The organism is Photobacterium proteolyticum (assembly GCF_001939735.1).
GTDB classification, from domain to species: domain Bacteria; phylum Pseudomonadota; class Gammaproteobacteria; order Enterobacterales; family Vibrionaceae; genus Photobacterium; species Photobacterium proteolyticum.
Map to the genome: position 1 here is coordinate 1 of NZ_MJIL01000101.1, position 57,671 is coordinate 57,671.

49 protein-coding genes and 1 pseudogene (1 of these 50 running past the window's edge) are annotated in these 57,671 nt (G+C 47.7%); 25 read left to right on the forward strand and 25 right to left on the reverse strand.

Features of this window, described 5'->3' with window-relative positions; all coding sequences use genetic code 11:
• Positions 1-297: 297 nt before the first annotated feature.
• Together BIT28_RS27825 and BIT28_RS27830 are read left to right on the forward strand one after the other, a co-directional pair.
• Complete coding sequence (locus tag BIT28_RS27825; RefSeq protein ID WP_139310529.1) at positions 298-1,149, forward strand: RCC1 domain-containing protein; 852 nt, start codon at positions 298-300, stop codon at positions 1,147-1,149.
• 223 nt (positions 1,150-1,372) lie between these two features.
• Entirely contained in the window at positions 1,373-1,987 is a 615-nt protein-coding gene (locus BIT28_RS27830; protein WP_075768229.1) for an alpha/beta hydrolase, read from the forward strand.
• 175 nt (positions 1,988-2,162) lie between these two features.
• Here the strand turns inward: BIT28_RS27830 and BIT28_RS27835 are convergent, their stop codons facing one another.
• A complete protein-coding gene (locus tag BIT28_RS27835) occupies positions 2,163-2,882 on the reverse strand; it encodes a helix-turn-helix transcriptional regulator (protein ID WP_075768230.1) in 720 nt (239 codons plus the stop codon).
• A 149-nt stretch (positions 2,883-3,031) separates the two neighbouring features.
• Between BIT28_RS27835 and BIT28_RS27840 the strand changes: the two genes are divergently transcribed.
• Entirely contained in the window at positions 3,032-3,976 is a 945-nt protein-coding gene (locus tag BIT28_RS27840) for an alpha/beta fold hydrolase (protein WP_075768231.1), read from the forward strand.
• A 152-nt stretch (positions 3,977-4,128) separates the two neighbouring features.
• Here BIT28_RS27840 and BIT28_RS27845 read toward each other — a convergent pair whose 3' ends face one another.
• Entirely contained in the window at positions 4,129-4,509 is a 381-nt protein-coding gene (locus tag BIT28_RS27845) for a winged helix-turn-helix transcriptional regulator (protein WP_075768232.1), read from the reverse strand.
• Between the two features lie 45 nt (positions 4,510-4,554).
• Between BIT28_RS27845 and BIT28_RS30310 the strand changes: the two are divergent.
• Positions 4,555-4,983 (forward strand): annotated as a pseudogene (locus BIT28_RS30310) (nuclear transport factor 2 family protein).
• Positions 4,984-5,315: 332 nt separating this feature from the next.
• Here the strand turns inward: BIT28_RS30310 and dsdC are convergent.
• Complete coding sequence (gene dsdC / locus BIT28_RS27855; protein ID WP_075768233.1) at positions 5,316-6,263, reverse strand: DNA-binding transcriptional regulator DsdC; 948 nt, start codon at positions 6,261-6,263, stop codon at positions 5,316-5,318.
• Between the two features lie 241 nt (positions 6,264-6,504).
• Here dsdC and BIT28_RS27860 point away from each other — a divergent pair, with 241 nt between their 5' ends.
• The 7 genes from BIT28_RS27860 to BIT28_RS27890 all read left to right on the forward strand — a co-directional run bounded on the left by BIT28_RS27860 (position 6,505) and on the right by BIT28_RS27890 (position 14,982).
• Positions 6,505-7,836 carry a D-serine ammonia-lyase gene (locus BIT28_RS27860; RefSeq protein WP_075768234.1) on the forward strand — a complete coding sequence of 444 codons (1,332 nt, stop codon included), beginning with the start codon at positions 6,505-6,507 and terminating at the stop codon, positions 7,834-7,836.
• 129 nt (positions 7,837-7,965) lie between these two features.
• Positions 7,966-9,126, forward strand: a complete 1,161-nt coding sequence (locus tag BIT28_RS27865; protein WP_075768235.1) for a M20 aminoacylase family protein — start codon at positions 7,966-7,968, stop codon at positions 9,124-9,126.
• 68 nt (positions 9,127-9,194) lie between these two features.
• Positions 9,195-10,415: an MFS transporter gene (locus BIT28_RS27870; protein ID WP_075768236.1), complete on the forward strand. Its 1,221-nt coding sequence runs from the start codon at positions 9,195-9,197 to the stop codon at positions 10,413-10,415.
• Positions 10,416-10,468: 53 nt separating this feature from the next.
• Positions 10,469-11,149, forward strand: a complete 681-nt coding sequence (locus BIT28_RS27875) for a trimeric intracellular cation channel family protein (RefSeq protein WP_083652202.1) — start codon at positions 10,469-10,471, stop codon at positions 11,147-11,149.
• 201 nt (positions 11,150-11,350) lie between these two features.
• On the forward strand, positions 11,351-12,634 hold the full coding sequence (gene dsdX, locus BIT28_RS27880) for a D-serine transporter DsdX (RefSeq protein WP_075768238.1): 1,284 nt from the start codon (positions 11,351-11,353) through the stop codon (positions 12,632-12,634).
• 14 nt (positions 12,635-12,648) lie between these two features.
• Complete coding sequence (locus tag BIT28_RS27885) at positions 12,649-13,980, forward strand: D-serine ammonia-lyase (RefSeq protein WP_075768239.1); 1,332 nt, start codon at positions 12,649-12,651, stop codon at positions 13,978-13,980.
• A 513-nt stretch (positions 13,981-14,493) separates the two neighbouring features.
• The gene (locus tag BIT28_RS27890) at positions 14,494-14,982 is read left to right on the forward strand and encodes a hypothetical protein (RefSeq protein WP_075768240.1); all 489 of its coding nucleotides are present in this window, start codon (positions 14,494-14,496) and stop codon (positions 14,980-14,982) included.
• Positions 14,983-15,071: 89 nt separating this feature from the next.
• On the opposite strand, the gene BIT28_RS27895 is transcribed toward BIT28_RS27890, so the two are convergent.
• Positions 15,072-16,418: a radical SAM protein gene (locus tag BIT28_RS27895; RefSeq protein ID WP_075768241.1), complete on the reverse strand. Its 1,347-nt coding sequence runs from the start codon at positions 16,416-16,418 to the stop codon at positions 15,072-15,074.
• 322 nt (positions 16,419-16,740) lie between these two features.
• Here BIT28_RS27895 and BIT28_RS27900 point away from each other — a divergent pair, with 322 nt between their 5' ends.
• Positions 16,741-17,502 carry a hypothetical protein gene (locus BIT28_RS27900; protein WP_217696671.1) on the forward strand — a complete coding sequence of 254 codons (762 nt, stop codon included), beginning with the start codon at positions 16,741-16,743 and terminating at the stop codon, positions 17,500-17,502.
• A 28-nt stretch (positions 17,503-17,530) separates the two neighbouring features.
• Here the strand turns inward: BIT28_RS27900 and BIT28_RS27905 are convergent, their stop codons facing one another.
• Positions 17,531-18,934 carry a methyl-accepting chemotaxis protein gene (locus BIT28_RS27905; protein ID WP_075768243.1) on the reverse strand — a complete coding sequence of 468 codons (1,404 nt, stop codon included), beginning with the start codon at positions 18,932-18,934 and terminating at the stop codon, positions 17,531-17,533.
• Positions 18,935-19,310: 376 nt separating this feature from the next.
• Here BIT28_RS27905 and BIT28_RS27910 point away from each other — a divergent pair, with 376 nt between their 5' ends.
• Positions 19,311-20,771, forward strand: a complete 1,461-nt coding sequence (locus BIT28_RS27910) for a methyl-accepting chemotaxis protein (RefSeq protein WP_075768244.1) — start codon at positions 19,311-19,313, stop codon at positions 20,769-20,771.
• A 273-nt stretch (positions 20,772-21,044) separates the two neighbouring features.
• On the forward strand, positions 21,045-21,551 hold the full coding sequence (locus BIT28_RS27915) for a glycine cleavage system transcriptional repressor (protein ID WP_075768245.1): 507 nt from the start codon (positions 21,045-21,047) through the stop codon (positions 21,549-21,551).
• Between the two features lie 122 nt (positions 21,552-21,673).
• Here BIT28_RS27915 and BIT28_RS27920 read toward each other — a convergent pair whose 3' ends face one another.
• Genes BIT28_RS27920 through BIT28_RS27930 form a run of 3 tightly spaced genes read right to left on the reverse strand, consistent with a single transcriptional unit; the run spans position 21,674 to position 26,975 of the window.
• Positions 21,674-24,799: an efflux RND transporter permease subunit gene (locus BIT28_RS27920; RefSeq protein ID WP_075768246.1), complete on the reverse strand. Its 3,126-nt coding sequence runs from the start codon at positions 24,797-24,799 to the stop codon at positions 21,674-21,676.
• Complete coding sequence (locus BIT28_RS27925) at positions 24,796-25,869, reverse strand: efflux RND transporter periplasmic adaptor subunit (protein ID WP_075768247.1); 1,074 nt, start codon at positions 25,867-25,869, stop codon at positions 24,796-24,798. The genes BIT28_RS27920 and BIT28_RS27925 overlap by 4 nt, the downstream gene beginning before the upstream one ends.
• On the reverse strand, positions 25,869-26,975 hold the full coding sequence (locus BIT28_RS27930; protein WP_075768248.1) for an efflux RND transporter periplasmic adaptor subunit: 1,107 nt from the start codon (positions 26,973-26,975) through the stop codon (positions 25,869-25,871). The genes BIT28_RS27925 and BIT28_RS27930 overlap by 1 nt, the downstream gene beginning before the upstream one ends.
• A 169-nt stretch (positions 26,976-27,144) precedes the next feature.
• Here BIT28_RS27930 and BIT28_RS27935 point away from each other — a divergent pair, with 169 nt between their 5' ends.
• Complete coding sequence (locus BIT28_RS27935; RefSeq protein ID WP_075768249.1) at positions 27,145-27,852, forward strand: TetR/AcrR family transcriptional regulator; 708 nt, start codon at positions 27,145-27,147, stop codon at positions 27,850-27,852.
• Between the two features lie 96 nt (positions 27,853-27,948).
• On the opposite strand, the gene lpxM is transcribed toward BIT28_RS27935, so the two are convergent.
• Positions 27,949-28,887: a lauroyl-Kdo(2)-lipid IV(A) myristoyltransferase gene (gene lpxM, locus BIT28_RS27940; RefSeq protein ID WP_075768250.1), complete on the reverse strand. Its 939-nt coding sequence runs from the start codon at positions 28,885-28,887 to the stop codon at positions 27,949-27,951.
• Between the two features lie 306 nt (positions 28,888-29,193).
• On the opposite strand from lpxM, the gene BIT28_RS27945 reads away from it, so the two are divergent.
• Positions 29,194-29,940 (forward strand): glycerophosphoryl diester phosphodiesterase, encoded by a 747-nt coding sequence (locus tag BIT28_RS27945; protein ID WP_075768251.1) that lies wholly within the window; start codon positions 29,194-29,196, stop codon positions 29,938-29,940.
• A gap of 23 nt (positions 29,941-29,963) precedes the next feature.
• Here the strand turns inward: BIT28_RS27945 and BIT28_RS27950 are convergent, their stop codons facing one another.
• From BIT28_RS27950 to dinG, 13 genes are all read right to left on the reverse strand, one after another.
• Positions 29,964-30,380: a MarR family winged helix-turn-helix transcriptional regulator gene (locus tag BIT28_RS27950; RefSeq protein ID WP_075768252.1), complete on the reverse strand. Its 417-nt coding sequence runs from the start codon at positions 30,378-30,380 to the stop codon at positions 29,964-29,966.
• Positions 30,381-30,393: 13 nt separating this feature from the next.
• The gene (gene dmeF, locus BIT28_RS27955) at positions 30,394-31,371 is read right to left on the reverse strand and encodes a CDF family Co(II)/Ni(II) efflux transporter DmeF (RefSeq protein WP_075768253.1); all 978 of its coding nucleotides are present in this window, start codon (positions 31,369-31,371) and stop codon (positions 30,394-30,396) included.
• A gap of 281 nt (positions 31,372-31,652) precedes the next feature.
• Entirely contained in the window at positions 31,653-32,174 is a 522-nt protein-coding gene (locus BIT28_RS27960; protein WP_075768254.1) for a cupredoxin family protein, read from the reverse strand.
• Between the two features lie 40 nt (positions 32,175-32,214).
• Entirely contained in the window at positions 32,215-35,343 is a 3,129-nt protein-coding gene (locus BIT28_RS27965) for an efflux RND transporter permease subunit (protein ID WP_075768255.1), read from the reverse strand.
• Entirely contained in the window at positions 35,340-36,923 is a 1,584-nt protein-coding gene (locus BIT28_RS27970) for an efflux RND transporter periplasmic adaptor subunit (protein WP_075768256.1), read from the reverse strand. Before BIT28_RS27970 ends, BIT28_RS27965 begins: the two co-directional genes overlap by 4 nt.
• A gap of 8 nt (positions 36,924-36,931) precedes the next feature.
• On the reverse strand, positions 36,932-38,230 hold the full coding sequence (locus BIT28_RS27975) for a TolC family protein (RefSeq protein WP_075768257.1): 1,299 nt from the start codon (positions 38,228-38,230) through the stop codon (positions 36,932-36,934).
• 112 nt (positions 38,231-38,342) lie between these two features.
• The gene (locus BIT28_RS27980) at positions 38,343-38,762 is read right to left on the reverse strand and encodes a hypothetical protein (protein WP_139310530.1); all 420 of its coding nucleotides are present in this window, start codon (positions 38,760-38,762) and stop codon (positions 38,343-38,345) included.
• Between the two features lie 158 nt (positions 38,763-38,920).
• Entirely contained in the window at positions 38,921-40,138 is a 1,218-nt protein-coding gene (locus tag BIT28_RS27985) for a hypothetical protein (protein WP_075768259.1), read from the reverse strand.
• A 327-nt stretch (positions 40,139-40,465) separates the two neighbouring features.
• Positions 40,466-40,636 carry a pleiotropic regulatory protein RsmS gene (gene rsmS / locus BIT28_RS27990; protein ID WP_075768260.1) on the reverse strand — a complete coding sequence of 57 codons (171 nt, stop codon included), beginning with the start codon at positions 40,634-40,636 and terminating at the stop codon, positions 40,466-40,468.
• A 91-nt stretch (positions 40,637-40,727) separates the two neighbouring features.
• Positions 40,728-41,648 (reverse strand): histone deacetylase family protein, encoded by a 921-nt coding sequence (locus tag BIT28_RS27995; RefSeq protein ID WP_075768261.1) that lies wholly within the window; start codon positions 41,646-41,648, stop codon positions 40,728-40,730.
• A 3-nt stretch (positions 41,649-41,651) separates the two neighbouring features.
• The gene (locus BIT28_RS28000; protein WP_075768262.1) at positions 41,652-42,203 is read right to left on the reverse strand and encodes a primosomal replication protein; all 552 of its coding nucleotides are present in this window, start codon (positions 42,201-42,203) and stop codon (positions 41,652-41,654) included.
• Positions 42,204-42,217: 14 nt separating this feature from the next.
• Positions 42,218-42,991 carry a sulfite exporter TauE/SafE family protein gene (locus BIT28_RS28005; protein ID WP_075768263.1) on the reverse strand — a complete coding sequence of 258 codons (774 nt, stop codon included), beginning with the start codon at positions 42,989-42,991 and terminating at the stop codon, positions 42,218-42,220.
• 28 nt (positions 42,992-43,019) lie between these two features.
• Positions 43,020-45,098 carry an ATP-dependent DNA helicase DinG gene (gene dinG, locus BIT28_RS28010; protein ID WP_075768264.1) on the reverse strand — a complete coding sequence of 693 codons (2,079 nt, stop codon included), beginning with the start codon at positions 45,096-45,098 and terminating at the stop codon, positions 43,020-43,022.
• A gap of 535 nt (positions 45,099-45,633) precedes the next feature.
• On the opposite strand from dinG, the gene BIT28_RS28015 reads away from it, so the two are divergent.
• Together BIT28_RS28015 and BIT28_RS28020 are read left to right on the forward strand one after the other, a co-directional pair.
• Complete coding sequence (locus BIT28_RS28015; protein ID WP_075768265.1) at positions 45,634-46,611, forward strand: porin; 978 nt, start codon at positions 45,634-45,636, stop codon at positions 46,609-46,611.
• A gap of 90 nt (positions 46,612-46,701) precedes the next feature.
• Positions 46,702-47,340: a YccT family protein gene (locus tag BIT28_RS28020; RefSeq protein ID WP_075768266.1), complete on the forward strand. Its 639-nt coding sequence runs from the start codon at positions 46,702-46,704 to the stop codon at positions 47,338-47,340.
• 110 nt (positions 47,341-47,450) lie between these two features.
• Here BIT28_RS28020 and BIT28_RS28025 read toward each other — a convergent pair whose 3' ends face one another.
• Positions 47,451-47,816 (reverse strand): conjugal transfer protein TraR, encoded by a 366-nt coding sequence (locus tag BIT28_RS28025; RefSeq protein ID WP_075768267.1) that lies wholly within the window; start codon positions 47,814-47,816, stop codon positions 47,451-47,453.
• A 398-nt stretch (positions 47,817-48,214) separates the two neighbouring features.
• Here BIT28_RS28025 and BIT28_RS28030 point away from each other — a divergent pair, with 398 nt between their 5' ends.
• From BIT28_RS28030 to BIT28_RS28055, 6 genes are all read left to right on the forward strand, one after another.
• Positions 48,215-48,622: a YbaN family protein gene (locus tag BIT28_RS28030; protein ID WP_075768268.1), complete on the forward strand. Its 408-nt coding sequence runs from the start codon at positions 48,215-48,217 to the stop codon at positions 48,620-48,622.
• 201 nt (positions 48,623-48,823) lie between these two features.
• Positions 48,824-49,369 carry an adenine phosphoribosyltransferase gene (apt, locus tag BIT28_RS28035; protein ID WP_075768269.1) on the forward strand — a complete coding sequence of 182 codons (546 nt, stop codon included), beginning with the start codon at positions 48,824-48,826 and terminating at the stop codon, positions 49,367-49,369.
• 114 nt (positions 49,370-49,483) lie between these two features.
• Entirely contained in the window at positions 49,484-51,757 is a 2,274-nt protein-coding gene (gene dnaX, locus BIT28_RS28040; protein ID WP_075768270.1) for a DNA polymerase III subunit gamma/tau, read from the forward strand.
• A gap of 64 nt (positions 51,758-51,821) precedes the next feature.
• Complete coding sequence (locus BIT28_RS28045) at positions 51,822-52,151, forward strand: YbaB/EbfC family nucleoid-associated protein (protein WP_075768271.1); 330 nt, start codon at positions 51,822-51,824, stop codon at positions 52,149-52,151.
• 3 nt (positions 52,152-52,154) lie between these two features.
• Positions 52,155-52,757: a recombination mediator RecR gene (recR, locus tag BIT28_RS28050; protein ID WP_075768272.1), complete on the forward strand. Its 603-nt coding sequence runs from the start codon at positions 52,155-52,157 to the stop codon at positions 52,755-52,757.
• Between the two features lie 492 nt (positions 52,758-53,249).
• Entirely contained in the window at positions 53,250-54,278 is a 1,029-nt protein-coding gene (locus BIT28_RS28055; protein ID WP_075768273.1) for a porin, read from the forward strand.
• 63 nt (positions 54,279-54,341) lie between these two features.
• On the opposite strand, the gene BIT28_RS28060 is transcribed toward BIT28_RS28055, so the two are convergent.
• Together BIT28_RS28060 and BIT28_RS28065 are read right to left on the reverse strand one after the other, a co-directional pair.
• Positions 54,342-54,890: a regulatory protein ToxS gene (locus BIT28_RS28060; RefSeq protein WP_075768274.1), complete on the reverse strand. Its 549-nt coding sequence runs from the start codon at positions 54,888-54,890 to the stop codon at positions 54,342-54,344.
• The gene (locus tag BIT28_RS28065) at positions 54,881-55,747 is read right to left on the reverse strand and encodes a winged helix-turn-helix domain-containing protein (RefSeq protein WP_075768275.1); all 867 of its coding nucleotides are present in this window, start codon (positions 55,745-55,747) and stop codon (positions 54,881-54,883) included. The genes BIT28_RS28060 and BIT28_RS28065 overlap by 10 nt, the downstream gene beginning before the upstream one ends.
• Before the next feature lie 199 nt (positions 55,748-55,946).
• On the opposite strand from BIT28_RS28065, the gene htpG reads away from it, so the two are divergent.
• Positions 55,947-57,671: the 5' portion of a molecular chaperone HtpG gene (gene htpG, locus BIT28_RS28070; protein WP_075768276.1), read on the forward strand. Its footprint extends 177 nt past the window's final position; 1,725 of the gene's 1,902 nt are visible here — the first part of the coding sequence; the start codon lies at positions 55,947-55,949; its stop codon lies off the right edge, out of view.

A 57,671-nucleotide genomic window follows, 5' to 3' on the forward strand; every position in this document is an offset into this window, starting at 1 on the left:
CGTTTTTTGGTCATTGAACACCTCTTAATGAGTGGTAACTTTACCACCTAAAATGGTGTCCGGCTTTATTAGACCACTACATTTGCCGCCTTAAAAAATAATGGTGAAGTCGTTACTTGGGGAAGTGACGCTGCGGGAGGGGATTCGTCCAGTGTTAGTTCAAGCTTAACAGATATAGTTCAGATATACTCAACTGATGGGGCATTCGCCGCTGTCAAAGTTGATGGTAGTGTGGTGGTGTGGGGAGGAGCGTATTACGGAGGTGATGCATCTTCTGTTCAGTCTCAGTTAGTAGGGGTGAAGAGTATTACGACGAATCCAAATGGTTTTGCAGCTTTGAAATATGATGGTACTGCTGTTTCGTGGGGGCATGAAAGAAATGTTTTTGGTGAAAAGTTTTCTTACTCAACAACAGATGTTAAAGCTATTTATTCCAATGATGGAGCGTTTGCTGCAATAAAAAACGATGGAAGTGTCGTGACGTGGGGGGATAAATCTACAGGAGGTACAACTTACTCTAATTCTCATTCGTTGACTGATGTGAAAGAAATTTTTTCCACAAACCTAGCATTTGCTGCATTGAAGAATGATGGAAGCGTTGTTACTTGGGGGGATAGTTATTGGGGAGGGAGTTCGTATTCTGTTTCAGCAGATTTGACTAATGTAGAAACTATTTATTCAACTAATGCTGGATTTGCTGCTGTTAAGAATGATGGAAATGTAGTTACTTGGCGCTTATATGGAGGTGGAGATTCATCATCAGTATCACATCAATTATTTGATGTAGTGAGTATCTTTTCAAGCTGGTGGTCATTTGCGGCACTTAAATCTGATGGTAGCGTCATCACTTGGGGGGAAGATGATGCTGGAGACTCTTCAAGTATTTCGGACAGTCTAATTGCGATCACTACGATTGCGTCTACTTCTAACGCCTTTGCTGCATTGAAACAAGATGGTAGTGTAATTTCATGGGGTGATCCTCAGCAAAGTGATACCTCTTTAGTTAAAGATGAATTGGTGAATGTTACTAGTATCTACTCTGGAGCCTTTGCCTTTGCCGCTATTCGAAAAGATGGTAGCGTTTGGACATGGGGGCGAGATATATATGGTGGTGACTCTTCATCAGTAGCAGAGCAGCTTAATAGATAATTTAGGTCTAGAAAAAGAAAGCATGCTTTATGGTTGGCTAGGTAGTAAAGATTTTGTCTTAATGAAAAAATATTTTTCATATGGTTTAAAGTTGCATGAGCCAACTAAGGGCCAAGAATATTTAGATTACAGCTAGCCAACTTTCATAAGAAAAACATCAAGGTGACGCGTTACACTCTGCCTTTTTGATTTGAATCTCTCCAGATAAAGTGAGTTCAATCTAATGCGCCTTATCCCGCCTATAAGCTTCAACCCGAATATCCCTCATGGTTCAGTCATAAGTAGTAATCTTGAAAGTAAAGCCCTTGGTGAAAATAGTCCTTTTACTGTCTACCTGCCACCGGGTTATTCCGCAGATAGTAACAAAAGTTATCCCCTTCTAGTGTTACTGCATGGTTATGGTAGCGATCAAAATCAGTGGGTCAGAGACGGGAAGGTTCAAAACTTTATGGATAATCTTGTTCATGCAGGTGCAATTGAACCATTTATTATAGTCATGCCCTATGGCGACAAAAGTCAGTATGTGAACAACAGAGAAGTCCATATTATGGAGGAGTTAATTCCTTATGTAAGGGATCAATACCGCATAAAACCGGGTAAAACGTTCACCGCCATTTCGGGTGGATCTATGGGAGGATTTGGCGCACTTTATTTAGCGCATCGCCATCAGGATGTTTTTGGATTGTCTGCGCCACTCAGTGGATATTTTGATATGAGCTATTACCCAGAATTCCAATTGAAAAAAATCACCATGGAGCCAGAGCTTTATATCTATTGTGGTACTAATGACCATATTAGCTTTGCCCGCAATGAAAGCCTTGTTAAGTTTAAAAAATGAAGGCATTGATTTCACATACAAGACTGCGCCTGGAGGCCACATTTGGCGGTATTGGAATGGCATCCCCCCAGACTTTCTGATGGTTGTCTCTGATTTTTTTAACAAACAGACGTAGTAACAAACTAAAGGAGCCAGTTATTTTTAGGAAAAGGAGTCTCTGTCGATTAGGTGACAGCTAGCGAGCGAGGTTTCGAATTGGGGATACATGATCTTCAAACGGAACATGTCGCCGTAGAAATGTTTTACCTTCGATGTACTCGGGAGTGCTGATCCGGTCCATCCTAAAGTGTCGAAAATCCTGACGTTTTGGATCCCAAGCAACTAAATACCAGAGTGGTGGCAATATCAGCATTGCTTGTGGCTCAACATATCGGTTGGTGACAGTTCCTTTGGCGTCACAATATTGAAAGCGCAGGTGGATTTGCTGCAGAAAAGCTGTCTCGAAAACGGGCAATAGCGCGGAGTCCATTTCTCCGATATCGGTTATATCCACCTGCGGGGCGAGTTTCCCGACATACAAACAATCCAGCAGGCGGCGCAGATCGTGCAATTTGTCTGATGGCAGCGCTTTTTCGATTTTGCCAAGCCCATCGTCAGCGAGCTCTGAGAAGGGCATGCCTCCGGCTGCACGCATCGATGTAACGCTGATGACCAGTGCAAAGACCTCGGCGACCGAGAGTCTCACTGTGGTTTGAACGGATCGCGGGTCAAGTTGCAGGCCACCCCCTCGTCCGGGCTCTGAATGAATCACAAAACCTTCATCACGCAATGCGTTGAGGTCGCGTAACACTGTACGCCTGGAGGCTCCCACCTCCTGCGCTAATTCAGCGACTGTCGAAGTCCCGTTGCGGCGTAGACTTCGCACGATGGCATCTTGGCGTTGGCGAATATTCATTATGTAAAGCTACCATTCAATGGTGTCAGTATTTGTCACTATTAAGATATATAAATTATCTCTCGACGTCAGCAAGGTGATTTAGACGGTGTAATGCGCATCGTCAATCCCTGAGCCTATACACCCGCAGTTTATATAGGAGAGATAAAATGTATGATCCTGCCGATTTTCCTGAATCCACTCTGGTTTCCGTCAACGGGGAGACACTCGAAGTCTTCGAAGCGGGGCGGTCAAATGTGGGTAACCCTATCGTGCTCTGCCATGGCTGGCCAGAACATGCCTTCTCTTGGCGTTATCAGATCCCCGCCCTTGTCGAGGAGGGTTACCATGTCATCGTCCCAAATCAGCGCGGTTATGGTAATTCGTCACGCCCGTTGCAGGTTGCTCAATATGACATTACTCATTTAACGGGAGATCTTGTCGCTCTTCTCGATCACTATGGATACCACAACGCCACCTTTGTCGGACATGATTGGGGAGCGATGGTCGTTTGGGGGTTGGCCTTATTGCATCCTGACCGTGTCAACAACGTGATAAACCTGAGCTTGCCCTACCAGGAACGAGGGGAAACGCCCTGGGTCGAATTGATGGAACACATACTTGGCGGCGACAACTACTTTGTCCATTTTAACCGACAACCCGGTGTTGCCGATGCGATATTGGAACAGAATACACCTCAATTCCTCCGTAATCTGTATAGGAAAAATATGCCCGATAAAGAGCCGGAACAAGGTATGGCGATGATTAATCTTGCACGTTGTGAAGAGCCAATCGGTGAGCCCTTGATGAGTGACCAAGAGCTGGCTGTTTTTGTCTCTGCGTTCGAATCATCAGGGTTCACTGGCAGCATAAATTGGTATAGAAACCTTGATCGAAACTGGCACTTGTTGGTGGACGTGGACCCAATCATCCAGAAACCGACTCTTATGATCTATGGCGACCGAGATGTTATCCCTAAATCTGAAAGGCTGACAGAATACGTGCCTAATGTAGAAGTGCTCAATCTTGATTGTGGCCATTGGATCCAGCAAGAAAAGCCGGAAGAAATAAACCAAGCCATTATTAAATGGCTGGGGCAGCAGAGTGCAGTCTAGCCCCAAGAGCTTCAAGACGAAACAGACACTCCGGAAAGAACGGTAGTTACCGCTTATGTCTTCTTATGGTGCAAGCTACAAGCTACATGTTTGTAGTTTGCACCAATATGTTTTTGTAATTAGGCTTTTTCCTTTCATCGGACCCAATAGAATTAACTCCTTTCATCATAGGCTTTTCGAGCACGCTTAATATCGTCTTGATGCTCATCCGCCCAACAAACCAATTGGTACAATGGTTTAACTAAGTCTCGCCCCATTTCTGTCAGGCAATACTCTACTCTTACAGGCACTTCAGGGTACACGGTCCGATTAACATAGCCTTCCCGCTCTAAATCCCTTAGCGTCTGGGTCAACATACGCTGAGAGATCCCTTCTATTCTTGATTTAAGAGAGTTAAATCTATCAGCCCCTTCCACGAGTGCAAATAGAATAAGCAACGACCATTTGTCGCCGATTTGCGCTACAACATTACGTACCGGGCAATCTTCATTATTATGAAATACCCGCTTTTCTGGCTTAGCCAGTGCTGTCACTTTTCCATTCCTTCTCAATCTCAAATCTCAATACTGGTTACCAAAATGTGCCTATCGAACGTTTTGACTGAACAGGAATTAAAAAACGCTGAGTTGATTACTGATTTTGCTTAAGACCTTATAAATAATCATAATTTTGACTACATCTTGGAGCACTACAACGATAGCGCTGCCTGATAAAGTCATTGGCTAAGTAAGCTTCCTGGAAGATTTTGTAGAGGAATACCCTGACTACACTTATGACGTAAAGCATATTTATGTCGACGGTGATTACGTGATCTTCCATTCTCATGCCACGTTAAATAAAGAAGATAGGGGGAACGACCAAAAAGGCATGAATATTATCGACACCTGACGCATTGAAGAGGGCAGAATTGTTGAGTACTTGGCTTGATCCAAGCGCTTGATTTTTATATAAGATTTTATTCCCTAATCAGTGGCGGCGATATCGCAAATTCAAGTAGTGTGTTTTAGGCTTCTTGTATTTGTGAATATACGAACAAAGGGGCTAGAGCTGCTCTATTTGTTTTGGGGCATAGTAATTGATCTAGTGATAACTTCGACAGGATATTATAATGTTATGATGGAAAGAGGCCAACGGCCTCTTTTTTTGTGCCTGATTGTAAGCTAGTTATATGAGGTATTGTCGGATCCATTCATTTTTCTAATTTTGGTTGGTATTGTGTCGTTTGCAATTATAAAAATAATGTATCCAACCGTTTTTCGTATCTTCTCCTTGAAAATCAGAGAAGAAGCAAAATTAAGCCCCCCGTTTAGGGGCTTTGTATTAGGGGGGAGTATCCTAGTTATTTCGATTCTTCTCTAGCTATTTCAATTAGCCACTCGATAAACACTTTAACTCTAGTGCTTTGATTCATATATGGGGTAATAGCGTAATAGTCGTGTTGACAGTCTATTTCAAGTTTTGGAAATGGTTTAACTAGAGCCCCTGTTGAAATGTGCTTATCGATCAAGTGCCGGCGTCCAATAGCAACACCTCCATGATTTATTGCTGAAATAATGGAGAGGTCTGAGCGGTCGAAGCCAACTTTGCGACATTTATTTAGATCATCTATACCAAATGTTGATGCCCAAAACGCCCATTCGCCAAACTCAGATTTGTAGTCCCACGCTTGTTTGTCATACAGCAAAGTGCATTTCATTAAAGCCGAAGGATTATCAAGTAGATTATGTTCTTCAGCATATTCGGGACTACAGACAGGAATAATTGATTCGCTCATCAGCTTTTCATAATGGATGCCTTCAGGAATTTTGGCGTCATAGTAAATCGCGACATCAATGTTGTAATTGTTAAAGTTAATGTACTCGTTACCAGTCAAAATATTAAGATCGATCAAAGGGTACTTCTGGTAAAAGTCAGTTAATTTAGGAACTAGCCAGCATTGGGTAATAGATGGTCGTGAATATATGGAAAGCACACCCGATAGTTCACTGCTTTTGATTTCACCAATCTCTTGATTGATTTTCTGTAACGATAAATGCAGAGATGAGTAAACTCTTTCCCCTTCATTGGTGAGTTTTATTTTTCGATGATAACGGTGAAATAACTTAAACCCGAGTTCGTTTTCAAGAATGTTAATACGATGACTCACTGCACTCGGCGTTAATGATAACTCATCTGCTGCATGCGAGAAGGACTGGTAACGGGCTGCAACTTCAAAAGTATGTAATTTGGACAGTTGATGGCTACTGATAGCCCACTCTTTTGTTCTATTTCTGTTGTTTGAATACATGATTAGTAATGCCAACAAGCAATTGATAACGTTATATTTAGCATAACCTTAAGAATAAATAACAACACCTAAATGGGCGATTTTTTTACAAGTTTGTCCATATTTCTACGATATTGTGATCTGTACCTCCTTTTGTTTTAATTTAGCTCAACCAAGTGGTGAAGTTTGATCGTTTGACCCTGTATTGAAAAAAGATTGAAATAGTTGCTCGAAATCTGTTTATCCCAAAAAGAGATTAAAGATGAATAACGAACGACTAGCTGAACTCGCTTCTGATTTTCCCTTACTCAACAATCTAGTGAACTTAGAAGAGTTATCTTGGTTTAATCCAAATGCGACAACATTAGAAGTGGGTCTGCCATATGTAGGTTTAGGTGAAAAAGATGTGCGAGATGCGAGTGAGCGTTTAAAGCGTTTTGCTCCATACTTGTGCAAAGCCTTCCCAGAACTGGAAGCTAGTGAAGGCATCATTGAATCAGCTATCCAAGCTATTCCTGCTATGCAGGAATCGATGAGCAAGAAATATAGCGTCAATATTGGCGGAAAGATGTTGATTAAGAAAGACAGCCATCTGCCAATTTCAGGCTCAATTAAAGCACGCGGTGGCATTTATGAAGTTCTGAAACACGCAGAAGAGCTGGCCTTAAATGCCGGTTTGCTTTCACCAAAAGATAATTATGAAAAATTGTATTCAAAAGAGTTAAAAGCGTTTTTCAGTGAACATAGCATTGCTGTTGGTTCAACCGGTAACTTGGGTATGTCTATCGGTATTATTAGTGCCAAACTTGGTTTTCAGGTGAGCGTTCACATGTCTGCTGACGCGAGAGAGTGGAAAAAGAACAAGTTGCGATCTTTAGGCGTCAATGTGGTTGAACATACAGAAGACTACGGTGTTGCGGTAGAAAATGGTCGTGAAGCTGCTAAAGATGACCCGAAATGTTTCTTTATCGACGATGAGAACTCTCGCAACTTATTCCTTGGCTACTCTGTTGCTGGTGATCGCCTTAAGAAACAATTTGATGAGTTAAACATTAAGGTTGATGGTGATAATCCGTTGTTTGTTTACCTGCCATGTGGCGTAGGTGGTGGCCCAGGTGGTGTCGCTTTTGGTCTAAAACTGGCTTTCGGTGACAACGTACACTGTATTTTTGCTGAACCAACACACTCTCCTTGCATGCTGCTAGGTGTTTACACTGGCTTGCATGATGGAATTTCAGTTCAAGAAATTGGTATCGATAACCTGACTGCAGCCGATGGTTTAGCTGTAGGTCGCGCTTCAGGCTTTGTTGGTCGAGCAATGGAACGCCTTCTTGATGGCTTCTACACCATTACTGACGAGAGCATGTATGAGCTTTTAGGTGATATGGCTGAGCTAGAAGACGTTCGTCTAGAGCCTTCTGCTTTATCTGGCATGGTCGGTGCAGTGCATGTTTCAAAAGACCATGAATATCAATCCCGCATGAATCTAACTTTGGACAAGATGCAAAACGCCACTCACCTTGTTTGGGCTACTGGCGGCGGCATGGTTCCTGAAGATGAAATGGCAGCTTACCTAGCTAAGTCTGGTCGTTAAGTATAAATCGAGGCGCTACCTTGTAGCGCTTTTTCTGGCTAAAAAACAACAATCCTTATTCAAATTCGAGGCAGATTCATAGATCTCGACAAATCTCCAAACATTTAACTACAAAAGGCTGTACCAATAATGATCGAAGCAATTAAAAACAACAATCAGATGTTTTCAGAATGGCGACGCCACTTTCACATGAACCCAGAAATCAGCTACCAAGAACACGAAACTGCAAAAATGGTTGCTGAAATGCTTAAGAGCTTTGGCTTTGACGAAGTACACACTGGCATCGGTGGAACAGGATTGGTAGGTGTTCTTAAGGGGAAATACGAGTCAGACAAAGCTGTTGGTCTACGTGCTGACATGGACGCTTTGGCTATGAATGAGCTAAATGAGTTCGAACACGCATCTAAGTCAAAAGGTGTCATGCACGCTTGTGGCCACGATGGTCACATGGCGACACTTCTTGCTGCAGCATGGTATTTAGCTCAAGAGCGGGAATTTAGCGGTACAGTTAACTTCATCTTCCAAACTGCGGAAGAAGAGCTAACGGGGTCAAAGACCATGATTGATGATGGCTTGTTTGAGCGCTTCCCTTGTGACCGCATCTACGGTCTTCACAATATGCCACATGTGCCCGAAGGTCATATTTGGCTTCGAGAAGGAGCTATCGAGGCAAGCTGTGATCGTTTTGATATTGAGATTGTCGGCAAAGGCGGTCACGCAGCAATGCCGGAAGGGATGATCGATGCTCCTTTGGTTATGAGTAACTTAATTATGGCTGCTCATTCCATTGTTTCTCGCAACGTTTCACCACTAGAGTCAGTTGTTCTTTCTTTCGCTGATGCTCATGCAGGTAGTGGAACTTACAACATCATGCCTAAGACTGCGACTCTGAAAGGCTGTGTACGCGCATTCGATGAAGATATCCGTCAATTTACACTGAAGCGTCTTCGTGAGGTTGTCGAAATGACGGCGAAAGCACACGGCGCTACAGCGGTCCTAACTATCCGTGAAGGAAGCTGTCCTGCTACTGTTAATAATCCAGAGCAAGCGAAGCTTGTTGCAAAGATTGCGGCTGAGATTGTTGGCGAAGACAAAGTTGACGCAGACTGCCGACCTTTATCTGGCAGCGAAGACTTTTCTTGGATGCTTCAAGAAGTGGAAGGTTGCTACATGTTTATTGGCAACGAAGGCGCTCCTCTTCACAACCCATCTTACGACTTTAACGACAGCATCATTCCTGTTGGTGCGTCCCTATTCGTCAAACTGGTAGAGCACAATCTTCCAGCCTAGTGTGAATCCAAACACAATGCCCCCTCAATGCGAGGGGCATTTAATAAGATCAAATGAAGGTCAATACAATGAAATCTGAGAAGTATATAGTTGAGTTTCTGCTATTTGCAGTTTATTTAATATTTGGTGCCTCATGGGCTACTACTGGTGCTGTCGGCGCACAAATCATGCAAGATTTTGGCGTAGGCGTGGCTGAATCCGCAATGATGACCAATGCTATTCTGTGGGCTAAGATTCTTGGCGCTCTGGGTATTGCTGTTGTCACTTACAAGTTAGGGATCAAGAAATCTTACCTTCTTGCCCTTATTCTGGTGGGTACAGCGATATTCGTTCCGTTCACTGATAACTTCTACACACTCGTTTTGATTCGATTCTTGAATGGCCTTGGTGGAGCAATGTGCCTAGTATCAATGGTTCCGATTGTATCGCACTACTTTGATTCAAAGACGGCAGCAAAGTTTAACAGCATCAACGGCATTCCAAACGTTATCGGTTCTGCGATTGTTTTGATGTTTGCGGGTTCTCTTATCACTCTTGCTGGTGGTTGGAAACCTCTTCTAGCGGCTTATGGTTGGATTACACTTGCTTTTGCTGGTGCATGGATGGTCTTCTTTAAGGACTTTAAGCAAGAGCAAGGCGAAGAGCCAACGCCGGAAGAGAAGCGAGCTGAGATTAAGACTGTTGTAAAATCTCGCGTAGTTTGGAGCATGGTTACTCAGTATGTTGGCGGCCTGCTAATGCTGCTCGTTCCATTTACATATTTACCAACGTACTACGCTGAGTACGCTAACTTACCAAGCGATAGCATTGCTTATTTAGCTCCTTCAATTAACCAAATCGGTATTATTGTTGGCGCAGCTCTTTCTATTTGGCTAAAGAGCAAAGGTGTGCCATACAAGAAGCTATTCGCAGTAACGTCAGTGATCATGGCTGTAACTACTTACATGATGTTCTTCGGTTCAAACGAATACGTTATCGTTGCTGGCGCGTTCGGTGCGGGCATGATGCTATCGTCGTGGTTTAGCTTCATCTTCTCACTACCACGCGAACTTCTTAAGAACCCGTCAACAAACACAATCATGTTTGCTATGTCTACATTCTGGCTGGCTTCATACATCCTAGCTACTATTAACACTCAAATCGTTGGCTACCTAGTTGATATGACTGGCAGTTTTGTAAGCGCCTTCTATTACGTGCTTGTAATATTGGTAGCTTGCCCTATCGTGGCTCAGTTAATGTTCCCCAAAACTGAAGAAAATGAATCTCTAGCCTTAAATCCAGCAACTTAAACATTGATGAGCAAGCCCTTGTAAGAGGGCTTGTTTTTTTATTTTGGTACACAATTAACATGTCATTAATTTATTTTTTCGATATTTTTGGAACCGTTGTTTTTTCAATATCGGGTGTATTAGTCGCTTCTAGGTTTCGCATGGATGCATTTGGAGCGGTTGTTCTCGGAGGTTTAACCGCGATAGGTGGCGGGACTATTCGTGATATGGCTATAGGAGCCACACCTGTATTTTGGATGAATGACAGTACATATCTGTGGGTAATTCTTGCCACGTGCATCACCACAATAATCGCAATTAGAAATCAAAGAAACATACCAAATTGGTTATTGTCCATATCTGATGCCATTGGCCTTGCCGTGTTTGTTGGAATTGGTTTTGAGAAAGCCATGCAATACCAAAATTTATATACGGTAGCAACGATAATAGGGGTAATTACGGGGTGTGGTGGCGGAATAGTGCGCGATTCACTTACTGGCGAAATACCATCAATTTTTAAGAGGGAAATCTATGCCACATCTTGTTTTATAGGTGGCATTGTTTATGCCTCATCTCTTAAGTTAGGTCTTACCAATGCAACTTCGTTTTTTCTCTGTGTGTCTTGTACCTTAATTGCTCGACTTATTTCAATGAATTACAGCTTGTCTTTGCCTACAGTTCACATGATTGAATTCTCCCCCACAAAGTCAGAAAAGAAAGATGGTATCTATAATGGCTACCATGAGAAAGTGTGACAGGTGGTTCGTAGCCTATATAAGAATCGTAATTTATTGGTAGTGGGGACTGGCACGCTTTGGGTTGGCTGTGATTCTTTCCCTACATGGGATATTACAGAAAAAATGAGCTGTGATTTTTTCGCAGCTCTTATCATTTATTGCTTATTATCTGAATATTGAATTTGATCACTGGTTTGTTTCAATCGGGCTCACAAGGGGATGAGGTTTGATCATTTTTCAGCAAATTTCCCGTTTTTAGCACTGCTTTTTGCCAGCTTTTATGTTGGTACGTCTATGGGAATGGGGCCGATTGAAATGGTTACCGCCATTGAAAATGGTATTGGCGGAACGCTAGGTTTTCTGGCTACTGTTATTGGTCTTGGTACCATACTGGGAAAAATGATGGAGGTATCGGGAGCGGCCGAGCGTATAGGCTTAACGCTTCAAAAATGCCGCTGGTTATCACCTGAAGTCATTATGGTGCTTATTGGCCTGGTTTGCGGTATCACTCTTTTCGTTGAAGTGGGTGTCGTACTTCTGATCCCGCTGGCTTTCTCTATTGCCAAAAAAACCAATACCTCCTTGCTTAACCTTGCCATACCACTATGTACTGCGTTGATGGCGGTGCACTGTATTGTTCCGCCTCACCCAGCTGCGCTATATGTTACCAATGAGCTGGGAGCGGATATCGGTTCGGTTATCTTTTATGGTTTATTAGTGGGTTTGACGGCATCACTTGTTGGCGGGCCATTATTTTTAAAGTTGATGGGCTCAAGCTTGCCATTCAAGAAAGTCCCTGAAGAATTTACTTCGCTGGAAGTCAGAAGTGAAAACGAGCTTCCATCACTCGGCGCCACCTTATTTACTGTGATGCTGCCTATTTTCCTCATGCTGATGAAGACAGCGGCGGAACTGAACATGGAGCATGGCACCACCCTTTACACCACGCTAGAGTTTCTGGGTAATCCGATAACCGCCATGTTTATTGCTGCCTTTGTTGCTTACTACATGTTGGGTATCAAGCAAAACATGGGCATGTCAGTACTGCTGGAGAAAACAGAAGGTGCCTTTTCCTCTATCGCCAATATCCTGTTGATCATTGGTGCTGGTGGTGCATTTAACGGCGTATTGAAAGGTAGCGGACTGGCGGATGTGCTGGCGCAAATCTTATCAAACCTCGACATGCACCCAATTCTTCTCGCCTGGCTGGTGGCGATTATTCTTCACGCTGCTGTTGGCTCTGCAACAGTTGCGATGATGGGGGCGACAGCCATTGTTGCACCTATGCTTTCGATGTATCCGGATATTAGCCCAGAGATCATTACTCTTGCCATCGGCTCAGGTGCGATTGGCTGTACTATCGTTACAGATTCATTATTCTGGTTGGTTAAGCAGTACTGCGGGGCATCGATAACAGAGATCTTCAAATACTATACGACGGCGACATTTATAGCTTCTTTTGTCGCGCTGGGTGGCACTTTCCTACTGTCATACATCATTTAATTTAAGGTAGAAAAATGAACGCATTGAATATTGAAAAACTGGTTAGTGAGTTCCCTTTGGTGAAACAGCTGATTGCCCTGGAAGAAGTCTGCTGGTTCAACCCGAATATTACTACCTTGGCAGAAGGGCTACCGCATGTCGGGCTTGATCAGACCAATATCAAAGATGCCAGTGAGCGTCTGGCAAGGTTTGCCCCGTACCTGATGAAGGCCTTCCCGGAAACGGCGCCATCGAAGGGCATTATCGAATCAGAAGTGGTCGCGATCCCTGCGATGAAAAAAGTCCTCGAGCAGCAGTATGACACCCAAATCACCGGCCAGTTATTGCTCAAAAAAGACAGCCACCTGCCTATCTCGGGATCGATTAAAGCACGTGGCGGGATTTATGAAGTATTAACTCACGCTGAAAAGTTGGCTCTTGAAGCTGGGCTGCTGTCTGAGTCGGATGATTACAGCAAGTTGTTCACCGATGAATTCAGAGACTTTTTCAAGCAGTACAGTATTGCCGTCGGCTCTACCGGTAATCTAGGTATGTCTATCGGCATTATGAGTGCAAAATTGGGTTTCTCGGTGTCTGTCCATATGTCAGCAGATGCGCGCGAGTGGAAAAAGAGCAAGTTGCGCGCTCATGGCGTGACGGTGGTTGAGTACGAGGAAGATTATGGGGTCGCGGTCGAGCAGGGGCGTAAAGAGGCGGAAAATGACCCGTCTTGCTTCTTTATCGATGATGAAAACTCACAAACCCTGTTCCTGGGTTACTCTGTTGCCGGCGAGCGGGTAAAGAAGCAGTTTGATGATATGGGGATCACCGTTGATGAGCAGCACCCGCTGTTTGTTTACCTGCCATGTGGTGTGGGTGGCGGTCCTGGCGGCGTGGCGTTCGGTCTGAAAATGGCCTTTGGTGATAATGTCCACTGTATCTTTGCCGAGCCAACCCATTCCCCTTGCATGCTGCTGGGGGTTCATACTGGTCTTCATGATGCAATCGCGGTGCAGGATATCGGTATCGACAACATAACAGCTGCTGACGGGCTTGCCGTTGGCCGTGCTTCCGGTTTTGTGGGTAGGGCGATGGAAAGGCTACTTGATGGCTACTATACCGTTACCGACGAAAGGATGTACCACCATTTGGGAGAGTTAAGCAAACACGAAGACATTCAGCTTGAGCCTTCAGCATTGGCTGGGTTGCTCGGTCCTGTCTGGGTCTCAGGTAATAAAGAATACCGCGAACGTGTTCAGCTTGACGATCACAAGATGAAAAATGCAACGCATCTGGTCTGGGCGACGGGAGGCGGTATGGTGCCGGAAGAAGAGATGGCATCATATATCGCCAAATCAGGGTGTTAATTCTTTTTTGCTAAGGCATAGTTTCACTATACCCAAACTATCTCAAGGTGCTAGTTTCAGCGAGAATTACTTGGCTTTTAGGCTAGGCACCGATTTGAAGATCTAGTGGTTCTAAATCAATAATCGGTAACAACGCGTAGAAGCCAAGTAAACTCGCCCTTTGGGAGTGAACCAGCAAACTCATTTCTGTGTCAAATAACGTTGAAAGGAGTTGCCATTCCTGCCGTTACTTTCCTTGAACTGAGCTCGCTGGTCTCACTCTGAATCCTGTATCTTGAGGTAGCTTGGGTATATATGCCTTTTTCTGTCTGATCTGCCGCGCAGCCAGTAAAAATGGAGTGTGTAGCCTGGTTGGCTTTCTCGAACCGGTGCTTTATTACCGCACTTAATTGTCAAAATTTTGACCTCTGTCACTCTATTTGATCTAAATCTTGATAAAACGCATAGCCCTTAGCTGCCAACGTGCATAATGTCTCGGGTGTCCCGTATTCGTTTAAGTAAAAGGTTACAAATATGTCTGATGTACCAGCGTCTGTTACAAAGGTTGCCGAAGTCGTTCAGCCGGTTGCCGAGTCTTCAGGTTCAATTTGGGGGTATGTAGCAGGTGGTGCTGTCTTACTAGTTCTGGCGGGCTTCTTTGGTTACAGAAAGCTTAATACGCCTGCATTCATCATTAAGCAGGTAAGAAAGAGAAACCTGAAAGAGATCCAGAAGCAGGGTATCGAGAGCTCAGAGTTTATTGTTGATTTGGACAAGCTACTTGATTCAGTACTTGAGTACGCTAACGAAAACAACAAGAAAGGCAGCGATGTTGTGAAGATCATTAGCCCGCTTAATGATGCTGATCGTATCAAGACGCCTCGCGACATGTATCAGGCAATGATTTATATCTGTAATTCAATCAATGACTCATCTCTGGCTCGTGAATTGAAGAATAAGTCCAAGCAGGTTAAGGGCAGTTCAGCTCTGATGACCGGCTTGTTGAAGCGCGCGGGAATCTAATACTGCCATTCGTTTCAAAGAAGGCTGCGTTACGCGATAACGCAGCTTTTTTTATGCGTGTTTGTAACTCCCTGAATATATTTTCTGCATCAGTTAATTGTCCTGCTTCTTCCCCTGAGAAATCGTGACGGTAACTGATCCACGGGGATCACTTTGATGATTTGTTCTGTGCCAGACAGGCTTCCTGTTACCGGAGACCAATATTTTCCTTCGCTTGTTTGTATCGCCTGGTGGATGAACCCGTCCCGCTTGGCATTATGCAGGCACATCGAAATTGGCCCGTCTCGTGTCATGGTATTGAATACGCAGCAGGCTACTCTTTCCTGATCAAGCTGGCTGGCATCCATAAAGTTATGGACGATAAATGAAAGGGTGGTGGCTTTTCCTCTGCTGGTAATTAAGGCCCTTTTGAGTTGCCATAACCTTCTTGATCCCCACACTGCGAGCCTCAAGGCGATCGATGGGTGTTTTAGCAACCAAAGCCCGAAGCGATAGACTGACTGTACTGGTTGGTTGCGTTGCCAGTTGACCGTTTTGCTGGTCCGAAGCACTTGGCCAAAAAGCCGGTTGTCATCGTAAAAGTTATGGGCTTGATTATTAATGACCAAAGCCAGGGCATAGCGATTGCAGTTGGGGTGACCTGCCTGTACGGCATCAAAGTTCAGAACAGTGCCGCTTCCCTGGTTGATGCGCTCTACAGTGTTTTTCAGGGTGATGTCATCAGCGCGCGTTGTTAGTGTCCCTCTGCCGGTATCAGCCTGAAGCTGAAAAGAGGCGGTGCGCAGCTGTGTGGCATGAGCACAGAAGAAGCGAACAAGCTCAGGGATCTCGTGATAATTGCCTTCGTGCAACGTGGTATTGAACATCACACTGAGAGGCAGGCCTTTCACTTTGTCCAGATAGGTACGGCGAACAACATTGAGTTCCAGCTCGGTGTCGTAACCCTTGCGTTGCTGGGTGGTATCGACATGGAAGGCGACATCAGTTAAACCAACACGGCATAGCTTTTCAAGCAGTGACCTGCTTGCCCGAATGCCGTTGGTCATCAAGGTCGCACGCATGCCCAGTTTGCGGATTCTGGCAATAATGGCACATAACTCGTCAGGTTTTCTGAGTGTCGGCTCGCCTCCGGTTACCTGTATATCGGTATTCTTTCCGTAGTAGCGATACACTTGCTCTATTCGTCGCATGACTTCATCGAGTGGCAGATCATGAATCGACTCTGAATGCTCCGACAGATAACAGAGGGTGCAATCCAGATTACACCGCTGGGTGATTTCCACTGCCACACAGGCTATCGGCCAGCGACTTCCCATTTGCTGATTGATATTCCACAGACCGTACTTTTTCATTGTTGTCCTGGCGGCTTTCAACGGATCAGCCACCCAGTCAATTGGCTCCAGCTGCTTAATCTGATCTTTGCTAAACAAGGGCATTTGGCATCCTTTGAAAGAAACGAATGGGCAAGGGGTAGTATTGATAATTTAAGTTCAATAAACAGAGTTGCTCTTTGTTATATCAATGAATAAGCAGACATGAGATTTTTGTGTTTATTTCTATTTACTTTAATTTTTGTAAAGCTAAGTTCTCATTTTCGACTTGGCGTAGATTTGCGTAATTATCGGGGGTGGCCTAGTTTTGGTTGCATAATTCGATGACGTGAGTTGTATCATGTATGCCAATAAAATCAGATGGTTGCTGCTTTTTTTTGCTTTTCTCCTTAGTTATACGACCTCTGCTTATGCAGTGAACTGGCGCATGACGCTCGGCGGGCATGATTTTATTGTTGAGCAGGCTGATTCGCACACTTTCGGAGTCGGAATCGGTGTCTTGGCTTCCTATGAAACGAGCACCGATATCCTGCTGAGCGGACGCGTAAATACGTATGTTGATGTCGATAATGACGAACTAGACCCTGATCATATTCCTGTTTGGTTTCAGTCAGAGTTTCTTGTCAACGGTGAGCTTACCGAGTTATCTGATCGGGCTGCCATAGATTGGTTTGTCGGCCTTGATGACAGGCGCAATACCGTCAGTTCTGTCGAAAAACAGCATAAGCTGATGCCGGGTATTGACATAGGCTGGAGCAGCCCGGTTTATGATGCTGGTGTAAAAGCTTCCGCAGGATATTACTTCCTGGAGATTGATGATGATGTTCCGAGGACTCGGGGCTATGATCGTGGTGGGTTGCGGAATGAAACATCCGCAGGTTCATTGCAGCTTTATGCTGGTATTGAGCTAGGCTCAAGTGTGAACTTGTATGCTTTTGCCCAGCAATGGCATGACGGTGATGACTGGCTGGAAAATAAATTTGTCATGACCTTTGCCTATAATGCTAACCATTGGCTGAAGGGGGGCTGGTTTGAAGGTGGTCAGCTGGTGCTTGATATTGAGCATACTGAATACAACCTGGCCCCCTATGATAACAGGCTGGCAGATGATCCTGATTACCTGCCGGTTTTACCCTGGGATAATGATACTTTTGTCAGCGTGCACATAGATTTTCCGCTGAGCTGGTGAAGGTGTGTTCATTGTTCTGATGCAGAAGCTATACCTCCAAATCTTTCATTAAGCTTTCCAGTACATCGGCCTGTTGGTAGAGGCGGTGTATCTCTTCGGTAGACTGAGTCACCATATCAGCAACCTGGCGAGATTGTTCCCTAACTTGCTCTACATCAGAGGCAATGTTGTCAGCAACAGCCCCTTGTTCTTCAGCGGCTGCAGCGATTTCTATGCTTCGACCAGAAATAGACTGATTTTTTGCTGAGATCTGGTCAATATCCTGATTAACCGAGCTCATCATTTTTTCACTGGATTCAGCATTGCTTACTGTGTGCTGCATTACTTTCATCAAACGTTGGCTGTTGCTTTGCAGCGCTTCAATCATTTGCTGAATTTCTACCGTAGCATTCTGTGTTCGGCTGGCCAGAGTGCGAACTTCATCAGCAACCACTGCAAACCCTCGGCCTTGTTCTCCGGCTCGGGCTGCTTCAATGGCGGCGTTAAGAGCCAATAAGTTAGTTTGCTCTGAGATAGCACTAATCGTGGCTACTACGTCATCGATCTGGGCGGCGTTACTGTCTAGCTCCTTAACGGCCTTAGAGGCAGAATTGATCTCGGTGCCTAGCTGGTTAATGGCAGAGAGAGTGGTTATGACTTGTGTTTGGCCTTGGGTTGTTAGCTGTGCCGCCTCACGAGTTTGACTGGATGTGTCATGGGCATGGCTGGCTACTTCGCGAACTGAGCTAGCCATTTGTTCTGTGGCACTGGCTAGAGAATCGATCCGCTCTTGCTGCTGTAGGGTTAAGGTTTCGTTGTCATTACTGCGCTGGCGAAGCTCGGAGCTGATTTGTTGGATCAACGCAATGGCTTCCTGAGTCGCAATAACCAGTTTGTGTTCACGCTCAGACACGCGGTCGACTGTTCTGGCGATGAGGTTAAAGTCATTTCGTGCTGGAGCATGGTTGATTCGATAAGAAAGATCACCATTAGCCAGACGTGTCACTGCATCATAGATATTGTAAAGGGCGCCGCCCATAAAGGTCATGATGTAGTAGAGACACATAATAATAAAAAGGCATGCAGCAACAATAATAGCTGAGTGGCTAATTGTGAGAGCAGAAAGTAGATTGGGCTGTTCGGTGATCGTTAGCTGATAGTCAGAATTTGCCACTTGAGCGGTATACTTGCCGCTAAAGCCAACCTGAATGTTGCTGCCTGCCAGGACACGGGTTACGTCACTCTGGGTTAAATTAGTCTGGGATATAAGGGTCGCGACGGTTTCCATTTCTTGTCGCAATATCTGGTTTTGTTGGTTTTCTGCCGCATCAATCAGAGTTGCGCTAACAACAATAATAGCAAGGAGCGGGGCAAAAAAGAGGATTAAAAAATTCTCCCTAATTGTCACATTGATTAGGTGTTTATCTATCCAGCGGAATGCAATCTCTTTCATCTTTATGTCCTGGTGGCAGCAAGGAGTACAGCTTGTATAAGTGGTCGTTATTATGAGTGAAACAGAATTCCAATAATGTTGAAAGGGGTGATCTAGATCACGTTGGGGGAGAATGAATGGTTAGAGATTTTGGTGTTGAATAAGGTTGCTTGTTTGCTGTAAGTGGGGGGGGAGGAGGTTTCATCCAGAGGGTTCACAGCTCAGATAAGCTATTTCACTAGATATGTCGATAAGACATGCCTCATGGCAATATTGTGATCGCGGTCTATATTCCTTGAAAATATTGTCAGGCTCGTCAATAAATTACCTGTTGTATATCACAACAAATTTCTTCAACTGTTACCATAACGTTTTAGGCTTATTACATGGTATCACGATGAGAGAAGTTGAATTCAGGACCGTTGATCGTCTGTTTATCAAAATGTCTATCAATGACAAATTTTGGGTATTGTTTTTGGCAATAGCCGCAGTTGTTGTTGGTGTGTCAGGCAGTCAGTATTATTCTGCATTATCTCGTATCGAAGCCGCCTCTGTTCAGCGCGTTGAGGCGCAGGTCGAAGCGTCGGTTAATACGTTGCAGGTAGCAGGGCTTACTCGTCAAGAACAAGAACAGGCGCTGTCGAAGCAAAATATTAAGCTGGTCTCTTCTTCAGCCGGATCTTCACGTGATAACGATGTGATCACTGCATCTGCACCTGTGCCGGGCGGCGGTTATGCAGTGTTGACCCAACCTGCCGGTGCTGTTGAAACCGAAGCTAAAGGGCAGGCTTTCTCCCACTTTATTTATTCTTTATTGACGCTGGCACCGATTGCACTGATTTGTTATTGGCTGGCTACTTTCCTAGGTGGCGCATTGTGGGTGATGCACCAGGCAACACGCCGTATTGCTGAAGGTGATCTGACTTCTCGTTTGGGATTCCATGTTGGCCGGGATGAGTTTGGTATCATTGGTTTTGAGCTTGATCGTACGATGGATACCCTTAGTGAGCTGGTTGAAACAGTAAAAGGTAGCTCGGCCACTTTACACAATACGGCTGCGACATTTGGCCAGGAAGCGCAGAACTCTGAGCAACAGATTAACCAGCAGTATGCATCTGTAGATTCAGTTGCAACCGCGATGGAAGAGATGACGGCTTCAGCCAAAGATATTGCCAGTATCTCAGTGCAGGCAAATGATCGATTTGACGAAGATACCGCGAAGCTGCAGCAGAGTAATGAGAAGGTGCAGAATGCTATCGTGGTAATTACCAAGCTGTCTGAACAGACCGATGCAGCATCGGCGACTGTTAGTAGCCTGAACGAGAAGGCGACGGAAATCAACGAGGTGATTACAACGATCAACGCTATTTCTGAGCAGACCAACTTGCTGGCATTGAATGCGGCAATTGAAGCGGCGAGGGCCGGTGAGCAAGGCCGCGGGTTTGCTGTTGTTGCTGACGAGGTACGTACGTTGGCAGGACGCACCCAGCAGGCGACGGTCGAGATCCAGTCAATGATCGACAAGCTCCAGGCTGAAACCAACGGTATTTCGCAAATTACGTCAGAGACTTTGGAGCAGGCTTACCAGAGCCGCGAGGTGATCACTGAAATCGGTGCAGACGTTAACTATATTGCCGAGTCATCCAAGCTGGTGATGGATATGAGTGCCCAGATAGCTACAGCTGCCGAGCAGCAGACGGCGGTGGCCAATGATATTGCCTCTGAGCTGCATGATATTCGTAATCAATCGAGTGTGATCCGCTCTGTGACCGAACAGTCTGTTGCCAGTGTGCAGGAGCTGTCTGATGCGTCTCAGTCGTTGGGGCGAATTCTGGAAAAATACCGTACAGCCAATTAAGCCTATTTTTTCAGCAATTGCATAAACAAATGCCAGCCGATTTAAACCGGCTGGCATTTTTGTTTGCATCTACAATTAGCCTCTAAGATAAATAGCTAATGCAAATCAGTGATATACCAAATTGTTACATAAATTGTAGGTGAATATGCATGGTTAGTATGAACTGAGTCACTGCAGGAGTGCGGGTTGCTTGCTAGTCTGAATAGGTGACCTGCAATTTTTCGTCTGGTTACAACGCGTTAATACATGATGTATTTACAGAGGGGACGGCTTATGAATATTCAGTTGACAATAACTATTGCGGGTCAGGATCACCCTCAATTAATTAATCAACTTGCAGCTAAAACCCATGAGCTGGGAGGAAAGTGGTTGGTGAGTAAAATCAACCGCTTGGATAACCAGATAGTTGGTCTTATCAAGGTCGACATTCCTGCAGAAACGGCAGCTATGCTCAAAGAGGCATTTAATCGCCTGACTGATCTGAATGTACGTATTATTGAAGCGCCTCAGGCTGCGCCAAAGGGTAGTGTCGAGTCGTTGAAACTAAAAGTAGAGTCCAGTGATAGGCCGGGGATCGTCAACGACATTACTAATATCCTGGATGATATTGGGATCGAGATCGTCAAAATTGAAAACTACCGGATCGGTGTTGCGGATCTTGGTCAGGCCCTGTTTATTGCTGAGTTGATGGTAGAGGTACCGAGCGAGGTCAATGTTGACCAGTTGCTTGAGGCCGTTCAGCAAGTTGAAGAAGACATGCGGGTCAGTGTGGTTGAGTAAGGAGCTCTATTCCGGAGCCCTATAACTCACTATAAAAATGTCTCGTCCTGTAATTTTTGAAAATAAAGGCTCACCTCGGTGAGCCTTTTGCTTGTGTTTCGTATTATCCGTTCATAGCTTGATTAAGCCGATGCCAGGCTTGGCTCAGCTGTCATTTGCTGACGTGCTGGTGGCCGAATGCGGTAAAGCAATGCATACAGAACCGGTACCACAACCAGGGTGAGGATAGTGGCAAAGCCGAGACCGAACATAATGGTAATCGCCATCGAGCCGAAAAACGCATCGGTAACCAGCGGGATCAAGCCGAGAATGGTGGTGAAGGCGGCCATACTGACTGGTCTGACACGGCTGATGGCACTATCGACGACTGCCTGATAAGGTGCCTTGCCTGATGCCATCTCGAGGTTGATCTGATCCATCAGTACAATACCGTTTTTCAGTACCATGCCGCTCAGGCTCAGTAGCCCTAGTAAGGCGGTGAAGCTAAATGGCATATTGGTGCTTAACAGGCCGACAGTGACACCGACGATAGACAGTGGCACGGTAAACCAGATCACCAATGGCTTTTTCACCGAGTTAAAGAGAAATACGGTGATGATGAACATGAACAGGTAACCCATCGGCAGTGAGCTGAATAGTGCTTCCTGAGCATCACCTGATGCCTCGAACTCTCCGCCCCAATCCAATGAGTAGCCAGCCGGCAGAGCAATCGCCTCGACTTGCGGGCGTACCCGGGCAAAGACTGTCGCCGCGGTTTCGTCACCCAGAATATTATGGTCAGCCAAAACAGTCAGGGTACGCTTTCTGTCTTTGCGCTGGATCAGTGGTTCGCTCCAGTCCAGCGAGATTGTATTTACCACCTGCTGAATCGGCACATAGCTTTGCAGTGTCGGGCTCCACAGCTTAAGGTTTTGCGATGTTTCGTAGTTGACGCGCTCATCCTCCGGCAGGCGGATCACTATTGGCAGCAACTGGGTGCCGTCACGGAACAAGCCGATTTGGTTGCCGCCGAACGCCATTTGCAGGGTATTGGCCAGATCGGTTTTTGAAATCCCCAATCGACGGGCTTGAGACTCGTTAAACTGCGGTACCAACTCCTTGGTACGTTCACGCCAGTCATGGCGGATATTACGCGTTCCCGGATCTGCGCGGAAAATATCCTCAACCTGGGCGGCGTACTGGCGCAGGACTGTCGGATCAGCTCCAATCAGTCGGGCTTCGATTTTCGAAGCCGGAGACGGGCCGATTTCCATCATTCTGAACTGGAACATCACCCGGTTAAACTGGATTCGTAGCTCACTATCGAGCTGTTTCATTATCGGAAGTTGTTGCTCACGATCGCGAATTCGTACCTGTAGCTGAGCAAAGGCTTCATAGCTTTTTTCCGGACTGTAAGTCAGGCTGAATCGTTGCAGACCCTGACCTGTTGTCGAAGAGACGAACTCCACCTCCGGAATGGCCTGAATATACGCTTCTACTTTTTGCACTTGCTGGTAGGTGGTGTGAATGTCAGTGCCTTCCGGCATCCACATATCGACATAGAATATCGGAGTATTGGCGGGCGGGAAGAAGGCGTTTTTTACATAGCCAAAGCTAAATACCGAGCCGACAAGCAGGCTTATCATTAAGGCGATAGTCAGCATGCGGAAGCGTAGGCAAAGACGTAGCAAGCCATTGAACAGGTTAAATATAACGCCCTGATAGGCATCAATTTCTTCGCTATTCTCCTCGCCATTTTCCTTGTTATGGCCTGTTTGTGTGGTCTTGTTTTCCTTGAGCAGTAGATCGGCAAGAAACGGTGTTAAGGTGATGGCCGTGATCCAGCTCAGGAACAAGGAGAAGCACAATACCCAGAACAGTGAACCCATGAATTCACCCGTAGCATCCGGCGATAGGCCGATAGGCGCAAATGCCGTAATGGCGATCACTGTTGCACCAAGTAGCGGCCAGCGTGTCTGCTGGACAATATCAACGGCGGCTTGAAGCTTGGTTCGGCCCCGCTTGAGCCCGACAAGGATCCCCTCGACGACGACAATGGCGTTATCAACCAGCATACCCAAGGCAATAATCAAGGCTCCCAGAGAGATCCGCTGGAGCTCGATATCGGATAGCTTCATTAAGATGAAGGTACCGAAAACAGTCAATAGCAGTACCAGGCCAATGATGATCCCGCTGCGCAGCCCCATGGTAAAAAGCAGAACAACAATGACAATACCGACAGCCTGTGCAAGGCTGATGATAAAGCCGTTGACGGATTTATTGACTTCCTTGGCCTGGTTATAGAGGGTATGAATTTCGATGCCAGCAGGCTTGATGCTTTCAAGCTCCTGCAGGCGCTGATCAAGCTGCTTGCCTACCTCAACGACATTGACACCGCTAGAGAAGGAGATCCCCAGATTGATAGCCGGCTGGCCGTTAAAATTGATGAGGTTAGATGGTTTTTCGACGATATCCCGGTTGATAGTGGCAACATCCTTCAGCCGGATCAGGTTACCGGTATCGCGACCATGAATGATCAGGTTCTCGTAGGTTTCCACTGAGTTGAGAGAGCCTGAAGGACGGATATTCAGTGACTCACCATTGAGGGTAATATCGCCAGCGCTGATCACCTCGTTCTGCTGGCTAAGCAGGCCAATTACGGTATTGAGATCCAGATTTAGGGCAGCAAGACGTTTCATCGACAGCTCGACAAACAATTGTTCCTGCTGATCGCCGGCTATGCTGACCTTACCAACACCCTCGACCAGTTCCAGTTCACGGGATAGGTAATCGATGTAGCGTTTTAGCTCAACATAGGAGTAATCATCGCCAGTGATCATCAGCATGATGCCAAATACATCACCAAAGTCGTCCATGATCTGAACCGGTTGCACGCCCGGAGGTAATGACGGCTGGAGATCATTGACCTTGCGGCGCAGTTCATCCCAGATCTGCGGCAGGATATCCGGGCCATAGTCCATTTTCATACTGACCATGATCTGGGACATTCCGGCTGAGGAGGTCGAGGTGATGGTATCGACGTACGGTAGTTGTCGAATTGCTTTTTCTAGCGGATAGGTTAGCTCTTCTTCGACTTCCATGGAGGTTGCTCCCGGATAGGTCGCAATTACCATGGCATCCTTGATGGTGAAAGCAGGGTCCTCAAGCCTTCCCAGACCGTTAAAGGAAACGACGCCACCGATCGTGAGGATCAACAGGAACATCCAGCTGATCACCTTGTTGCGGATAGAGTATTCAGCAATGTTCACAGATTTTGCTCCTGTTGTACGGTTGTGACGGGCTGTCCTTCTCTCAGCTGGGCCTGTCCGGAGGTAATAATTTGATCGCCGAGGTTAACGCCTTGGGCTATTAGCACACCTGATGTATGTATTTGGCTAACCTCAACCTGTGACTGATAGGCTTTGTCTTGTTTGACTTTCCAAACCACAAATTGGCCTGGTTCAGTGGCCGGTACCACGGCAGTCATCGGTACCCGGTAACCATCGGCACTGCTCAATCCGGCCTGATTAAGATCAACCTTAACCGTGGCGGCAGTACCGGGCAGGATAGGGGGCTGGGTCTGCGGCATGCTCAGCCAGGCGTCAAAGCTCATTCCCTGAGGTGTTGGCTCGGAGGTGTGCTCAAGGTAGTCCATCGCATAAGCCTGCTTATTGCCGGCGAAGTAAGCGGTGGGCTGATAGTCTCCGCCTTGGTTCTGAGGATTAAACCGGGCCAGCAGGCTGTCAGGGACCTGGAGTTTCACATACAGCTGGTCGATTTGGTAAAGCTCGATAACGGTTTCACCCGGTGCGACGCTTTCGAAGGTTTCTTTTGTTGTATGACTAACTTGGCCGGCAAAAGGGGCATACAGTTTGGAGTCATTGAGCTGTTTTTTTACCAGCTGATGATTCGCCTTGGCTTTTTTGTAGTTTGCCTGTAGTTCGTCGAATTCAGCCTGAGAGATCAGCTTCTTGCCCAGCAAGCGCTGCGCCCGGGTCAATTGGCGATAGGAAAGATCATGCTGGGCAATGGCATCTTCCAGTCTCTGGATCAGTTTGCGATTGTCGAGTCGGGCCAGTAACTGCCCTCGCTTGACTTGCTGCCCGGGTTTGACCATTAGCTCGGTGATTTCGCCTTCGACCGGGAAGGATAACGGGGTAAGTTCCGCTGCCACAACCTGGCCATTGAATTCGCGGGTGTTAATCGACACAGGCTCTTCCAGTGTGATGGTTGAAATAACCAAGGGAACACGTTGCGTTTCTTCCTGCTCGCCCTGGCAGCCGGCCATAACCAAAGCTGAAAGGCACAGGGCGGCTAATTTTGAGTATGTCTTTATCATTAGATCCCCCCTTCTTTTTCCCAGCCACGGATTTGCTGGTTATGCTGGAGCATTTTGGCACCGGCTGTAACGATACGATCGCCAGCGTTTACTCCGCCAATAACATACCCCTGGGCATCCAGTTCGACAGTAATTGCCTCCAGTTGGTTGGTATCAGGCTGAATCCGCCAGACCTGGGCCGGCATAGTGAATTCGTTAATATCATCGGTGGCAGAGGGTTTGGTTATGAAAGCCCCTTCCGGCAACAAGATAGCAGCAGGAGCAGCGCTGCCTTGTTTGATATGCGCAACACCTGACATGCCCGGCAAAATATTGAGTGTTGCTGGGCGGTTGACGGTCAGTGTCACGTTGTAGCTGTTGGTATCAGGATCGGGCTGGGTAGCAATCTCTTTGAAACTAGCCGGTAGCGTTAGGCCCGGAAAGTTGTCCAGTTTGACGCTCAGCATGTTTTCATTAAGACGCTGCGCTTTTAATTGCTCGGCAATAGGAACCGGAATATTAAACTGCACATCAAACTGTTTGTTGCTCAATAGGTTCAGTACTGGTTGGTTGGCTGCAGCAAATTGGTGTGATTTGGCATGGGTTAGCGAGACAATACCGTCAAACGGTGCCTGCAGCTTTGTATGTGACAAGTCGGTTGTTGCCTGCTCTAGGTTTGCTTTGGCGGCCTTGTAGGCAGCATAAGTTTGATCGTATTGCGCCTGGCTTATCAAACGGTTGGCAATAAGCTGCTCGGCACGAGCCAGCTTGGCCTGCTGCAGTTCAAACTCTGCCTGGCTGCTGGTGACGGCAAGCTGATAATTTTCCTTGTCCATGGTTGCCAGAACATCGCCTGCCTCGACGGTTTGCCCCATCTTTACGTTAACAGCATCTATTTTGCCGCTGATTTGAAAGGCGAGTTTTGCGTGCTCGGTGGCGTTTACCTGAGCGACAAAGCGGTATTCATTGCCTTTTTCTGCGGCAGGTATTTCCATCACTCTGACCGGTACAACCGTTTCTTGAATGACATCTGATTGGGCGGGCTTACAACCCTGTAGTACGAGCACTGCGCCAAATAAAGCAGTTATCATACTGATTTTTAAGGTGATAAAGCGTTTGCCTTTCATCCTGAACTCCAAAGAGTGGGTGATATTTATTTTGCTATCCATTTGTGCAGTATATTTGTCGGGTAAGGTGATTTCAAGTATGCTGCACATATGTGCAGTATAATTAGGTGGGTTTGTCAGGATCTTTTTGGTAAAACGACCCGGTTAATGATTTTGGAGTAGCTGGAATATGACGGAGAAACGAGTTGGTCGACAGACTGCCAAGGCCGCAGAAGAAACACGCAAACAGATATTGTGTGCAGCCACTGAGCTGTTTTGCTGTCAGGGATTTAAGGCTGTATCGCTAAGGGCTATTAGCGAGAAAGCAGGCGTTTCCCACAGCCTGATTCGTCACCATTTCGGCAGTAAGCTAAAGATCTGGAAGCAGGTCAATGATGAAATGGAGAACTATTTTCGTCAGTACATTTCAGATTTGCTGCATACGCAAGATTCCCAACTGAAAAGTAACTATCGGTTGTTCAATGTATTGACGACTTTGCTGGCGAGGTTGCTGGTCGATCCCCGTCCGATGCAGATACTGGCTGATGCCATGAAGCAAGAGCAGGAGCTGGTTGTCTATTTTCTTGATGAAAGTTATGAGATGGCAGAGCTGTTTGAAAGCCTGCTTAATGAATGCCACAAGGAAGGATACATTCAGGACTATCAGGTCAATGAGTTGAAATGGTTGACGGCAAGCTATGCTCACTCTGCCACCTCATTGGCACCACTGATGCGGGGTACTTACCCTGAGGTTGAATCTGAATCCGCCTGTTTGTTGAAGCACTGGCACCTTTACGCCAGAATGCTGGCCGCTCAGCTGGAAATACCGGCGGACGATATTCCCCAACCGGCACAGCTTGAAGACTTGCTCCAGGCTGTGCCGTGGGAGTGTAAATAAATTTTATGCTATACCCAAGCTACCGCTATTTTCTTTGAACTGAACCCGCTGGTCTTACTCTGAATCCGGTATCTTGAGGTAGTTTGGGGATACTGATCAGTAGCGCTGGCTGCCGTCGGGCAGGTGGCGCATAATGCTCATTACCCACATGTACTGTTCCGGCTGTTTTCTGATCATCTCTTCCAGCACTTTGTTCATGTAGCAGGCATCTTCGTACTCATTTCCGGATGGAAAATCAGTGAGTGGTGCCTGGATATTGATCTCATAACGGCCAGTTTCCATATTAAAGGATGGGAATACCGGCAGGACCGCGGCATTGGCCAGTTTGGCCAGCTTGCCGACGCCCTTGACTGTGGCCTTTTCATTTCCAAAGAATGGGGCAAATACACTTTGCTGCGCACCGTGATCTTCATCCGGCAGGTAGTAAGCCAGATACCCATCTTTGATTGATTTCAGGTACGGTTTGATGCCTTGGCTGCGGGTATAGATGCGGCCGCCGAACTGCATACGTTGCAGGTTCATCAGCCAGTCAGCGATTGGGTTTTTCTGCGGACGGATCATCGCGACCATCGGCATTTCTTTGGCGGCAAAATAGAGTGCGGTGAAATCGATGGCCCAGTTGTGCGGTACCAGCATAATAATATTTTTATTTTGCTGCCGAAGCTCGTGAAGGTAGTGCTCGCCGTTCACATCATGGCTGTTGATAACGAATTTACGGCCTTTGATAAATGGCTGGGCAAACCCCAGCAAGACTGTCCCGGCAGTTGCGTATGAGCGCTCAAGCAGCGCCAGTTGCTGCTGCTCGGTCATATCTGGGAAGCACAGTTGAATATTGATAAGTGCCCGTCGCTTGGCGCTATTGTTTTTGGAGACAAAATACTTGGCAAGACGGGTTGCCATAGCGACTCGTACACGGTGCGGGAGCAGGGACAGCAAAAGAGCAAAAGGTAGCCCCAGCCAGGTTAGCCAGTACCTGGGATGGAGAAATGAAGAATTAAAAACAGGGTTGTACTCGCTGTACATTTTGTTGCTCATGCTGATAAATCCAAAGGTGCCTTGTTGTTTTTTAGGTCTTGAACGGGGAGCAATTTGTCAAGATTGAGTTCGGAATTGTAAGTCTTATCGTGCCGGAATCAAGTATTACGCTTGGCAATCGTTGTTTCTTCGCGAAATGGAGCCGCTCGAGCGGCATAGTGCTTTTAAATATATTGCCTGAGATAAGTTATACATTAGCTCCTGTCACAATGTTGCGGCTTTGATGTCCGTCAGCTAGTGTCTCGGTATGTTGATGGCGGTATAGTCTTTATGTAACTCCTATCTTTAACCTATACGGGCTCGTAAATGAAAACTCTCTTTGCGCATCGTGGTATGTCTTCTCTGGCCCCTGAAAATACCCTTGCTGCTTTTTCGTTGTGCCGACAGCTTGGAATTCAATGGATTGAGTGCGATGTCGATATATTGGCTGACGGGACTGTTGTTGTCTCTCACGACGATACCCTGGATCGCTGTACCGACCAAAGCGGTAACCTGGCCGAACTTACCAAGGCGGATTTGAACGATATTGATGCCGGAAGCTGGTTTCATGATGATTTTATCGGTGAGCCGATCCCGACCTTTGAGCAGCTGATAACTCTGGTTAACCAGCATGAGCTGAATATTAATGTTGAGATCAAGTCCTGTTCGGCTGGCTGGGCGATGACCGATAAGCTGATTGCTAATGTGATCACAGCGTTGGCGCAGTTAGATACCGGACGTGGGTTGATAGTCTCAAGCTTTAATCATCTTGCTTTGGCAGAGTTTAAGTGTCGTCGACCGCAGACTTCGGTTGCCTGTTTATTTGAAGCCGCGAGTCTTGGTGATGACTGGGAGTCTGTGATGCAGGCGTGCGGGGCGGATTATATTCATCCGGAAGATCAGCACCTGACTCAGGCGATGGTAGCCCGGTTTAAGTCTGCGGGTTACAAGATTAATGTGTATACCGTGAACGATTTGGCCCGTGCTAACCAGCTATTTAACTGGGGCGTCGATGGGGTATTTACTGATATCGCCCACCGTTTTCCGTCAAAGTATAAGCTGCGCGGGAAATGAGACATTCCCGCGCGGGTTAGGATTTAAAACTCCTGGTTTATCTTGACCAGATATTTCAATAGGTTGCTTCGCTCATCTTCATCAAGGCCTGCTGTGATATCTTGTGTTAACGCGAGGTGCAGGTCGTCATGCTCGTGATACATGGCTGTTCCTTTCTCCGTTAGCTCCACAAGAATAGAGCGCCGATCCGATTCATGCGGTCGGCGTTGGAGCAGTTCACTTTTGACCATTTTATCGACTTGAACAGTTAGGGTGCCGGTGGTGACACCGATCTTGTCTGCCAGCTCTTTCATGCGCATGGCCCCATGGACCCCGAGAATTTCCACGATGTGAACCTGAGGCAGGGTAAAGCCCTTGTCGCGAACGACAGACTGCTCCCAGGACGAGAGTTTTTCGTAGAATTCAATAATTGTATGGTTTAACTGTTCAATATCTTTCATTAAATATCCGTGGTCAGTGCAAGTCCTGACACCTGTTTACTTCAATGGTCAGGTGGTTGAGTTTATCGAAATTTGCCAGTAATTGCTTGTAATCCTGTGCCGGTTTCGGTGTGTGGGTAACCAATGAGATCATCGCGGCATAATGATTGGCGCTGACTTTCCAGATATGAATATCACTGACTTTGTTATCTGCATCATCTTCCAGAGTGTCGATAATTTTTTGCTGGTACGTTTCGTCAATATTGCTGTCGAGCAAGATAGGGCTGGTTTGTTTCATAAGCCCCCACGCCCAGCGGGTAATGATCACGGCACCGACAATTCCCATGATGGCATCAAGCCAGTGCAGGCCGTAATACTTGCCAAATAGCAGAGCGACAATGGCCAGTACAGAGGTGAGTGCATCGGCAAGTACGTGAAAGTAGGCAGCTTTGAGGTTGTGATCGTGATGATGGTGGTCATGACTGTGGTTATGGTCGTGGCTATGACTATGACTATGACTATGACTATGACTATGACCGTGATCATGATGATGGTGGTGATCATCTTTGAGCAGAAACGCACTGGCGATATTGACGCTAAGGCCAATAACAGCCACCAATATAGCCTCGTTGAACTGAATGGTTTCAGGTGAGAACAACCGCTGGACAGATTCAACCATCATCAGCAATGCAACCAACCCCAGGGCTATTGCACTGGTAAAACCGCCCAGTACACTGACTTTCCCGGTTCCGAACGAAAAGTCCCGGTTATCTGAATGTTTGCGTGCATAGCGGTAGGCAAAGATGGTGATCATAAAAGCGGCAGCATGTGTGCCCATATGCCAGCCGTCGGCGAGTAGTGCCATTGAACCATACAAGCTGCCAGCTGTAATTTCAGCCACCATAGTAAAAATGGTCAGCCACAACACCCATAGGGTACGTTTCTCTCCTTTGGGGTTAATAGATACAAAGTTATGCGAATGTTGCCATTGGCTCAGAGTTTGGGAATGCACAATGCTGCCTCGTGTGAAATTGTTTGATGCTAATATAGTTTGGTTTTCAAACTATATTTTCATCATATAGTTTGAAGATCAAGGTAAATTGTTGTCTTGATGCAAATTTAGGTCGTTTCTAAAGTATGGTGTTGTTGGAGATGTAGTAGCTGGCCGCTGCAATTGTCACGGTGTCGGGTAGTGCGCAAAGAGAAAGAGTGGGAGTAGAACAAGGGAGCAATGGTTGCTGCTCCCTTTTTTCAATTTTTCTTTTTAGATAACAGGACTTGTATATCCGGCTTTTAGCGTAGGATCGTATTCATTTTCATACCAGCTTCGGCATGGCCAGGAATATTGCAGGAAAACTCAACAAAGTTCTGCCCCATGAAATGCCAGCCGAGTTCTGCGGTTTCACCGGCCTGCAAGGTGACTGTCGTGCCGTCCGAATGCTGCATATCCGGCATGGAGCGCATCATTGCCCGGTGCTTGTCTTGCTCGTCAATGCTACCAATTGAGAATTCATGAGGAATTTGGCCGGTATTCGTGACCACGAAGCGCACGATATCGCCTTGTTTAATATTGAGTGCAGGCGAAAACTGCATTTTCATGTCATCGCTAAGGCTTACCTTGACTGTTTGTGTTGCTTGCTCGACAGGAGCGGGCATACCAACGGCGGAGGCCATCTTTCCGTGGTGCTCCATGTTGTCGTGGTGCATGTTGCTGTGGTCCATCTGACTGTGATCCATCCCCTCATGCTGCCCAGCGGCAAAGCTTGTCGCAGCGGCAAACAGTAACCCTATTGGTAGTAGTTGATAGTTCTTCATTTATCGTTCCTTTCAATTATTCTTCTTCACAAAAGTACGTTTATTGTTTTAGCTGGTGGCTGGCTTCTGTCCAGAGCTTGAACACCGCGGGCAGGACAACCAAGGTCAGCAGCAGGGCAGACGCCATACCGCCAATCATCGGGGCGGCAATACGCTGCATGACTTCAGAACCGGTACCCGAGCCGTACATAATCGGGATCAGGCCGATGATCACTGTTGCTACCGTCATCATGACGGGGCGAACACGCAGCCCGGCACCTTCCTTGATCGCTTCAGTGAGATCGGCCTTGGTCAGGGGGGTCTGCTGATGCTCGCGCTCAAGCTGTCTGAATGTCCACGCCTGGTTGAGGTACACCAGCATGATCACTCCGATCTCTACCGCAACCCCGGCCAAGGCAATGAAACCGACACCGACGGCAATCGAGAAGTTATAGCCGAGTATTTCCATTAGCCAGAGGCCGCCAACCATAGCAAGGGGCAAGGTGCCCATGATCATCAGTACTTCTCCGGCGCGTCGGAAGCTCATGTAGAGCAGCATCATGATGATGGCGATAGTGGCAGGCACAACGGCGCTCAATCTGGCCTTTGCGCGCTCCATATATTCATACTGACCGGACCAAGTGAGTGAATAGCCTGCTGGCAAGTTCAACTCCTGAGCGACTTTTTGCTGGGCATCCTGGACATAGGAGCCGAGATCCCGGCCGTCAATATCGATGAATACCCAACCGTTAGGACGGGCATTTTCGGTTTTGATCATCGGCGGGCCGTCTTCAAAACGGACATCAGCAACATCGGCCAGCGCAATACGTGCCCCGTTCGGTGTGACCAGCGGCAGGTTTTGCAGTTTGACCAGCGAGTCGCGGTAGCTTTGCGGGTAGCGAACATTAATCGGATAGCGCTCCAGGCCTTCAACCGACTCACCGACGTTCATTCCCCCGATGGCGGTGCTGATCACCTGCTGGATGTCCTTGATACTCAAGCCGTAGCGTGCTGCTTCACGGCGTTTAATATCCATGGTGATATAACGTCCGCCGGCAACACGTTCGGCATAGACGGAGGCTGTACCTTCCACTCCTTCCAATACCGTTTCGAGCTGGGTACCGATGGCTTCTATCTGCTTGAGCTCAGGGCCGGCAATCTTGACGCCGATAGGGGTCTTAATCCCTGTCGCCAGCATATCGATGCGAGTTTTTATCGGCATTACCCAGGCGTTGGTCAGGCCCGGGAACTGGATGAGCTGGTCCAGCTCCCGGCGAAGGCTGTCGTTCGTCACACCTGCTCGCCACTCATCTTTCGGTTTAAATTGAATGATGGTTTCGATCATGGTCAGCGGGGCGGGATCGGTAGCAGTATTGGCCCGGCCAATTTTACCCCAGACCGTTTTGACCTCCGGAATGGTTTTGATCATTTTGTCGGTTTGTTGCAACAGCTCACGGGCTTTACCGATGGAAATGCCCGGATAGGTCGTCGGCATATACATGAGATCACCTTCGTCCAGCGGCGGAATGAACTCACTGCCCATTTTTTGTATCGGGTAATAGGCAGAGGCCATTAATGCGATAGCCATGACGATAATGGTTTTCGGGAATCGCATACTGAGGTTAAGTAACGGACGATACAGGCCGATAACAGCCCGGTTTACCGGGTTTTTATGTTCAGGCAGTACCTTGCCGCGGATAAAGTAGCCCATCAGCACAGGTACCAGGGTGATGGCCAGTCCCGCCGACGCTGCCATGGCATACGTTTTGGTGAAGGCCAACGGCGAGAACATTTTGCCTTCCTGGCCTTCGAGGGCAAAGACAGGCACAAAACTCAAGGTGATAATGATCAGCGAGAAAAACAACGGGGTGCCGACTTCTTCTGCTGCTTTTCCGATCACCTGCCAGCGATTTTTATCCGTCAGTGGGGTACGTTCGAGATGCTTGTGAACGTTTTCGATCATCACGATAGCACCGTCGACCATGGCACCGATGGCGATGGCAATGCCTCCGAGCGACATGATATTGGCGTTGATGCCCTGCCAGTGCATCACGATAAAGGCACTAAGAATGCCTATCGGCAGGCTGATCATGACCACCAGTGACGAGCGGAAGTGGAACAGGAAGAGGGCACAGACCAGTGCCACCACAATGAACTCTTCCAGCAGTTTCTCGTACAGGTTGTCGACGGCACGGTCAATCAGGCTTGAGCGGTCGTAGGTCGGTACTATTTCTACCCCTTCTGGCAGGCTACGCTGAAGTTCTGTCAGTTTGGCTTTGACGTTCTCGATTACTTCCCTGGCGTTTTCGCCAAATCGCATCACGATCACGCCGCCAACCGCTTCCCCCTTGCCGTTAAGCTCTGAGATCCCGCGGCGCATTTGCGGACCGAGGTTAATATCAGCAATGTCTCCCAGTAGCAGCGGTGTTCCCTTGGCGGTGACTTTGAGCGGCAGATTTTTTAGGTCTTTGATATCGGAAACATAGCCTGTAGCCCGAACCATATGCTCGGCTTCAGCCACTTCGACAACTGATGCGCCGGCTTCCTGGTTACCTGCCTGAATCGCCATGTTGATTTGCTGCAAGGTCAGGTTGTAGGCGCGTAGCTTGGCCGGATCAATTTGTACCTGGTACTGCTTGACCATACCGCCGACGGTGGTGATCTCCGAGACTCCATCAACGGTTTGCAGTTCGTACTTCAGGAACCAGTCTTGCAGGCTGGTTAGCTCACTGAGATCGTGCTGCCCGGTTGTGTCGGTGAGAACATAGCTGAAGATCCAGCCCACCCCGGTTGCATCTGGCCCCAGGGTTGGCTTGGCGCTCGGTGGCAGATTTGGTGCCACCTGGCTGAGATATTCCAGTACCCGCGAGCGCGCCCAGTACATGTCAGTTTCATCATTGAAAATGATGTAGACATAGGAGTCGCCGAAGAAGGAATAGCCCCGGACCGTTTCAGCGCCCGGTACCGCCAGCATGGCCGTCGTCAGAGGGTAGGTGACCTGATCTTCGACGACCTGGGGAGCCTGTCCCGGATAGCTGGTCTTGATAATAACCTGTACATCAGACAAGTCAGGAATGGCATCAATAGGCGTTTTTTTGACACTATATAGGCCAGCGGCGACCAGAAAGACCGTGGCTATTAGGACCAGAAAGCGGTTTGCAATCGACCAGCGGATTATCGCTCCAATCATTGTGCACCTGCCTTAGTGCCTAGTTCCAGTTTGCTATGATCCATTTCGCCGTGGTTCATCTTGCTGTGGTCCATAGTGCTGTGATCCATGGTGTTATGATCAAGGTTATTATTGGACTGGGCAGCAATAACCTGACTGACGACAAATTGGCCATCACTACTTTTTTCAAGAATGAAGTCTACCGACTGGCCATTTTTCAATTGACTCAGGTTGCTGCTGTCGCCGACGGTGAAGTCCATTGTCATCGCAGGCCAGCTCCATTGCTCGATAGGAGCATGCTCTATGGTTAGCATCTTGTGGCTAGCCATGACGTTGCGGATCACACCAGTAGCGTTGACGATTCTCTGATCGGTTTCTGCTGGCTGAGTGCCTGCAATCCGGCTTAGATCGGCGCTCTGGCTCGATTCGGAATCCAGCATGAAGTGCGCCGAGGTCACTACGATGTCTTGGGCTGTCAGCCCCTTAAGCACTTCGACCATACCACCTGCGACACGGCCGGTTTCTATCCGGGCAGAGCGGTATTTACCCTCTCCGAGAGCCAGTACAACGCGGGTCATATTGCCTGTGCGGATCACGGCTTGATCCGGTACCGCAATAACAGTGTCGTTGCTACGAGGTACCATGGTCAGGCTCGCAAACATATTGGGCTTGAGTTCGCCATCTGGGTTGGGAAATTTGAGTCGAACCCGCAGGGTACGGGTTTGGGGATCCAGGATGGGATAGACATAGTCTACTTCCCCCAGCCATTGCTTGCCCGGCAAGGCATCAATGTTCATGTCGGCATAGGTACCGGACTTGATCCAATGGGCCTGACGCTCGAAGATTTCCGCATCGACCCAGACATTATCGAGTGAGCCGCCACTGATTACGGTTTGCTGTGGTGATAGATAGGCACCGTTTCGAACGCTCAGTGTGGCTATCACACCATTAGCCGGGGCTTTGATTGCAATGTTTCTTTTGGCTTTTCCACGGCGCAAGACTTCATTGATCTGGCTGTTATCGACACCGAGCGAAGCGAGGCGCTCTTTGGCCCCTTTGACCAGAACGGCTTTGCCAATCCGTTTGGCATTGAGCAACTCTTCCTGAGCGCGAACCAGATCCGGGGAGTAGACCTCAAACAGGACATCGCCTTTATTTACCTTCTCGCCAATGGCATCCACATTGAGCTTTTGGATCCAGCCGCTGATCCGGCTGTTGATCTGCCATAGTTGGCTTTCGTCGAAGGAAACATAACCGACTGTATCAATCTTTGGTTCGAGGTTTTGTATGCTAACTTGTGTCGTTTTGACGCCAAGGCTGTTTTCCACGGCCGGAGAGATGGATACTGTGCCGGCTTGCTCCTTGTTTCCTCCAGCCAGATCTTCTTCATACACCGGGATCAAATCCATCCCCATTGGTGATTTTCCGGGCTTGTCCCGTTTGTAGTTGGGATCCATAGGCGCAACCCAATACAGGGGCTCGTTGCTGCTGGTACTGGTGGCCGCTTGCTCTCCAACCGAATGTGTTTCGGTAGCGATGTAGTAGCCCAGGGCGCTGCCGACTGCGAGTGCCAGTACGGCAATAGTGAGTGATTGTTTCATTCTTATTCCTAAAATTTATTCAGCATGTAGGCAAGGTTGCTATTAGCCAGTTGCAGATCGGCATTGAGACGTGCCTGTTCCAGTTCAATCGTCAGCTCATCACTGGCGGCCCGGATATACTCATCGAGTTGATTGGTGTTGTTCTGGTAGCCTCGTTCGATGGCACGGGTTTTCTCTTTGGCCTGACGCAGCAGCGAGTCTTGGTAGCGGGCTAAACGCTGCTCGATATTGCTGCGGTCTATGAGCAATGCCGCGACTTTGGCGTTCATTTGCTGGAGCATTAAATCGCGCTGTGATTTGGCGGCTCCTAGCTGGTGCTGGGCGGAAGATAGTTTTTTATCCTGTCGCTTGTCGGTAAAGAGCGGTATATCCAGAGTCAGAAATGCACTGACCAGATCTGAAGCTGGCTTGCCGTTCATGCCATTTGCCTGTCGATAGCCGTACATGACTTCTATCCCGAACTGCGGCTGGTAAGCCTCGTGCGCAATATCAACGCCGGTTTCGGCGCTCTCGATTAATTGATCAACCATGCGTACTGATGGGTGGACAGCCAGTACCTGATAGCTATCTGATGGCGCCGTTGCGAGATAGGCATTTAAGCTCGTCCATTGCGGATAGCTGTCGGCTTTTACTGTTGATGCCTGCTGACCTAACCATTCAGAGAGTTGGGCACGAAGCCGTTGCTGCATCTGTTCATTGGCCTGGAGCTTTTCATCCACTCGGCTGATCTGTAATTGCGCCTGGATAATGTCCTGAGCCTGATTAGCCCCGACCCCATAGTTGGTACCGAGAAAGTGTTCCAGCTCGGTAAACAGGGTTCGGTTCTGGCGTAGAAGCTGATGGGCTTGTTGTAGATAGGCCAGTTCTATCCATTGAGTTGTGATGGCATTTTTAATATCCAGTTCACGTACCCCCATTTTCTCGCGCAGGCTATCTGCCTGCTGCGTACTTTGCTGTTGCTTTAGAGCCAGGGTGTCGCCGCGGCCAAACTGCTGCATCAGTCCGACAGACACATTGGTCATCGGGTCATCATCGAAATCAAAGGTGTCAACGGGTAATCCGCCGACACCGACCTTGAGTTTGGGATCCATCCACTGGCCGGAGGCGATCCCCATATCAGTCATTGCATCGGCCTGATACTGGAGTTGTTGTTTACCGGGATCGTGTGTAATAGCCCAGTCAATGAGGCTACTTAGTTCCGGGTCTGCGTTTACCGGATTTGCAATTACCGGGTTTGCAATTAAATAGGGGGTCCATGACGCAAATAGCGCCATGCCCAATACACGGGGCAGTATGCGTTTGTGCATAAATACATCCACTACAAAAAGTCAGAATTGATTCGCGAGCTAACCGGCTGCCATTGGTGATATAACACCTAAAATGGGGCTGAAAGCTGCGAGTTAGATTTGCGGTAGGTATTTATACGATCGGTGGACGGAACAGGGTTTCTGTCCGCGAGACTGGGTAGGCTGAAGAAAGTTGTGGAATCAAGAGACTGCTAGTTAAGCCGGAAGAAGTCTCACTGCCTATTGGCAGGTAGTTGCTGTAAGGCTGACAGTGGGTCATATCGCAGTCAGAGCATGGCGAAGCAGTTGAATCTGGGGTAGAACAACACTCGGGCTGCGATTCTGAAAGCGAGTGGAGTGCCTGATGGCAGTCACTACCAGCATTATGAGCGCTGGTTTTAGTTGGCTGCGGGTGAGATATCAGAGATACCGAAGGTGCTGTCACCATGTTCATCTGATGAACAGACATACCCAATACTGGTTTAGTGATCAGGCTGATCATCAGAACCAGAATAAGTGCTAGCAAATTGTATGTGCCAATGCGGTATGTCATTGCAACCATTACGATGAAATTGATGTTTCGTTGAAAACTGTAAACCCTTCCCTTAGGGGAAGGTCAAGATTCATTATAGTTAATATTATAGATATAAAGAAAAAACGCCCCGTCGTGAGAGGGGGCGTTTCATATAGAAGAACTAAGACGATGTTGGCTTAGCTTGCTTCATTGGTTGTGGTAGTGGTTTCCGTAGTGTCGGCTTCAGTGGTAACCGTTGCACTTTTCACTGGTGTTGCATTTTCAGCTGTTGCTGCTGGCGCCTGCTTGGTTGCAAGAAGCTGGGCTGATAGCTTGGCTACTTCTTTTTCAAGCTGAGCGGTACGGGCTTTCTCATCGATTAGCTCACTGCGGACTTTCTGCTGGGCAAGCATCGTTTTCTGCTCGTCACGCAGGTTGTCTTTGATGTACTGGACAAGGTTTTTACCTTGTTTGCTGATTGCCTGGTCACGCATGTCTTCAGCACCAAGAGCAAGGGTGATTTCAAGCAAAATTTTCTCGTAGCTCAATACATGGCGCTCGTAGTCTTTCTCCGGCATTGCTTTTAGTTTCTTCACTACGGTTGCAATTTGCTGAGCATGGTTGAGTGAGAACATAGCTTCATCGGCTTTGTCGATGATTTTCGCTGTCGAGCGCGGCTCTGCGGCAATGAAAGCTTCGGCAGCTGTTACTGCGGCAGCTGCACGGGCCAGTGTTTCGGGTGCATGCATGCCTACTTTTGCGGTTTTCAGGCGTTTCAGCTCTTTTTGCGCATCAGACAAGTAGATGCGAGTGACTGTTTTGACTTCCAGCGCGCGCTGCTTTCGTACTAGCTCTGGCTGGGCATTGATAGCCTTGTCGGTATCTTCGTTGGCTACATAGTCAACAAGCTTTTTCAGATTCTGCTCAAGCTGTTTGGCTGTTTTTGGATAGTATTTCGCAGCATTGATGGTCGCTAGCTGCTCTCGGTAACCAAAGGCATCTTCTAATACAATCAATACTTCGCCACGAATGGATTCAGCCTTGTTGATGTGCGCGTTAAATTTGGCGATGCCTTCTTCAGTAGCCTGAAGGTTGGTTTTTGAGCTAAAGAAGCCGCTACTGCTGTTTGCTTCGGATGGATCAAGCTCAAATTCGGCATAATATTCCTTGGCCTCGGCCAGCGCTATTTTCGCATCTCGAACTTGAATGGAAGCAAACCAATCCAGATCCGCCTGATAAGAAGACTCAAGTGTTTTTTCCGCCAAATCAATTGATTGCTTCACTGCATCAATTTGTATTGCCGTTTGAGACTGGTTGGTGTCCAAAGGGAGGCTAGCCGTTGAATCTGAGTCGGATGCACAGCCTGACAGTGCAATTGCTGCGGCAAGTGCAGCCACTTTAAATTCCCTCTTCATGAGATACTCCTTGGCGGTGAATTTAAAAACAAAAAGTAGATAGAGTTTTAATAATAATATAAGCAGCTAGTATTCTAGATATATTTATACGTAAATTAAATCGCATACCTCTAATATATGATTATATTTTTATTAAAGTCAAAGATGGCTATTTAATTGACAGATTAATAATTAAAACTGTCAATTTTATGACGGCTTGGGGTGGCTAGGGTATACGCCAACAGGATTTAAGGGAAGGCAGCAGCCTGAAGGTCAGGCTGCGGGTGGAAATCACACTCTGCGCTCTATACATGGCTAATAAAATAGTAAGCGCGTGGGTGTTAGAGGCTATTGGCCTTTATTTATTTTTTTTTTGAGATCTTGAGCCACAATTTCTAACGCCGATAATGCAACCTCAGGCGGTATTTCATTCGTTTCAAGTAAGTAAATAAGATCCACTGCCAGTTTAATATCTGCTGGAGCTTCCTCGAGTGATGACGGTGAATTATCGTTTGTCATTATTGCTTTCTCTCTTAATTTAGAGTTATATACCCAAACTACCTCAAGATGCTTGTTTCAGCGAGAATTGAGTACAGTTAATTCAACAATGTTACCCTGAATGATAGACTTTTCTTGCGGCATGAACTAACTGGGCGTGCAGTTCGACCAGTTGCTGATGATCTTGCCGGTATCCGCCACCGACGACTGCGGCAATAGGTATATCGGCTTTCTGGCAACGGCTGAGTACCAGATGATCACGGCGGAAGATGCCATCAAGGCAGACATCAAAATAGCCCAGCTCATCATGCTGGTGGATATCGACACCGGCATCATAAATGATGAAATCAGGTTGGTGCTGGGCCAGAGCCAAATTCAAGATAGATTCGAAAGTCTCTAGGTATTCGGTGGTTGTCGTGTGTTTTGGCAATGCCAAGTCGATATCGGAGGCAGGCTTGCGCGCCGGGAAATTTTTATCACAGTGAACGGAGAACGTAATGATGTTGTCATCGTCGCGGAGCAGGGTGGCCGTACCGTCGCCCTGATGGACATCACAGTCGATAACCATCACCTTGTCGATATTATCGAGGGTAAGGGCGTGTCTGGCCGCAAATGCCAGATCGTTGACCAGACAAAAACCACTGCCAAAATCATGATGCGCATGGTGATAGCCGCCACTGAGGTGGATACCAATCCCATACTGACTGGCCAGATCGACAGCCATTTTGGTACCGGCGGTAGACGTTAATGTTCGCTTGACCAGCTGCTGGCTCCATGGGAAACCAATACGGCGCATTTTCGCTGCGGGTAGAGTGTTGCCAAACAACGCTTCAATATAGTCGGGGTGATGGAGCGCTTTCAGTTCATCGACACCAATTGCTTCTGGCTGGCAGAACAGGATCTCGTTGTCTTGATCGAGTTTCATTTCGTCAATCAGGTACTGATACAGGCGGCGATACTTCGAGATGGGGTAACGGTGGCCGTCCGGTAGCTCAAGCTCTGAATAGATAGGGTGATAGACCAAGGGCAGCATCTGTTATCCTTTCCGTTCCCGAAGGCTGATATCTTTTTCAATTTTGGCAAGGGCCGTCCGGCAGCGTGTCAGTCTACCTTCAAGCGCTAAAATTTCTTTTTGCAGTTTTTGCTGGTCCGTGATCGTTGTACAGCGGCTTAGCAGCATTTCCTTGTCTCTTTGCATCGCTGCAAGCCGTCGCTCCCAATCTTGGTGCTGGGCTAAATCCTGATACATTTCATGAATAGGGCGCCGCCAGCCCCGGTTGCGCTTGGGTTCGTTTTTACGGACTTGCACTGTGGCGAGTTCACGCTGGATAGCCTGAATTTGAGCGACGACTTTTTCACAGATGTGCTGGGTCCGTGATGCCAGTAATTTGCCGGTTTTTCGCTCGTTTCTCAGTGCGGTAATTTCACTGCGCACTTCTGTTACACAAGGGGTCAGTAGTTTACTGCGACAGAAAAACAGCTGTTCATCAAATAGAGGGCGTTGTGCCTCGCCCCGCTTACGATCAATTTGCGCAGCGTCTTGTGCCAGTTGTTCCAGTATATCTTCTAACCGTTTAAGATCAGGCATAATCCCTTCCTGTTCTAGAGCCAGGCTTGCCAGGCAAGCTTGACAGCCAGCACAATAACAACGGTGACGAACACCGGACGAATAAATTTGGCTCCAAACCGAATAGCTGAATGTGCGCCGATATAGGCCCCTAGCATTAAGCATACGCCCATTGTCAGGCCGAGTGCGAAATTAATATGACCAAGAATGGCAAAGGTTACCAGCGAGGTTAGGTTGCTGGTGAAGTTCATAGCCTTGGACAGTCCGGATGCCATTAGGATATCGAGCCGATAGAGCGCCATGTTGGAGACGGTCCAGAAGGCTCCGGTTCCCGGCCCGGCCACGCCATCATAAAAGCCAAGCGTGGTGCCCTGGATCCATTGTTTCTTGGTCAGCTTTTTACATGGCGTAGGGAGGCGATGAGAATTTCCCTTCGGGTGCGGGTGCCAGATGGTGTAGATCGCGACGGTCAGAATGATCAGCGGCAGAACTTTTTCCAGCCAGGCAGTGCTGATGAGATCCACAACCAGAGTACCGCTGATTGCACCGATTAGGGTCGCGACAAACGACATCCGCCAAAAAGCCGGCGAGAATAACTGTTTTTTATAATACGTCCAGGCTGCGGTTGATGAAGCAAAGGTCGCTGCCAGTTTATTGGTTCCCAACGCGATATGCGGGGGCAGGCCGATTGAGAGCAGAGCGGGAACAGTCAGCATTCCTCCTCCTCCGGCTACGGCATCAATAAATCCGGCAGCTAGCGCTACAAGACCAAGTATGATGAGCATACTTGGTTCAATCATTTCTATCATTAATCGTTATTCTTGGTTTAAGTGTTGTTTAAGCGTATTCAATGACACGTTTAAAAGGCGGTAATGAATCAAGCAGTGCCTTACCGTAGCGACGGCTGATTACCCGGCGGTCGAGCAGCACGACTCTACCAGAATCCTCTTCTTTGCGCAGTAGGCGTCCTGCTGATTGGATCAGTTTTTTACTGGCCTCCGGTACCGAGATTTGCAGGAAGGGATTGCCACCCCGGCTTTCAATATACTCGGCATGGGCCTCTTCTACCGGTGAAGTCGGAACGGCGAAGGGGATTTTGGTAATAATTAAATTGGTAAGTAAATCTCCAGGTAAATCAAGACCTTCAGAAAAGCTGCCGGTACCGAAAAGAATGCTGGATTTACCTTTTTGGCAGTTTTCTTTATGTTTTTTTAGGGTGAGGTTTCTTGATTCCTCACCTTGTATCAATAGCTCCCACTTGTTTTTCTTCATCAGTGGCCGTAATGCTTCCGCAACCTTGTTCATCTGCCAATATGACGAGAACAGCACCAGGCTGGCCTTTTCGCCTTCGAGATATTCCGGCAGGGTTTTGATTAAGAGATCGGTGAACTTGTCGGCCTGCGGTTCAAGCGACATGGCCGGAATGACCAGACGGGCATTGTTCTGGTAGTCAAACGGTGAAGCCAGTGCCAGAAAGCGTGTGCTCTCTTTCTCAAAGATACCTGCTTGGCGACAGAAGTAGTCAAATTGGTTCAATGCCCTGAGGGTGGCTGACACTAAAATGGAACCGGCTGCGCGGCTCCAAAGCAGCTGATCCAGCCGATAGCCGACTTCGAGCGGGGAAACTTCAATGATATAGTCTCCCTCGCGATCGGGGTTTTTCTCTATCCAGCGGGCTAACGGGGCACCCTTGTCCTTGTTGGGTTGGGCCATCAGGGACCAGACTTTCTCCAGGTTTTCCAGCCGCTGTAAGTAAAACCCGGACTCGGCAAGTGCCTGCTCTCCCAGCCTGGGAAGTATCTCGTTGTCCTTGGTTCGCTCGGCGATAAGGTCATGGATTTTTCCTAGTGACTGTAATGCCTTCTTGCTGGCTTCTTTGCAGCTTTTCGCTTCCTCGACTAGCCAACTGGGAAGTTCACCGTGTTCAAATCGATAAATGCCGTCCTGGTTAAACTGGGCCGGGTCGATATTGGCCGCAATTTGCCTTAGTGACGGTATCAAATGGCTGATGGTTTCATTGAGGTTGGTTTGGAAACGCCCCGATTTCTTATAATCCGCCAGCTCAGCCAGTTTGCCTACAGATTGGTTGAGTTTCTCCAGCCAGTTGGCCGCACCTTTGAGGCTGGCTGCTGCCGAGGAGAAGTCTCTGGCCACTTGAGGTAGGTGATGGGCTTCATCAATGACATAAATGGTTTGCTCGGGCTCTGGCAGGATAATACCGCCGCCAAGCTCGATATCGGCCATCAGCAATGCATGGTTGGCCACAATGACATCGGCTTTTTCAAGGTGTTCGCGAGCCTTGGCAAATGGGCAGCTGCGGTGCTTGGGGAGCCCGGCATGGCAACTGTGCTTGTCAGCGACGATTTGTTGCCAGACGCGATCAGGAACAGCCGTTGGCCAGCTGTCACGGTCACCGTCCCATTTCCGCGTTTCAACTGCTTTCAGCATCCGCTTCAAAAGTTCTAAATCTGACTTTTTAGGTTTTTCTTCCCACAGCGCAACCTGTTGATCAGTATCGGTAATACAGCATGCTTCTAGCTTATGGGTACAGCAGTATCGTTGCCTGCCCTTGGCTAGGATAAAGCTGAACTCTTTAGGAAAAATTTGATTAAACAGTGGTAGATCTTTGTTGATGAGCTGTTCCTGAAGTGCCACCGTTGCGGTTGAGATCAGTATTTTCTTGTTATTGAACAGCGCAAAAGGGATACCGCCCAACAGATATGACAGAGATTTACCGATCCCTGTACCGGCTTCTGCTACCAGCATACGGTGTTTGGGGTGGTATTCGCCTGCCAGTGTTTTGGCTATTTCAGCAACCAGATAATTCTGTGCGCGTCTGGGAATAAAGTTATCTAGCTGGGCTCCCAGGTTCTCATAGCATTGTTTGATATCACTTTTTATCTGGCTGTGTAACATAACTGAAACTTAATAAGGACAGGGAGTGGCATTATAGCACGAACCTCTAAATGTGAGCGGTAACGTGTTCTGAACAAATTTATAAAAAAATGAGATCTTAGTCACGAAATAAGATTGAACCTAAACTGAACGGCTTAGCTAGTTGTTTATAAACAAGGGATTAACCACCTAACATGACTCTGTTTAGTGTTTTGTCCTGCTCAGTGTGGTTTTTTTATTGTTTTTAGGTTTTTTGTGTTGTTTTTTGTTTGGCGTGAAAAAATGGCAAGACCGTGTTGTGGTGCATATCGATGATGGATAAATAGTCAGTGTTGATGGTAAGTTTTTGATTTTGTTGTTTTTTGAGTTTTTTTGATGTTCTTTTTAGATGATTTGACACAGGGATAAATGTTCTGTCAGGATGAGCCCACAAGTTACTTACCTTCGGTTTTTATCTTTCTTTATGTTATGAGGGGATTAGAAGCCGGAGGAATATAAAGAAAAGGAATTCTGAAAACAGGAATTCCAGTCTAAATAAGAAAAGGCAGTGGATATCATGAAAAAGACACTTCTAGCACTATCAGTACTAGCAGCTGGTTCTGCGCAAGCAGGCATCAACCTATATGACGCAGATGGCGTTCTAGTTGACCTTTCAGCAGCAGCTGAAGTTCAGTACCTTCAGCCAATCCAGAAAGATACTTCAAATGCTGATGCTGGTTTTCACTTAGATGATGGTGACCTAGCACTGAACACAACTATTGCAGTTACTGACTCGCTAAACGCTGTTGGTGGTATTGCGTTTGCGTTCGAGAAAAGCGAAACAACTAACGATGAACTATGGGTTGGTCTTGGCGGTGATTTCGGTACGCTAACTTTCGGTCGTCAGCTACTACTCACTGATGATGCAGGCGTTGGTAAAGATTACGAACTAGGTTTCGAGCAGCTAGATTTCCTAGCTGGTACTGAAGGTTCTGAAACTATCAAGTACGTATTTGACAACGGTCAGTTCTACTTTGGTCTTTCTCACGACCTTGATGCAGATGCAGATAGCCTTGATGACGCTAAATCTGACTTCCTAAACACTAACGGTACTATCACTGATGGTCGCCTAGGTGCACGTTTCAACGACTTCGATGTTCGCGCTTACTACTACACTGCAGAAAGCTCAGATTTGGCTGATGCTGCAGATCAGTTCGAAGTTGATGGCTTCAACCTTGAAGGTGAGTACGTAATGGGTGCATTTGCATTTTCTGCTTCTTACGGTAACGTAGAGCAGAAGAAAGCTGGTGTAACGACTGTTGATGTTGACCTGATTGAACTTGCTGGTTCATACACTATGGGCAAAAACACCTTTGCTCTAGGTTATAACCGTGCAGACGACTCTGCTGATGATGATACAGTTGACAACATCTATGCTAACGTAACTCACAAACTACACAGCAACGTGAAAGTATATGGTGAGCTTGGTTGGGCTGATGCTGATAAATCTGACCTAGATGTAGGTTACCTAGTTGGTATGGAAGTACTATTCTAAGGTTGACTTAATCTAAGAATATAAAAAGCCGCCTTTTAGGCGGCTTTTTGTTATCTTAAAGCGTGAGTTTAAATTGAAGTAGGGAAAGAAATGAAAAAGTTAGTCGCTGCTGCGTTGTTGGTATTGCCGTTTAGCCTTCAGGCTGCCACGTTGTCAACGGGTCCAAATATTGAGCTTTTAGTTATCGATGGCAAGAAAGTCGATTCCTCATTTTGGTCTCAGACTGAAAGTGTCGACTTGGCACCAGGTAAGCATCAGGTTGTTGTTCGTTTTGATGGTGAGTTAAAAAGTGGCTCGAAATCCAAAATGTATACTACACGCCCTTATCTGTTTGAACTGAACGTGCCGGATGAAAACGCAACAATCGTGCTTCCACTCCTGACAAGCTTAACTCAGGCTAAATCGCATTTTGAGCGAGGTCCCGAATGGCAGCTGGAGCTAGAAAGCGGTGCTATGCGGACTTTGGAATACGTTGAACTACAGGGTAAAGGTTTTGCTGCCTTCAGTAATATGGAAAAACTGGTTGCCGACTACAACCGCCAGCATGGGATCACTTTTGAGCAAGGTTATGCCGTTGATCTTGAGAAAGCGACAGTCGAAGTGAGTGAGCAGGGCGAAGTGACGATCTCAGGTGATGCTTTGGCACAGTTGAAACTCTGGTACAGCAAGGCTGATGCAGAAGAAAAAGCTGCCTTCTATCAGTGGGCAAAAGCACAAGATGCGCAGTGAGCGCTAACTGTTTATCGCTAGCTAGCGCAACGTATAGCTAGCTAAGCTGATTGCGGGATGACGAGCCAACCGCCTTTGGTGGCTGTTATGTTCTATCCCGCCAATTTAAGTTACTGATCATGGTGATAGCGGCTATGGGCGCGGCATGAGTGACATCGCGGCTGAGCCGGGTCAGCCTGAAGTTCTTCGAGTTCAATTTCTTCCTCACAGTCTACACACAGCCCATACATGCCCAGTTTGATTGAGCAGACGGCAGCATCGACTTTTTCCATTTTCATCGCCAAATCAAACAGGTTTGGAATGAATGAGGATTTTGCCATCACGATAAGCTCATTGAGATCGGCCTGCTCAATGGCTGTCGCCGAAGGGACAAGAGTATTTAGCAGCATTTCATGCTTAAGCTCTTTGGCTAACTGAGTATGTTCCTGCTCCAAATGCTCTATTAGCTGTTGGTAAGTGCGCTCTGACGTTGTCATATCTCGGTATTATGTTTATAAGTGATAAATTTAGTCTAAGACGGTTTGATAGTTTGATTGTGATTTGAATCAAACCTTTATAGAGTAATGGACAGAATAACCCTAATTTCCATCGGTTTTTGTCGCTTTCCTGATCCGCTATAGTGACTTTCGCTCAAGATCGGCGGCCAAAGAAGCTGCGGACAACAAGCAAGTCAGCTATATATACTCTATAAAGGAAGCGTACCATGGAACACGGTTTTAAAGACCCGTATAGTTTTAAATATTTTGTTGGTTTTCTCGTTGCACTGGCACTGCCAACACTACCGGCAAGTTTAACCTGGTTGGGAATATTGAGCCTATAGTATCAGTTACTGGTACATTGGTTGGTATTCTATCCTGACCGGTAAGGAAGGGGGATGAAAAACATCATTAAACGAGCCATCTTGTTAAGTGTTGGCTGGTTGTGTGTTGTTCTCGGTGTCTTGGGCATTTTTCTGCCTTTGCTGCCGACGACCCCTTTTTTGCTGCTGGCCAGCGCCTGTTTTATGCGTGGCTCGCCCCGCCTCAGCCGCTGGCTCCATCAACATCCGTACTTCGGTCCGGTTCTGCAAAACTGGCATGATAACAGAGCCGTCTCAAGAACGGTCAAGCGTCGGGCTAATATCACCATAGTGCTCAGCTTTTCCCTGTCTGTTTATCTGGTGCCCTTGTTATGGCATAAGGTGATGCTGATGGGGATGGCTACTTTGTTGCTGGTTTGGTTCAACCGGTTGCCGGTGGTAGACAATTCACGTTTTTCAAATGCGTCTGTGGGTAATAAGTAAGTCGTTGCTGACGAGCCCTGCGAGATGTAAACGATATCTATTGATTCATGACAAAGAACCCTTGGTATTAGTTGCTCCCGCCTGTGAAAATCAATACTATTTGCTCCGGAATTTATTTGCCTGCTGCCGAGGTTTGTCCCTGCGCCAGGCTTTTTAATAAGCGCTACAGCACTTGCGTAAGATGGTGCACGGAAAACGATTATGACTCAAGAAAAACTAGCTTTGATCAAGCGTAGCATTAAATCTATCCCGGACTACCCGAAGCCAGGTATTTTGTTCCGGGATATTACCAGCTTGATGGAAGACCCAGCAGCTTATAGTGCAACGATGCAAGTGCTGATCGAGCAGTACAAAAACAAAGGTATTACGAAAGTCATCGGTACTGAGGCGCGCGGCTTTTTGTTCGGTGCCCCGCTGGCGCTAGAGCTGGGTGTCGGCTTTGTGCCAGTTCGCAAGCCTGGCAAGCTGCCTCGTGAGGTGATCGGTGAAAGCTATGAGCTTGAATACGGTCAGGACACGCTAGAGATCCATGTCGATGCGATTAGCGAAGGTGATAAGGTACTGTTGGTTGATGATTTGCTGGCTACCGGCGGCACCATTGAAGCGACAACCAAGCTGGTTCGCCGTTTGGGCGGTGTGGTTGAAGATGCCGCATTTGTGATCAATCTGCCTGAGCTGGGTGGCGCAGAACGTTTGGAAGGCATTGGCCTTAACGTATACAGCATCTGTGACTTTGACGGTCACTAATCCCTGTAGCCAGTATCAATCTGGCTAATCATTGGGCGCTCGCCGTGGCGCCCTCTCGCTCAAAAATCCTCCCTGTGCTAGCATTGAGTTCTTGATTCTGTAAGGTTAGTAAACATGAGTTATCAGGTTCTGGCACGGAAATGGCGACCGCATCAATTTGAGGATGTTGTCGGCCAGTCCCATGTCCTGACGGCATTGGCCAATGCACTTGCCCATAACCGTCTTCACCACGCCTACTTGTTCAGCGGTACCCGCGGGGTGGGTAAAACGAGCATTGCCCGTATATTTGCCAAAGGCCTGAACTGTGAGCAGGGGGTGACATCCACGCCGTGCGGCCAGTGCGAGACCTGTCGTGAGATCGACGAAGGCCGTTTTGTCGATTTGCTGGAGATCGATGCGGCATCACGGACCAAAGTCGAAGACACCCGTGAACTGCTTGATAACGTTCAGTACAAACCTGCCCGTGGCCGTTTCAAGGTTTATCTGATTGACGAAGTGCACATGCTCTCTCGTCACAGCTTTAATGCATTACTGAAAACCCTTGAAGAGCCGCCGGAATACGTCAAGTTTATCTTAGCTACAACCGATCCCCAGAAGTTGCCGGTGACGATTTTGTCGCGCTGCCTGCAGTTTCACCTAAAGCATTTAGATAATGCCCAAATTCAGTCTCAATTGGAGAAAGTGCTGACTGAAGAGCAGGTGGAGCATGAGCCTAGGGCGTTGAGCTTGCTGGCCCGAGCTGCAGAAGGCAGTATGCGTGATGCGCTCAGCCTTACCGATCAGGCGATAGCCCTGGGTAATGGCCAGGTTCAGGCTGAATCTGTTTCGGCTATGCTGGGCACGCTAAACACTGAGCAGGCGCTGTACTTGCTCGAAGCCATGGCGCAGGGTGAAGCACAGTCTGCGATGGCATGCCTGGAAGAACTGGCGGGTGTCGGTGTCGAATGGGATAGCCTATTAAGCGAACTAGCAGCCCAGTTGCACCGTGTTGCTATGTACCAGGCATTGCCAGCGTCGTTGGATGATAGCGCGCCCGATGCCGAGCGTGTTATTGCGCTAAGCAAACACGTATCGCCGCAGGAAGTGCAACTGTGCTATCAGATTGCCTTGCAGGGGCGCCAGGATCTGGCCTATGCACCTGACGGCCGTACGGGGCTGGAAATGGTGCTGTTGAGAATGCTGGCGTTCCGTCCGCTTTCAGGTCAGGGGAATAGCGCTCAGCCGATTCATGTGCCAACGACAGAGCCTGTTACGCAGCCCCAGAGAGCGCCACAAGGCCAGCAGGGAATGCAACGGGTGCAGGCTCTGAAGGCGCAGATGAGCGGTGGGCAATCACCGGTCCAGTCGCAACCAGTAGCTCCGGTCCAGCAACCGCCACAGCGTAATGCTGTACAGTCTGCGCCGCAAGAGCAGATCCCCCCGTATCCGCAGGATAGCTATCCTCAGGGCGGAAACCCACAAGGCAACCCAGTGCAAAACGGCCAGTCGCAGAATAGTTACCCGCAACAGGGGAATTCTCAGCTATCAACGGCTGTACCTCAGCATGCTCCGCAAGGCTATGATGCTGCTATGCAAGAGCCTCGGCAAGAGTCGCGTCAGGAAAGGCCTTCTTCGCAACAGCAGGCTGCTGCTCAGCCACAGCCGTCATCGGCAGCAACAGGGTTGCTGGCAGCAAGGAACAAGCTGAGAAGCAAGAGCAAGCGCGGCCATGAGGATCTTCCCGCTGCAAAAAAGACTGAATCGGCGCCAGCTAAAAAAGTCGCAACCAATGTGCTAGACCGAATTGCTACCAAGCACAAGGGTCAGCCAGCTCCGTCTGTCGGAGCATCCGCGATGCCAGCGCCGGGAGCTGCCGAGAAACCGGTGGGCAAGTCGGATGAAGAATACCGATGGAAGCCAATGGCTCAGCCAGAGCCTGAAGCGGTAAAGCAGGAAGTGGCACCTGCGACACTGAAGCGCGCGCTAGAGCATGAAAAAACGCCAGAGATGGCGAAATTGCTTGTCAAAGAAGCGGCAAATCAGGATAGTTGGTCAGATTTAGTGACTAAGCTAAATGTAGGGCGAATGGTCCAGCAATTAGCATTAAATTCAGCGTTTGAGCAACACGATCAGCAAGTGACTTTGTTCTTACGCCAGTCTCAACGACATTTAGATAGCCCTAAGGCCAGAGAGCAGTTGGCGCAGGCTATCGGTGAATTGCTTGGTATGGAAATCGAATTATCGATTGAACTCGGTGAGAAAGGGTGTTCGCCGCTAGAGTGGCGAGAAGGGCTCTATCACCAGAAGCTTGATCAGGCAAAGCAAAGTTTAATGAGTGATCCTAATGTGAACTTTATCTGCCAGCGCTTTGCTGCTGTACTTGATGAAGAGAGTATTAGGCCACTGTAATACAGTCGTTTTGTATTACGCTATAGCAAAATGAATTTCAACCAGACCAATAGAGAGAGAGTATATGTTTGGTAAAGGTGGTATGGGCAACATGATGAAGCAGGCGCAGCAAATGCAAGAGCGCATGCAAAAGATGCAAGAAGAAATTGCAAACATGGAAGTCACTGGCGAGTCTGGTGCTGGCCTGGTAAAAGTGACTCTGACTGGTAGCCACAGTGTGCGTCGCGTTGAGCTGGATGAAAGCTTGATGGAAGACGATAAAGATATGTTGGAAGATTTGATCGCTGCAGCATTTAACGATGCAGCGCGCCGTATCGAAGAAGCACAGAAAGAGAAAATGGCAAGCGTAACAGGCGGTATGAACCTACCTGCCGGCTTCAAGATGCCATTCTAATCAATGCGCACCAGTCAATTACTGGAACAACTGATGGAGGCCTTGCGTTGTCTGCCTGGGGTTGGCCCCAAGTCGGCTCAGCGTATGGCCTTCAGTTTGTTGCAGCGTAATCGTCAGGGTGGGTTGCAGCTGGCAGATGCCCTGAGTAAGGCGATGACGGAAATTGGTCACTGCCAGAGCTGTCGTACCTTTACGGAAGAGGATGTGTGTGCGATTTGTGCCAACCCTCGTCGTCAGGAGAACGGGCAGATCTGTGTGGTTGAAAGCCCGGCGGATATTGTTGCCGTTGAATCAACGGGGCAGTTTTCGGGGCGTTATTTCGTGCTGATGGGGCATTTATCCCCGCTTGACGGTATCGGTCCGTCAGATATTGGCCTCGATACCTTGGAATTTCGCTTGCAGAACGAGCAGATATCAGAGCTTATCCTGGCGACGAATCCGACGGTCGAGGGCGAGGCAACGGCGCACTATATTGCAGAGCTGTGCAGTGAGTACTCGATCCCAGCTACCCGTATTGCACACGGTGTTCCGGTCGGCGGCGAGCTAGAGCTTGTTGACGGGACGACATTGTCACACTCCATTGCCGGACGACATAAGCTCTATTAGTCGGTTTGGCTGATTTGATAATTGTCTGAACTTGATAAATACCAACTTACAGGCTAAATCTGGAGTTGGTATTTTTTTATCTGTCCTCAACGGTACCAATCCCATTTATTCACTCGGTGAATGCCTTTTGTTTTATTATCATTGCGTTTATTTGTTTTTGCATTTGGCGGGTTAAATTAACGTCTAAATGTTTTATTTTTAGCTGGTTCAGTAATTTATAGTCGCTTTTAGTTTTTACCTAAACTTATTTTCTAACTACATCTAGATAAATAATTTTTAAGGCTGTTTTTCTTCATAACACTCTGATTATCGGTATTTAATATTGTCATCTCGGACAGAACAGAAATGCCATGGAAGTTACCCGAGTGCACCTGGTTATTACGGCTAAGCGTAATGAGAGTGCTCTCGGGGAGCGAAGGCAAGGGATCAAAATATAAATACCATCACCTGACATATAGCAAACGGGCGTATGCAGGTTATTAGGAGTTGGACATGAAAAAGACAGTTGTAGCAACAGTAATTGGTTCTGTTGTTGCTAGCGCATCAGCAATGGCAGCAGAAGTCTATAAAACAGATGAGCTTTCAGTAAATGCCTACGGTAACCTGCGTGCACGCTATGAAACAACCGATAACGGCCATATGGGGGCGGACAGTACGTTTACCGGTGAGGGGACGGAGCTTGGTCTGGGGATCACTTACTTCCTGGATAATAACATGTACGTCAACGGCGATGTCATGTATGAAATGAATATTATCCCGGAAGACGGTGACGGCAATGATGATGATAATTTCCTGAAATTCGGCTCGGTGGCGATTGGCGGTGACTTCGGTGAGTTCCGTATCGGTCGTATGTCGGCAGTTCAGGATACCTTGGCCGGTCAGTATGATATCACCTGGGAATATGGCGGAACGGCAAACATCAAAGAGGATGCGTTTGCGACCGATCGTCTTACCAATGGTATTCAGTACAAGATAGATATTAACAACCTGAGCGTTATGGCGCAGTACCATACCGGTGATGAAGGAGTCGATGCGAACGGTGTGGCAGACCCGGATCTGGGGGAACTCGGTATCGACCAGGCGTATGCCTTGGGTGTGGCCTGGGCCTCTGACTTTGGCCTTGGCTTATCGGCTACCTATACCTACTCCGAGCGCACCGAGAAGGACATGACCTACGGCGGTGATGACGATACCTCCTGGACGCTGAACGCCACCTATGCCTACCAGGCGCTTTCACTGGCTGCAATGTACTCTGATTACGACTTCGCCGGCGAGGAGAGAACCGGTATCGGTGCGATGGCTCGCTACGATCTGCCTGTCGGTGTCGGTTTGTACGGTGTCTACGATTATGTCGACTACGATACCCAGGACGACAAGCTAAACCAGTTCACCATTGGTGCTGACTACTGGCTAAATGACAGTGTTGTCTCGTATGCCGAATATGCCGATCAGAGCTTTGACGAAGAAGTTGCCGGCAGCGATGACAGTGCATTCACGATTGGTATGAGAGTGTACTTCTAAGTTGTAAGTTGAAAGGAATGTTCATTGTGGTTGGGGGAAGCGAGCGCTTCCCCCTTTTTTTGTTTACAGCGAGTAAAGAATGCTCGAACCATAAGTCAGGCTGGTCAGCAATAGCGATTTCTTATTGATGATATCAATACGGCGGCTTTGCTGGGCATCCATCCGGAATACCTGTTTGACAATCGCCAGATGGTGGCTCTGGAAGTCTTTATTCTGGCCAGAGGTAATGTCCTTGAATTCAAGCGGTTCGGTAAGCAGATAGCCCCCGCTGATGTCCCATTTCCCCGATTCGGAAATGTGCAGGGTAAGTGGCTGCTCGCTTTCGCTAAAGAGTTTTAGCAAGGTTATGCGCGAGTAGGTTTTATTGGGCAGGTAGACAACATGGCTGCTTTGCTCGACACGACGTAGCATTCCTAGCTGTTCTAGTTGCATGGCTTCAATCCGGCTCACAGACATTGACTGCCATTCACGGGACATGAGCAATTGTTCCTGCTTGTAGTCGCTGGAGAAATAGAGCCAGGCGCTGAAAGAGGTCGATAATGCCAAAACGATGAAAGCCCAGTACTGCTTGCAGAATACCGAAAAGTGGCTGTGTTTAGTTTTTACTGACATAGCTTGGTATTATCCTCATGGCTAGTAAGCAATCGCAGGGTGACGTTTTCGCCTGGTACTGAGGTGCCGTGAATGTAGTTCAGCCATAACTGGTTGCTTTGTCCGCCTGTGGCAATGACCTCTAACGGACGCTCATCACCCTGATGGTACTCAAGATAGGTCTCCACACAGCTCGAAATCAGTGTTTTCCACTGCATCAGATCAGGGTGGTTTTTAGGCGTCAGCACCTGAACGCCGTTAACGGTCAGCAATGGCTTGAAGGCCTCTGACTTTGGCGGAAAGCTTAAATTCACCAACAATGGTAAGAAACAGGCAATCATCACTGCCACAATTTTCAATATGGCTACTTTCGATGGCTTGTTGTTTTCTACCGCATTATTGCTTTTTTTCGATGGAACAGCGCTCGGTTCAGCAGTCGCACTTTGCTGCGCTAGTGTATCCATGCCAGGCTCGGAGGTAACGGCTTCCGCATCGGCGTGAGCGAGTGGCGTTTCGGTCACTGCTGGGCTGTCAGTCATCTCATTGACATTGGCGATCATCTGATAGCCGCGCTTAGGCACGGTCTTGATAAATTCCGGCGATTTCGTCGAGTCTTTCAGCGCCTTGCGAAGCGTCGAGATGGCCTGGGTCAGGCTGGAGTCATCAACTTCGAAGCCTTGCTCACGCCAAACATAGTCATGCAGGCGGGTACGGGTGATGATCGCACCAGGTTCTTCAATCAGCAGGCTTAATGCTCGGCTTTCATTGCTGCCGAGTCGGGTGAGCTCATCGTTTTCAGATTGATCGATTAAGCTATTGTCATAAGGGTCAAAGAGGAACCTCTGACCAATCAAATATTTATTTGATATTTTATTCATTTTTAGCACCAATGGCACAGTTGAGCTGATTATATAGCATGAATTCCCTGAATCATTTCTGAATGTAAATTTTTAAAAGGGCGGCTGAAAAAATATAAATATTATAAAAAGCGCATTTTAGGTTGAAAAACCGAACTTTGGCCATATCTATGAAATGAATTGATATAGATTACGTAATACGACTAGTTACGGAGTTGAAATGAGCGAGCAAAATATCCATAAAAATAAGGAAACACGTGGCTTTCAATCGGAAGTAAAGCAACTTTTACATCTGATGATCCACTCATTGTATTCGAACAAAGAGATCTTTTTACGTGAGTTGATTTCTAATGCCTCTGATGCGGCGGACAAGCTACGCTTTCGCGCCCTGTCGCAACCTGATTTATATGAGAAGGATGCTGAACTAGGCGTAAAACTGTCATTCAATGCTGATGCCGGCACCTTGACTATCCATGACAACGGTATCGGTATGACCCGCGATGATGTGATTGAGCATCTGGGGACGATTGCCAAGTCCGGCACCAAAGATTTCTTTGCCAAGTTGAGCGAAGATCAGTCTAAAGACTCCCAGCTGATCGGTCAGTTCGGTGTTGGTTTCTATTCTTCTTTCATTGTGGCTGACTCGGTGACAGTGAATACCCGTGCGGCAGGTGCCCCTGCCGATCAGGCTGTATGCTGGCACTCTAGCGGTGAAGGCGATTATTCGGTCGAAGATATCGAAAAAGCGAGCCGTGGTACCGAGATCATTCTTCACCTTCGTGAGGACGAGAAAGAGTTCCTGAGCGAGTACCGCTTGCGTGACATCATTGGCAAATACTCTGACCACATCGGTATTCCAGTCTTTATCCAGACCGCAGAGCGTGACGAGGAAGGCAAGGAAACGGGAACCAACAAATGGGAGCAGGTCAACAAGGCCCAGGCGCTTTGGACCCGCAACAAGTCAGAGATCAGCGAAGAAGAATATAAAGAATTCTACAATCATGTCTCACATGATTTCGCCGAGCCGCTGGCGTGGAGCCATAACCGCGTCGAGGGTAATCAGGACTACACCAGCCTGCTGTATATTCCATCGAAAGCACCGTGGGATATGAATAACCGTGACAGCAAGCACGGCCTTAAACTGTATGTACAGCGTGTTTTCATCATGGACGATGCCCAGCAGTTCATGCCTTCTTACCTGCGCTTCATGCGTGGCCTGATTGATTCTAATGATCTGCCACTGAACGTATCGCGTGAAATCCTGCAGGACAACAAGGTCACTCAGGCGCTGCGCAAGGCATGTACCAAGCGTGCGCTGACAATGATGGAGCGTATGGCGAAAAATGATGCCGAGAAGTACCAGACATTGTGGAACGAATTTGGCCAGGTGCTAAAAGAAGGGCCTGCCGAAGATTTTGCCAACCGTGAGAAAGTCGCCAACCTGTTGCGCTTTAGCTCAACGCACAGCGAAGTGGCCGAGCAGACTGTCTCGCTGGCTGATTATGTTGAGCGGATGAAAGAAGGTCAGGATAAGATTTACTTCCTGACGGCAGACAGTTTCAGCGCTGCCAAGAACAGCCCGCACCTGGAGCAGTTCCGTGCCAAGGGCATCGAAGTTGTTCTGATGCATGATCGTATCGATGAGTGGTTGATGGGTCACCTGCCTGAGTTTGACGGCAAGCAGTTCCAGGCAATCACCAAAGCGGATCTGGATCTGTCCAAGTTCGAAGACGAGGAAGAGAAAGAGAAGCACAAGCAAACTGAAGAAGAGTTTAAGTCTGTGGTTGAGCGGACGAAGAGCTACCTTGGTGATCGTGTGAAGGATGTTCGTACCACGTTCAAGTTGCAGGATACACCGGCTGTTGTGGTGACCGATGAAAATGAAATGGGTACGCAAATGGCTAAGCTGCTGGCTGCGGCGGGGCACGATGCGCCAGAGGTGAAA

Bases quoted from the DNA above. Each gene is read 5' to 3' on its own strand.
- BIT28_RS27830 (WP_075768229.1), top strand. From the start codon at position 1,373: ATGCGCCTTATCCCGCCTATAAGCTTCAACCCGAATATCCCTCATGGT.
- BIT28_RS27835 (WP_075768230.1), bottom strand. From the start codon at position 2,882: ATGAATATTCGCCAACGCCAAGATGCCATCGTGCGAAGTCTACGCCGC.
- BIT28_RS27840 (WP_075768231.1), top strand. From the start codon at position 3,032: ATGTATGATCCTGCCGATTTTCCTGAATCCACTCTGGTTTCCGTCAAC.
- dsdC (WP_075768233.1), bottom strand. From the start codon at position 6,263: ATGTATTCAAACAACAGAAATAGAACAAAAGAGTGGGCTATCAGTAGC.
- BIT28_RS27860 (WP_075768234.1), top strand. From the start codon at position 6,505: ATGAATAACGAACGACTAGCTGAACTCGCTTCTGATTTTCCCTTACTC.
- BIT28_RS27865 (WP_075768235.1), top strand. From the start codon at position 7,966: ATGATCGAAGCAATTAAAAACAACAATCAGATGTTTTCAGAATGGCGA.
- BIT28_RS27870 (WP_075768236.1), top strand. From the start codon at position 9,195: ATGAAATCTGAGAAGTATATAGTTGAGTTTCTGCTATTTGCAGTTTAT.
- dsdX (WP_075768238.1), top strand. From the start codon at position 11,351: ATGAGGTTTGATCATTTTTCAGCAAATTTCCCGTTTTTAGCACTGCTT.
- BIT28_RS27885 (WP_075768239.1), top strand. From the start codon at position 12,649: ATGAACGCATTGAATATTGAAAAACTGGTTAGTGAGTTCCCTTTGGTG.
- BIT28_RS27890 (WP_075768240.1), top strand. From the start codon at position 14,494: ATGTCTGATGTACCAGCGTCTGTTACAAAGGTTGCCGAAGTCGTTCAG.
- BIT28_RS27895 (WP_075768241.1), bottom strand. From the start codon at position 16,418: ATGCCCTTGTTTAGCAAAGATCAGATTAAGCAGCTGGAGCCAATTGAC.
- BIT28_RS27900 (WP_217696671.1), top strand. From the start codon at position 16,741: ATGACGCTCGGCGGGCATGATTTTATTGTTGAGCAGGCTGATTCGCAC.
- BIT28_RS27905 (WP_075768243.1), bottom strand. From the start codon at position 18,934: ATGAAAGAGATTGCATTCCGCTGGATAGATAAACACCTAATCAATGTG.
- BIT28_RS27910 (WP_075768244.1), top strand. From the start codon at position 19,311: ATGAGAGAAGTTGAATTCAGGACCGTTGATCGTCTGTTTATCAAAATG.
- BIT28_RS27915 (WP_075768245.1), top strand. From the start codon at position 21,045: ATGAATATTCAGTTGACAATAACTATTGCGGGTCAGGATCACCCTCAA.
- BIT28_RS27925 (WP_075768247.1), bottom strand. From the start codon at position 25,869: ATGATAAAGACATACTCAAAATTAGCCGCCCTGTGCCTTTCAGCTTTG.
- BIT28_RS27930 (WP_075768248.1), bottom strand. From the start codon at position 26,975: ATGAAAGGCAAACGCTTTATCACCTTAAAAATCAGTATGATAACTGCT.
- BIT28_RS27935 (WP_075768249.1), top strand. From the start codon at position 27,145: ATGACGGAGAAACGAGTTGGTCGACAGACTGCCAAGGCCGCAGAAGAA.
- lpxM (WP_075768250.1), bottom strand. From the start codon at position 28,887: ATGAGCAACAAAATGTACAGCGAGTACAACCCTGTTTTTAATTCTTCA.
- BIT28_RS27945 (WP_075768251.1), top strand. From the start codon at position 29,194: ATGAAAACTCTCTTTGCGCATCGTGGTATGTCTTCTCTGGCCCCTGAA.
- BIT28_RS27950 (WP_075768252.1), bottom strand. From the start codon at position 30,380: ATGAAAGATATTGAACAGTTAAACCATACAATTATTGAATTCTACGAA.
- BIT28_RS27960 (WP_075768254.1), bottom strand. From the start codon at position 32,174: ATGAAGAACTATCAACTACTACCAATAGGGTTACTGTTTGCCGCTGCG.
- BIT28_RS27965 (WP_075768255.1), bottom strand. From the start codon at position 35,343: ATGATTGGAGCGATAATCCGCTGGTCGATTGCAAACCGCTTTCTGGTC.
- BIT28_RS27970 (WP_075768256.1), bottom strand. From the start codon at position 36,923: ATGAAACAATCACTCACTATTGCCGTACTGGCACTCGCAGTCGGCAGC.
- BIT28_RS27975 (WP_075768257.1), bottom strand. From the start codon at position 38,230: ATGCACAAACGCATACTGCCCCGTGTATTGGGCATGGCGCTATTTGCG.
- BIT28_RS27980 (WP_139310530.1), bottom strand. From the start codon at position 38,762: ATGACATACCGCATTGGCACATACAATTTGCTAGCACTTATTCTGGTT.
- BIT28_RS27985 (WP_075768259.1), bottom strand. From the start codon at position 40,138: ATGAAGAGGGAATTTAAAGTGGCTGCACTTGCCGCAGCAATTGCACTG.
- rsmS (WP_075768260.1), bottom strand. From the start codon at position 40,636: ATGACAAACGATAATTCACCGTCATCACTCGAGGAAGCTCCAGCAGAT.
- BIT28_RS27995 (WP_075768261.1), bottom strand. From the start codon at position 41,648: ATGCTGCCCTTGGTCTATCACCCTATCTATTCAGAGCTTGAGCTACCG.
- BIT28_RS28000 (WP_075768262.1), bottom strand. From the start codon at position 42,203: ATGCCTGATCTTAAACGGTTAGAAGATATACTGGAACAACTGGCACAA.
- BIT28_RS28005 (WP_075768263.1), bottom strand. From the start codon at position 42,991: ATGATAGAAATGATTGAACCAAGTATGCTCATCATACTTGGTCTTGTA.
- dinG (WP_075768264.1), bottom strand. From the start codon at position 45,098: ATGTTACACAGCCAGATAAAAAGTGATATCAAACAATGCTATGAGAAC.
- BIT28_RS28015 (WP_075768265.1), top strand. From the start codon at position 45,634: ATGAAAAAGACACTTCTAGCACTATCAGTACTAGCAGCTGGTTCTGCG.
- BIT28_RS28020 (WP_075768266.1), top strand. From the start codon at position 46,702: ATGAAAAAGTTAGTCGCTGCTGCGTTGTTGGTATTGCCGTTTAGCCTT.
- BIT28_RS28025 (WP_075768267.1), bottom strand. From the start codon at position 47,816: ATGACAACGTCAGAGCGCACTTACCAACAGCTAATAGAGCATTTGGAG.
- BIT28_RS28030 (WP_075768268.1), top strand. From the start codon at position 48,215: ATGAAAAACATCATTAAACGAGCCATCTTGTTAAGTGTTGGCTGGTTG.
- apt (WP_075768269.1), top strand. From the start codon at position 48,824: ATGACTCAAGAAAAACTAGCTTTGATCAAGCGTAGCATTAAATCTATC.
- dnaX (WP_075768270.1), top strand. From the start codon at position 49,484: ATGAGTTATCAGGTTCTGGCACGGAAATGGCGACCGCATCAATTTGAG.
- BIT28_RS28045 (WP_075768271.1), top strand. From the start codon at position 51,822: ATGTTTGGTAAAGGTGGTATGGGCAACATGATGAAGCAGGCGCAGCAA.
- recR (WP_075768272.1), top strand. From the start codon at position 52,155: ATGCGCACCAGTCAATTACTGGAACAACTGATGGAGGCCTTGCGTTGT.
- BIT28_RS28055 (WP_075768273.1), top strand. From the start codon at position 53,250: ATGAAAAAGACAGTTGTAGCAACAGTAATTGGTTCTGTTGTTGCTAGC.
- BIT28_RS28060 (WP_075768274.1), bottom strand. From the start codon at position 54,890: ATGTCAGTAAAAACTAAACACAGCCACTTTTCGGTATTCTGCAAGCAG.
- BIT28_RS28065 (WP_075768275.1), bottom strand. From the start codon at position 55,747: ATGAATAAAATATCAAATAAATATTTGATTGGTCAGAGGTTCCTCTTT.